The sequence below is a fragment of the Paenibacillus sp. PsM32 genome (assembly GCF_030433815.1).
GTDB lineage: Bacteria > Bacillota > Bacilli > Paenibacillales > Paenibacillaceae > Saccharibacillus > Saccharibacillus kyungheensis.
In genome coordinates, this window is sequence record NZ_JARUWY010000006.1 from 57,672 (window position 1) to 115,342 (window position 57,671).

46 protein-coding genes (2 of these 46 cut by a window edge) are annotated in these 57,671 nt (G+C 39.0%); 34 read left to right on the forward strand and 12 right to left on the reverse strand.

Annotated elements, in window-relative coordinates; translation table 11 throughout:
• Both QCD85_RS13240 and QCD85_RS13245 read left to right on the forward strand, forming a co-directional pair.
• Positions 1 to 391: the final stretch of a glycoside hydrolase family 3 C-terminal domain-containing protein gene (locus tag QCD85_RS13240; protein ID WP_301262897.1), read on the forward strand. The gene continues 2,396 nt to the left of window position 1, outside the view; only the last 391 of its 2,787 coding nucleotides appear in the window; the start codon falls outside the window, past its left edge; its stop codon occupies positions 389 to 391.
• Between the two features lie 221 nt (positions 392 to 612).
• Positions 613 to 1,518: an Abi family protein gene (locus QCD85_RS13245; RefSeq protein WP_301262898.1), complete on the forward strand. Its 906-nt coding sequence runs from the start codon at positions 613 to 615 to the stop codon at positions 1,516 to 1,518.
• A gap of 154 nt (positions 1,519 to 1,672) precedes the next feature.
• Here QCD85_RS13245 and QCD85_RS13250 read toward each other — a convergent pair whose 3' ends face one another.
• Both QCD85_RS13250 and QCD85_RS13255 read right to left on the reverse strand, forming a co-directional pair.
• A complete protein-coding gene (locus QCD85_RS13250; protein ID WP_301262899.1) occupies positions 1,673 to 2,071 on the reverse strand; it encodes a type II toxin-antitoxin system death-on-curing family toxin in 399 nt (132 codons plus the stop codon).
• Positions 2,071 to 2,334 carry an AbrB/MazE/SpoVT family DNA-binding domain-containing protein gene (locus QCD85_RS13255; RefSeq protein WP_273614413.1) on the reverse strand — a complete coding sequence of 88 codons (264 nt, stop codon included), beginning with the start codon at positions 2,332 to 2,334 and terminating at the stop codon, positions 2,071 to 2,073. The genes QCD85_RS13250 and QCD85_RS13255 overlap by 1 nt, the downstream gene beginning before the upstream one ends.
• Before the next feature lie 225 nt (positions 2,335 to 2,559).
• Here QCD85_RS13255 and QCD85_RS13260 point away from each other — a divergent pair, with 225 nt between their 5' ends.
• The 4 genes from QCD85_RS13260 (at position 2,560) to QCD85_RS13275 (ending at position 12,290) form a co-directional block, all read left to right on the forward strand.
• Positions 2,560 to 6,300, forward strand: a complete 3,741-nt coding sequence (locus QCD85_RS13260) for an alpha-L-arabinofuranosidase C-terminal domain-containing protein (protein ID WP_301262900.1) — start codon at positions 2,560 to 2,562, stop codon at positions 6,298 to 6,300.
• Positions 6,301 to 6,389: 89 nt separating this feature from the next.
• Entirely contained in the window at positions 6,390 to 8,927 is a 2,538-nt protein-coding gene (locus QCD85_RS13265; protein ID WP_301262901.1) for a LamG-like jellyroll fold domain-containing protein, read from the forward strand.
• Positions 8,928 to 9,179: 252 nt separating this feature from the next.
• Positions 9,180 to 10,571 (forward strand): MATE family efflux transporter, encoded by a 1,392-nt coding sequence (locus QCD85_RS13270; RefSeq protein WP_301263019.1) that lies wholly within the window; start codon positions 9,180 to 9,182, stop codon positions 10,569 to 10,571.
• Positions 10,572 to 10,745: 174 nt separating this feature from the next.
• Positions 10,746 to 12,290 carry a DUF5123 domain-containing protein gene (locus tag QCD85_RS13275; RefSeq protein ID WP_441005622.1) on the forward strand — a complete coding sequence of 515 codons (1,545 nt, stop codon included), beginning with the start codon at positions 10,746 to 10,748 and terminating at the stop codon, positions 12,288 to 12,290.
• A gap of 21 nt (positions 12,291 to 12,311) precedes the next feature.
• Here the strand turns inward: QCD85_RS13275 and QCD85_RS13280 are convergent, their stop codons facing one another.
• Both QCD85_RS13280 and QCD85_RS13285 read right to left on the reverse strand, forming a co-directional pair.
• The gene (locus QCD85_RS13280) at positions 12,312 to 12,632 is read right to left on the reverse strand and encodes an AzlD domain-containing protein (protein WP_301262902.1); all 321 of its coding nucleotides are present in this window, start codon (positions 12,630 to 12,632) and stop codon (positions 12,312 to 12,314) included.
• Positions 12,625 to 13,317 carry an AzlC family ABC transporter permease gene (locus QCD85_RS13285; RefSeq protein ID WP_301262903.1) on the reverse strand — a complete coding sequence of 231 codons (693 nt, stop codon included), beginning with the start codon at positions 13,315 to 13,317 and terminating at the stop codon, positions 12,625 to 12,627. Before QCD85_RS13285 ends, QCD85_RS13280 begins: the two co-directional genes overlap by 8 nt.
• A gap of 191 nt (positions 13,318 to 13,508) precedes the next feature.
• Here QCD85_RS13285 and QCD85_RS13290 point away from each other — a divergent pair, with 191 nt between their 5' ends.
• Positions 13,509 to 14,078 (forward strand): helix-turn-helix domain-containing protein, encoded by a 570-nt coding sequence (locus QCD85_RS13290; RefSeq protein WP_301262904.1) that lies wholly within the window; start codon positions 13,509 to 13,511, stop codon positions 14,076 to 14,078.
• A 238-nt stretch (positions 14,079 to 14,316) separates the two neighbouring features.
• Here QCD85_RS13290 and udk read toward each other — a convergent pair whose 3' ends face one another.
• Entirely contained in the window at positions 14,317 to 14,952 is a 636-nt protein-coding gene (gene udk / locus QCD85_RS13295; RefSeq protein ID WP_273614420.1) for a uridine kinase, read from the reverse strand.
• A 361-nt stretch (positions 14,953 to 15,313) separates the two neighbouring features.
• Between udk and QCD85_RS13300 the strand changes: the two genes are divergently transcribed.
• The 11 genes from QCD85_RS13300 (at position 15,314) to QCD85_RS13350 (ending at position 23,260) form a co-directional block, all read left to right on the forward strand.
• Positions 15,314 to 16,540 carry a Zn-dependent hydrolase gene (locus tag QCD85_RS13300; RefSeq protein WP_301262905.1) on the forward strand — a complete coding sequence of 409 codons (1,227 nt, stop codon included), beginning with the start codon at positions 15,314 to 15,316 and terminating at the stop codon, positions 16,538 to 16,540.
• A gap of 241 nt (positions 16,541 to 16,781) precedes the next feature.
• The gene (locus QCD85_RS13305) at positions 16,782 to 17,291 is read left to right on the forward strand and encodes a hypothetical protein (RefSeq protein WP_301262906.1); all 510 of its coding nucleotides are present in this window, start codon (positions 16,782 to 16,784) and stop codon (positions 17,289 to 17,291) included.
• A gap of 96 nt (positions 17,292 to 17,387) precedes the next feature.
• On the forward strand, positions 17,388 to 18,035 hold the full coding sequence (locus QCD85_RS13310; protein ID WP_301262907.1) for a hypothetical protein: 648 nt from the start codon (positions 17,388 to 17,390) through the stop codon (positions 18,033 to 18,035).
• Positions 18,036 to 18,120: 85 nt separating this feature from the next.
• A complete protein-coding gene (locus tag QCD85_RS13315) occupies positions 18,121 to 18,597 on the forward strand; it encodes a hypothetical protein (protein WP_301262908.1) in 477 nt (158 codons plus the stop codon).
• A gap of 116 nt (positions 18,598 to 18,713) precedes the next feature.
• Positions 18,714 to 18,953, forward strand: coding sequence for a DUF1871 family protein (locus QCD85_RS13320; protein WP_301262909.1), 240 nt, complete (start codon positions 18,714 to 18,716; stop codon positions 18,951 to 18,953).
• Positions 18,954 to 19,165: 212 nt separating this feature from the next.
• Positions 19,166 to 19,597, forward strand: a complete 432-nt coding sequence (locus tag QCD85_RS13325) for a hypothetical protein (protein ID WP_301262910.1) — start codon at positions 19,166 to 19,168, stop codon at positions 19,595 to 19,597.
• Between the two features lie 205 nt (positions 19,598 to 19,802).
• Positions 19,803 to 20,402, forward strand: coding sequence for a hypothetical protein (locus QCD85_RS13330; RefSeq protein ID WP_301262911.1), 600 nt, complete (start codon positions 19,803 to 19,805; stop codon positions 20,400 to 20,402).
• 148 nt (positions 20,403 to 20,550) lie between these two features.
• The gene (locus QCD85_RS13335; protein WP_301262912.1) at positions 20,551 to 20,829 is read left to right on the forward strand and encodes a hypothetical protein; all 279 of its coding nucleotides are present in this window, start codon (positions 20,551 to 20,553) and stop codon (positions 20,827 to 20,829) included.
• Positions 20,830 to 21,145: 316 nt separating this feature from the next.
• Entirely contained in the window at positions 21,146 to 21,649 is a 504-nt protein-coding gene (locus tag QCD85_RS13340) for a hypothetical protein (RefSeq protein ID WP_301262913.1), read from the forward strand.
• A gap of 101 nt (positions 21,650 to 21,750) precedes the next feature.
• Positions 21,751 to 21,981, forward strand: a complete 231-nt coding sequence (locus QCD85_RS13345) for a hypothetical protein (RefSeq protein WP_301262914.1) — start codon at positions 21,751 to 21,753, stop codon at positions 21,979 to 21,981.
• Positions 21,982 to 22,126: 145 nt separating this feature from the next.
• Positions 22,127 to 23,260, forward strand: coding sequence for a threonine aldolase family protein (locus tag QCD85_RS13350; protein WP_301262915.1), 1,134 nt, complete (start codon positions 22,127 to 22,129; stop codon positions 23,258 to 23,260).
• A gap of 507 nt (positions 23,261 to 23,767) precedes the next feature.
• Here QCD85_RS13350 and QCD85_RS13355 read toward each other — a convergent pair.
• On the reverse strand, positions 23,768 to 25,276 hold the full coding sequence (locus QCD85_RS13355; RefSeq protein WP_301262916.1) for an FAD-dependent oxidoreductase: 1,509 nt from the start codon (positions 25,274 to 25,276) through the stop codon (positions 23,768 to 23,770).
• Positions 25,277 to 25,415: 139 nt separating this feature from the next.
• Here QCD85_RS13355 and QCD85_RS13360 point away from each other — a divergent pair, with 139 nt between their 5' ends.
• The 6 genes from QCD85_RS13360 (at position 25,416) to QCD85_RS13385 (ending at position 32,632) form a co-directional block, all read left to right on the forward strand.
• On the forward strand, positions 25,416 to 26,078 hold the full coding sequence (locus QCD85_RS13360; protein WP_301262917.1) for a peptide-methionine (S)-S-oxide reductase MsrA: 663 nt from the start codon (positions 25,416 to 25,418) through the stop codon (positions 26,076 to 26,078).
• Between the two features lie 695 nt (positions 26,079 to 26,773).
• Positions 26,774 to 27,772, forward strand: a complete 999-nt coding sequence (locus QCD85_RS13365) for a LacI family DNA-binding transcriptional regulator (RefSeq protein WP_273614433.1) — start codon at positions 26,774 to 26,776, stop codon at positions 27,770 to 27,772.
• Between the two features lie 12 nt (positions 27,773 to 27,784).
• Positions 27,785 to 28,780 carry an N-acetylglucosamine kinase gene (locus QCD85_RS13370; protein WP_273614434.1) on the forward strand — a complete coding sequence of 332 codons (996 nt, stop codon included), beginning with the start codon at positions 27,785 to 27,787 and terminating at the stop codon, positions 28,778 to 28,780.
• A 73-nt stretch (positions 28,781 to 28,853) separates the two neighbouring features.
• Positions 28,854 to 30,191, forward strand: coding sequence for a 6-phospho-beta-glucosidase (locus tag QCD85_RS13375; protein WP_301262918.1), 1,338 nt, complete (start codon positions 28,854 to 28,856; stop codon positions 30,189 to 30,191).
• 162 nt (positions 30,192 to 30,353) lie between these two features.
• Entirely contained in the window at positions 30,354 to 31,544 is a 1,191-nt protein-coding gene (locus tag QCD85_RS13380; protein WP_441005625.1) for a glycosyl hydrolase family 8, read from the forward strand.
• Positions 31,545 to 31,801: 257 nt separating this feature from the next.
• Positions 31,802 to 32,632: an endonuclease/exonuclease/phosphatase family protein gene (locus QCD85_RS13385; RefSeq protein WP_301262920.1), complete on the forward strand. Its 831-nt coding sequence runs from the start codon at positions 31,802 to 31,804 to the stop codon at positions 32,630 to 32,632.
• Between the two features lie 108 nt (positions 32,633 to 32,740).
• On the opposite strand, the gene QCD85_RS13390 is transcribed toward QCD85_RS13385, so the two are convergent.
• The 4 genes from QCD85_RS13390 to QCD85_RS13405 all read right to left on the reverse strand — a co-directional run bounded on the left by QCD85_RS13390 (position 32,741) and on the right by QCD85_RS13405 (position 39,306).
• Complete coding sequence (locus tag QCD85_RS13390; RefSeq protein WP_301262921.1) at positions 32,741 to 35,767, reverse strand: DEAD/DEAH box helicase; 3,027 nt, start codon at positions 35,765 to 35,767, stop codon at positions 32,741 to 32,743.
• Complete coding sequence (locus QCD85_RS13395) at positions 35,764 to 37,020, reverse strand: hypothetical protein (protein WP_301262922.1); 1,257 nt, start codon at positions 37,018 to 37,020, stop codon at positions 35,764 to 35,766. The genes QCD85_RS13390 and QCD85_RS13395 overlap by 4 nt, the downstream gene beginning before the upstream one ends.
• Before the next feature lie 434 nt (positions 37,021 to 37,454).
• A complete protein-coding gene (locus tag QCD85_RS13400; RefSeq protein ID WP_301262923.1) occupies positions 37,455 to 38,585 on the reverse strand; it encodes an MFS transporter in 1,131 nt (376 codons plus the stop codon).
• A 181-nt stretch (positions 38,586 to 38,766) separates the two neighbouring features.
• Positions 38,767 to 39,306: a TetR/AcrR family transcriptional regulator gene (locus tag QCD85_RS13405; RefSeq protein WP_273614441.1), complete on the reverse strand. Its 540-nt coding sequence runs from the start codon at positions 39,304 to 39,306 to the stop codon at positions 38,767 to 38,769.
• Between the two features lie 208 nt (positions 39,307 to 39,514).
• Between QCD85_RS13405 and QCD85_RS13410 the strand changes: the two genes are divergently transcribed.
• Complete coding sequence (locus QCD85_RS13410) at positions 39,515 to 40,147, forward strand: LysE family translocator (RefSeq protein ID WP_274171250.1); 633 nt, start codon at positions 39,515 to 39,517, stop codon at positions 40,145 to 40,147.
• Between the two features lie 149 nt (positions 40,148 to 40,296).
• Here the strand turns inward: QCD85_RS13410 and QCD85_RS13415 are convergent, their stop codons facing one another.
• The gene (locus tag QCD85_RS13415; RefSeq protein ID WP_301262924.1) at positions 40,297 to 40,728 is read right to left on the reverse strand and encodes a DUF6843 domain-containing protein; all 432 of its coding nucleotides are present in this window, start codon (positions 40,726 to 40,728) and stop codon (positions 40,297 to 40,299) included.
• A gap of 249 nt (positions 40,729 to 40,977) precedes the next feature.
• On the opposite strand from QCD85_RS13415, the gene QCD85_RS13420 reads away from it, so the two are divergent.
• The 9 genes from QCD85_RS13420 (at position 40,978) to QCD85_RS13460 (ending at position 57,450) form a co-directional block, all read left to right on the forward strand.
• Positions 40,978 to 42,555, forward strand: coding sequence for a response regulator transcription factor (locus tag QCD85_RS13420; RefSeq protein WP_301262925.1), 1,578 nt, complete (start codon positions 40,978 to 40,980; stop codon positions 42,553 to 42,555).
• A 108-nt stretch (positions 42,556 to 42,663) separates the two neighbouring features.
• Entirely contained in the window at positions 42,664 to 44,454 is a 1,791-nt protein-coding gene (locus QCD85_RS13425) for a cache domain-containing sensor histidine kinase (protein ID WP_273614444.1), read from the forward strand.
• A 763-nt stretch (positions 44,455 to 45,217) separates the two neighbouring features.
• Complete coding sequence (locus QCD85_RS13430) at positions 45,218 to 46,501, forward strand: ABC transporter substrate-binding protein (protein ID WP_301262926.1); 1,284 nt, start codon at positions 45,218 to 45,220, stop codon at positions 46,499 to 46,501.
• Positions 46,502 to 46,672: 171 nt separating this feature from the next.
• A complete protein-coding gene (locus QCD85_RS13435; RefSeq protein ID WP_301262927.1) occupies positions 46,673 to 47,575 on the forward strand; it encodes a carbohydrate ABC transporter permease in 903 nt (300 codons plus the stop codon).
• Entirely contained in the window at positions 47,568 to 48,392 is an 825-nt protein-coding gene (locus QCD85_RS13440) for a carbohydrate ABC transporter permease (protein WP_273614447.1), read from the forward strand. Before QCD85_RS13435 ends, QCD85_RS13440 begins: the two co-directional genes overlap by 8 nt.
• An 808-nt stretch (positions 48,393 to 49,200) precedes the next feature.
• Positions 49,201 to 52,284 (forward strand): glycoside hydrolase family 2 TIM barrel-domain containing protein, encoded by a 3,084-nt coding sequence (locus QCD85_RS13445; RefSeq protein WP_301262928.1) that lies wholly within the window; start codon positions 49,201 to 49,203, stop codon positions 52,282 to 52,284.
• Positions 52,285 to 52,650: 366 nt separating this feature from the next.
• Positions 52,651 to 53,268 (forward strand): VC0807 family protein, encoded by a 618-nt coding sequence (locus QCD85_RS13450; protein ID WP_301262929.1) that lies wholly within the window; start codon positions 52,651 to 52,653, stop codon positions 53,266 to 53,268.
• 122 nt (positions 53,269 to 53,390) lie between these two features.
• Positions 53,391 to 53,942 (forward strand): MOSC domain-containing protein, encoded by a 552-nt coding sequence (locus QCD85_RS13455; protein ID WP_301262930.1) that lies wholly within the window; start codon positions 53,391 to 53,393, stop codon positions 53,940 to 53,942.
• A gap of 31 nt (positions 53,943 to 53,973) precedes the next feature.
• Positions 53,974 to 57,450: a DEAD/DEAH box helicase gene (locus QCD85_RS13460; protein ID WP_301262931.1), complete on the forward strand. Its 3,477-nt coding sequence runs from the start codon at positions 53,974 to 53,976 to the stop codon at positions 57,448 to 57,450.
• A 50-nt stretch (positions 57,451 to 57,500) separates the two neighbouring features.
• Here the strand turns inward: QCD85_RS13460 and QCD85_RS13465 are convergent, their stop codons facing one another.
• On the reverse strand, positions 57,501 to 57,671 hold the final stretch of the coding sequence (locus QCD85_RS13465) for an HD-GYP domain-containing protein (RefSeq protein WP_273614452.1). The gene runs 930 nt beyond the window's last position; only the last 171 of its 1,101 coding nucleotides appear in the window; its start codon lies off the right edge, out of view — the gene reads right to left on this strand; the stop codon is at positions 57,501 to 57,503.

The window sequence follows — 57,671 nt, forward strand, 5'->3', positions numbered from 1 at the left end:
GCCTGTATTTGGGCGCAAAGAAGCGTTTGTTGAAAGTGTAGATGTTTTTAAAGGAAACGCTAATCTATCCGCAGAACAAGCGCAAAAAGTGAAGCCAAACCAACCGATTCCACTGGATACGAATGAATCGACATTTATTGAAGTCAAAGAAGCCGGTATGTACCGATTGTTTGCTTACGTGATGTCACCTGAAAATGATCTAGCGCAAAGTGCTTGTAACTTAACGTTTAATGATCAGTTAGTGACCACGATCCAGACCAATGGTACAGAAGGCAAATGGATCACGCAGAAGTTAGTAAAAGTGGAATTAGAAGCAGGCGTATACGAATTGAAGTTTGAATTTGTGAAGCCGGGCATCGAAGTAAAGCATTTGGAATTAAGAAAAGTATAAATATTTCTTTTAATTTCAAAAGGAAGAAAGCCACTAGTTGCATGTAGACTGGTGGCTTTCTGTTATGTCATACTATTTTTTAGTGACTATACCCACATGATTGAAAAAGCATAATAAGAATGATAAGATAAAGTTAACAGTTCCCACCCGGCCTAGCAAACTAGTTTACTCTAGTTTGATGCAAAAAAGGGTGGGCCATTTTATTATATGGGGGCTTTATGATGAATTCTAATGTTCCGCCTCTAAAACCTGCTATATCTATTGACAAGCAAATACAGTTATTAGAATCTCGTGATCTTATTGTGGATGATCGTATGTATGCTAAAGAAGTATTAAAACGAATTAGTTACTACCGTTTTACAGGTTATTTACTACCCTTTAGAACAAGGCAATCTACATATCATATTGGTACACGTTTTGAAACGATTGTGAATCTATATACCTTCGACTCTGAATTACGAGTACATTTATTAAAGTTATGTGAATACATAGAAATCCAAATGCGAGCAAGTTTGTCTTATTTTCTAGCTATGAAATATCCAACGGATTCTCTTTGTTATCGAAATGAATCGAATTTTAAATTTAAAAGTGCTGATAAGTTTAAAAGTTTTATTAATAAATGGGATGAAAATTTAAATAGAAGTAATGAAATATTTATCCAACATCATCGTGAGAATTACAATAGTCAATTTCCGATATGGGTAGCGGTTGAAGTATTAATATTCTCCTCTATATCCATTTTATATTCTAATTTATCTCATAGTGATAAACGTATTATCGCTAGAGAATTTGAGTTAAAAACATCAGATTTGTTAAAAAACTGGCTTCATGTATTATCGGTATTACGAAATAAATGTGCTCATTTCAGTAGGCTTTACTATACATTACTAGATAAAGATGTCGCTCTTTCAATTAATGCTAAACAGCTAAGTATTGATCCTAAAAAGTTATTTGCAATCGTTTTTTCTTCAAAATATTTGGTTAAAGACCAGCCGTTTTGGAATGAATGGGTAACCGATTTAGAAATTTTAATAAATAAATATGCTCAAGATGTTAATTTAAAAATTATAGGATTTCCTCTAAATTGGAAGCAACATTTATTATCGACTCCAACAGATATTATTTAAGTAGTATCTGCTTCTTTTTATCAATTAAAATAATCTGTATATGCTGATATAAACAAACACGATCCAACCGCAATAAGAATTAAGCGGTTGGATCGTGTTTTACTTTTCTACAAATCCAGAAATTAAATACTATAAAATATAAGCACACAGAAATTTAAAAAGAAACAGAATAATTCTTAATCAGCTCAACAATTTCCTCAAAAGTGTACATATGATTAACCATATTTACTGTGAACTCTGTAGCTTGTTTAGGTTCCATTTTAAAATGGTAGCCGTTGTAATGTAGAAAAATAACGAGAGCAGTGAAGGCTGTTCTTTTGTTTGCATGTTGAAAAGCATGATTTTCACCAAGAGATTGAAATAAAGCAGTCGCTTTTTCAAAAATAGAGAGGTATGATTCTTCTTCGAAAGCTGAAGATTGAGGACGAAGAAGAGCAGATTCCAATAGACTGTTACTTTTAATACCGATGGGTTCCCCGGGACTATACTTCTGGATAACCGCAATATTGATAGCGACAACTTCTGCTACAAAAAGATAACGAATAGCATCCATTATCTATCTTTCAATTCTTTGAGAGTCGTATCGTATTGACCCATAACTTGCGAAAGGGTATCTAAAAAATCTGGGCTGATGCCAGCAGGTAAATCTACTTTTTGCACTTTTTTGATCACAATTTCTTCGCTATTTTCTTTAATATTGACCTCTACTTTATCTCCAGCTTCTAATCCGAGTTGTTTAAATGCTTCTGTCATCGTTAAACCTAAGCTGTTGCCAAACTTAGAAACTTTACGTTCTAAGTGTAATGATTTGCTCATATCATCAATTCCTCCTGTAAAATAATTATACTGTTATAACAATTATACATTACTTAAAAGCGCTTGTTAACATAAAAATCTTCTCTTCTGCTATCTATTTTCCAACGATTACAAAATTAAGCATTGAAAAGTATAACCATAGTAGAGTAATATGACTATATAATATGCAATTATATTAATTTATTAATATTTTTATTAACTATAGATAGAGATAGGAGAATAGCAATGACTCAATTACACGATAAGTTAGTTGTACAATATAAGTTTGATAACGCAGAACATATCGCTCAAGATTCTTCAGGAAAAGCAAATGATGGGATCGTTGCAGGCACGACTAAGCCTGTGATTGCTGAAGTGTATGGTAGAAATGCAGTTACATTTGCAGGTGGGCAAAATGGTAGTTCATTTATCCAACTTCCTGTTGATGCACTGCAAAATGTAAGCGATAACAATGGAATAACAGTTACGACATGGGTGAATTTAGGGATGGGCGTGAGTATCTGGGAGCGTCTTTTTGATTTTGGTAATGGAGAAGGAAGTCCATCTTTATTTATGACACGCCAGATGCGTGGAACGTTAACAGCAGATGGGGATTTAGCGATTGATCCGGGCAAAGGATTTGTACGGGACGAATGGATGCATGTAGCTCTATCTGTCAAAGGAACCGAAGGTGGCACACTGAGTAGTGCAGGGCCTATCGTCTATGTAAATGGTGAAGTGCTTGCAGATGGATCGATTAGCCAGACATCTAGCGGGAATTATGCACGTCTGCGCCACTGGTTCCAAGCCTTTGCAGAACAGACCAGCAAAGAAGCCAATTATATCGGACGCTCTCAATTCGTAGCCGATGACGATTTTGTCGGCTCGTTATCTGATTTCCGTATATACGAAGCAGGATTATCTGCGGACGAGATTATAGAAGTGATGTGCGATTCGTTAACCGATGAAGAGATTATTCGATTAGCACGTGATAAATATCTTTCATTTCCAACAACGATTATTACGAAAGATATCTTATTACCACAGCAATTAATGGGTGGGCGTGTCAATGTAGCATGGACATCTAATCAACCGAAATGGCTATCTGATCAAGGGCAGATCGGAGACGTGACCGAGCCACAAGCGGTGACTTTGACCGCAGTGCTTACTAGAGGCACGACTACGCTGGAGAAAAGTTACCATGTGTCTGTACTTCCTGCACATGTACCACCATATACGCTTACGATTCATGGCGACCGGGAAGTATTGGACGTGAGCGAAGTGATGTATGGCTTATTTTATGAAGATATCAACAACGCGGCAGACGGTGGTATCTATGCGGAGCTGGTGCAGAACCGTTCGTTTGAATCGTTTGCATTTGATACATATTCTCATGCTTCTGGAGAATGTGGATGTTCTACAGGGCGTAATCGTGAGCCGTTATTTGCATGGTTCGGCGATACAGAGCAGATGACTCCACAATCCAGTGGAGGGTTGAATGAACACTTTGGTGTACAAGATCCAGAAGTGAATTCGTATTATGTAACAGTAGCCGATGAAGCGACTATTTATAACCGCGGATTTGGCGATACGAATCATAACTGTGCGATGGCGATCCGTACAGGAGCGCAGTATGATTTCACGATCTGGGCAAAAGCTGAATCTGCCGGTAGTATCACGATCCAGTTACAGTCTGCTGAACATGACAGTCTTAGCGAACCGATTACTATCCTTATTGAAGGCAATCACACATGGAAAAAGTATGGTGTAGAGACTCCGATTACATTGACAGGAATAGCGAATGGATTTGGACAATTAGCACTGACTTTTGATGGAGATATCTCGATTGATATGGTGTCATTAATGCCTCGTGATGTATGGGGAGCGACAGAAGAAGTGTCTTCGTCTTCTGCTCATAGTAACTATACAGGCAATCCGAATTACCGTTTGCGCAAAGATCTGGTCAATGCATTAGTCGATATGCATCCCAAGTTTTTACGTTTTCCAGGTGGCTGTATCTCAGAAGGTTCGTTTATCTGGGAAAATGTATACGATTGGAAAGACTCGATCGGTGATATCGAATTACGTAAAGAAAACTTTAACGTCTGGGGCTATATGATGACGATGGGTCTGGGTTATATGGAATATTTCCAATTAGCCGAAGACTTGAATGCTTTTCCACTTCCTGTGATGGCATGTGGAGTATTGTGTCAGGCACGCTCGGATTATGCACATCCAGCAGGTGGGGAATTACGGGATTACTTTATTAAGAACTTTACCGATCTGATCGACTTTGCGATTAGTACTGATTTTGAACATAACGAATGGGCAGCGATGCGTCGTCATATGGGACATGAAGCGCCATTTGATCTGCGTTACTTAGGCGTTGGAAATGAAAACTGGGGCGTAGAGTTTTTCGCTAATTTTGAAGTGTTCAAAGTATCGATTGATCAATATATGGAGAAACATTACCCTAATCATGAACTGCATATCATCTCAACAGTCGGAGCACAAGCAGACGATGATGCGTATCAACAAGGATGGAAATTTTTGAGTGGAAATATGGAAGGATCGGCAGAAGTAGCTTTTGCAGACGGACAGAAAGTGATCGAAGAAACAGTTACATGGTACAAAGACCAATCTAACTATATGGATACGATTGCGGATGAACATTATTACCGTTCGAATGAATATTTGCTAAGTAATGCAGATCGGTATAACTACTACTATAGAGCGTATCAGCCAGATGGCAGTATCGACTGGCAACAATCGTCCAAAGTATTTGTCGGTGAATATGCATCTACTGATAAAAATACATTAGCAGGAGCGGTAGCCGAAGCCGCTGTAATTACAGGATTTGAGAATAATGCAGATGTAGTCCGTCTTGCCGCTTATGCTCCACTATTTAACAAAGTATTAACCGATGGAACTTATCGCTGGACTCCAGATTGTATCTGGTTCGATGATGAAAGTGTCTGGTTTACACCGAACTATTATGTACAGCATTTATATGCAAAATATCTGGGAAATAAAGTACTTGGTACTTCCTTTTCCACTTATAAAAATGGTAAATCAATGGAACTTATTCCTCGTGGCGGAATTGAGATTGCAACAGGAAATGCAGAAGTGATCATCAGTCATGCCAAAGTCACATCTAATAGGGATCGTTCAGTACTGTTAGAGCAAGATTTCACACAACCACTCCAATCGATCTGGCAAGAAATTCCGGGTTCTGTTGGTTATACGATCGATCCAGCACAAGGGTTAGTATTGCACGCTCAAGCCAGTGGCTTAAATGGTCTCTATATACTGAACGAGGAATGGACAGATTACACAGTGGAGGTGATTGCTTCTAGAGTGTCCGGTACAGATGGTTTTTACGTAGGTGCAGGTCTGACCGATATCTCTGCGGAGAACAAAGATGTGCTCGAATATGCGATTGGTTATGGCGGTCAGGCGACAGGTGTCAAAGTGCATAAGCAAGGTGTCGAAAGCTATACACTGGGCGATTATTCCACCAGTACAGCAGCAGGTAATCTAAGAGCAGCAAGCTATGAAGCTATTACCGATCATACACCGTATACCATCACTGTTAATTACGGGGGAGATACTGGCAATCGTCTTATCTGCTCCTACACGAACGGTCAGACGGCAAGTAAAGTACTGGATTACAAATTAGAAGCTTACAATCGTGAAGTGTTCCATTCGGTTACCAAAGACGAGCATCATGTCTATATCAAATTAGTTAATGCAGATGATGCAGACAAAGCAACACGTATTGATCTGCAAGCATTTACCGTATCTCAGACAGCCAAATGGATTACATTAACAGGGGATGCTGAACTGGTACATGTTCCTAATGTGAACAAAAAGAACGACGAAAAAGTAGTTCCTCAAGAGCAACAAGTACAGATCGATAATCAGTCATTGGTTGTCGTCTTACCTGCCAATTCAGTCAATGTACTTGTACTTGATGTACAGTCATAATTCATTGTTATTGATTGCTTATTAATAGTACGGCAGAGCGGGTTAATCATATCCGCTCTGATCTTTATAATGCGGAAGGGGCATAAGTAATGAATAAAGGTTGGATTCAAAAAGCGACAGCCTTCACATTAATGATCTCATTAACAATCCCAACATTAGGTTTTGGAGGGGCTTCAACAGTGCGAGCAGAAGAGTATGATCTCAAGCCAGCAGTCACAACGCCTACTTTTTCCAATGTATCGGTACATGATCCATCGATTATCAAAGCAGGTGGAACGTTCTACGTATTTGGTTCGCATATCTCGGCTGCCAAGTCTCCAGATTTAATCAATTGGACTTCATTTGCAAACGGTTACACCACTCCAGGCAATACATTATACGGCGATCTTTCCAAAAATCTAGCTGGCTCTTTCAAATGGGCAGGCGAAAACGATGCAGATAGTAAAGGTGGCTTCTCGGTCTGGGCTCCTGATGTGATCTGGAATCCCAAATATGTGAATGCCGATGGAACCAAAGGCGCTTATACGATCTACTATTGCACATCATCAACATATATCCGCTCTGCGATCGGAATGGCAGTATCGCAAAAAATAGAAGGCCCTTATACGTATGTTGATACAATGATCTACTCTGGTTTTACCAAAGACAAAGCATTTGATAATAACAGTACTGTTGATAAAAAATGGACAAATACCAATATCCAGACACTTATTGATCAGAAAAAAGTAACTGGTGAAAATGCAGCATGGTTCAATGCAGATGGAACATATGCCAATCAAACGTATCCAAATGCGATTGATCCAACTATATTTTCCGATACCAAAGGCAAGCTATGGATGACTTATGGTTCATGGTCTGGTGGTATTTTTGTATTAGAAATTGATGCCAAAACAGGCAAACCGATCTACCCGGGCAAAGATGGTAAAACAAAAGATGGACGCTTAATTGATCGCTATTTCGGCACCAAAGTAGCAGGTGGATATGGTCAATCAGGTGAAGGTCCTTATATTCAATACAACAAAGAAAGTGGTTACTACTATCTGTATATGACCTATGGTGGATTAGCAGCTAATGGGGGATACAATATGCGTGTCTTCCGCGCGACTAAGCCAGATGGCCCTTATCAAGATGCCAAAGGACAACAAGCAACATGGCCTGCACAAACGTCTAATGTAACGTATGGTAACAAGCTCATCGGTAACTATTTGTGGGATAGTAAAGTAGGCGATCCTGGATATGGAGAAAATCTAGGTTATGTCTCTCCCGGTCATAACTCCGTCTACACCGATAACAAAACAGGACAGACATTCCTTGTATTCCATACTCGCTTCCCGGCTAGAGGAGAAGAACACGAACTTCGTATTCACCAGATGTATATTAACAAAGACGGTTGGCCTGTTGTATCTCCTTACCGTTATACAGGTGAAAATTTAACTAAAGTCAGTGAAGATACGATCATAGGCGATTACCAATTTATCGATCATGGTAACGATTCTTCACCAGCGATCAAAAATACCAAATATATTCGTCTAAACAAAGATCGTACCATCTCTGGCGAGCTTCAAGGCACATGGCGACAAAAAGGAACAGCTGATGCTGTATTAACGATCGAAGGCGTCACCTATACAGGCGTATTCGTGAAAAATTGGAATCCGGTATCGAAGCAATATACGATGACATTTACAGCATTGTCTACCAACGGAACGATGGGTTGGGGCAGTCGTTTAGCAGATGTTTCGGATAAGCAAGTGGTCGCCGATGTATATGGTGATCTTAGTCTAGGAGATACTTCTAATATGGTCAGTGATGTCGTATTGCCTACAGTGGGTAGTCGCGGAACATCGATAGTATGGTCAAGCTCTAATCCAGCTGTAGTTGCGAATACAGGCGCAGTCACTCGTCCACAAGCAGGACAGGCACCAGCGAATGTAACACTGACAGCTACTATTACTAAGGGCAGCAGTAAGCAGACCAAAGTATTTCAGGTGACAGTACAGCCATTTGTAGAAGCTACGTTAACTGCTCAATACAGCTTTGAAAATAATTTAAAAGATACAACGTCTACATTTGGACAAGGAACAGTGACAGGAGAACGCTTGGATTCAACAGTAGGCACGATTACGTATGGAACAGGAGTTCAGGGACAATCTGCTATTTTCGATGGAAAATCAGGGATTCGTTTGCCACAAGGATTAATCTCGAACAATTCCTATTCGGTGTCTTTATGGGTGAAACCTGATCAATTAACTACCTATTCCCCAGCCTTTTTCGGAGCGAAAGATACCGACCATTGGGTAAGCTTGATTCCGCGTGGTGCAACAGCAGACAATGCTATGGTCTGGTCTGGAACAGCATGGTACGACGGAGTGACCGGAGTGACTATTCCAGCAAATCAATGGACACATTTAGCTTTCTCTGTAGATGAAGGTCGCTTAACGATCTACGTGAATGGAGTACAGAAGTTCAGTGGCGATAACTTTCCGGATATTTTTACAGATAATAATGCTAGCTTCGGACTCGGTGTGAACTATTGGGATACCCCGTTCAAAGGACAGATGGATGAACTACGTATTTATAAAGGTAGTCTAACCCCTACTCAATTATCCGAATTAGCGAAAGGAAAATAAATCACTTAAGATTGCGTCAAAAGTATTGTTCTTTCATGTAAAGAGTGATATATTCATGTACGCAATCGACGAACATGCGCTTGGCAACAAGCCTATTATAGTTAAGATATCATCCATGCTCTTCAGTTGCTTTCTCATCTGAAGAGCTTTTTTTATATTATTTTTTGAAATGATTGTATCAAAAACTTTTGATACACGAACGTCGGTCTATTGTTACGTATGCCCATTCTAATGTAAAAGAAGTGAACTATGATGCAACCATTTGAACTTAAGTTTAAGCGAAGTCATCGGATACTGGATAAGTACTTTTCAGGCTCAAATATTCATTACCGCCAGATGATTGCGCTGTTTGTACCGATTTTGATCGATCAGATTTTTATTATGGGATTGAACTTAATCAATACAGCGATGATCAGTTCAGCAGGAGTCGCCGCTGTCAGTGCAGTCAATATGATCGATTCGATCAATATTTTTCTACTGAGCGTATTTATTGCTGTGGCTACAGGCGGAACCGTAGTCGTAGCGCAATACAAAGGGCGTGAAGATGAACGAGGAGTTTCCGAAGCGAGTGCAGGGGCGGTATCTTCCGTTTCTTTACTGGCGATAGCAGTCGCGTTGTTCGGGATTATTTTTCATGCACCGCTACTTAATATCCTTTTTGGATCGGCTGAAGCAGATGTAATGAATCTTGCGCGAACGTATTTAATCGGAAGTTGTACTTCTTTTCTAGGCATCGCAATTGTTGAAGCAGTCTGCGGAGCATTGCGCGGGGTAGGGAGTACACGAGCTTCATTGATGTTGTCGCTGATTATGAATGTGATCTATGTATTATTAAATTTTGTATTTATCAACGGGTTACATATGGGCGTATTCGGAATGACACTTTCGGTCAATATCGCAAGATATTTGGGTGCGGCTTGTGCGATCTATTATTTGTTCAAAATGGATGTAAACCTCAAAGTTCAATTGCGTGAGATTCTGATTATAAAGTTCTCTATGCTCAAAAGAGTACTATTTATCGGGATTCCTTTTGCCGCCGAACAAATGTTTTTCAACGGTGGTAAAATTTTAACGCAAATCTTTATCGTTGGTATGGGAACGTATGCGATAGCGACCAATGCTATCTGTTCTTCATTGGCAGGGGTAATGCAGATTCCGGCAAATGCGTTATCACTCACTATTATTACTGTAGTCGGGCAGTGTATCGGTAGCGGGCATATCCAAGATGCACGCAAATTCACCAAATCGTTTCTAATGTTATCGTCTCTTTCTTTTGTCGTTATGGGACTGTTGATCTTCCCATTCTTCAATCCACTGATCTCTATTTTCAACCCGCCGGCAGAGATTGTAGATGATATTTTCTTAGTCTTATTTATCAATACCATTGCTCAAGTGCCATTATGGGCGATTGCTTTTATTACACCTTCTTCGTTACGGGCAGCAGGTGATTCCAAGTTCACTTCACTGGTATCGATGTTGTCGATGTGGTTATTCCGGGTTGTTCTTGGATATGTGCTTGGTATTACGCTAGGTTGGGGTATTCTAGGGATCTGGATTGCGATGGATTGTGAATGGGCAGTCCGCGGATTGATCTTTATGAAACGATTCAGGGGTAAAAAATGGCTGCAACATCGAGTCATTTAGCATAATTAGTCAAAGTCTTGATTGCGGACATACTCTACCGTAATCAAGGCTTTTTTTCAAATAAGGATCTTTCAATAAAAACTACCGAATATGCAATCGTATGCTAGACAGCGATCAGATTACGTTTATAATGGGACATGTTCAGAACTTTAGTCAGGAAAGGATGATCATCCATTGCGAAAATATCAATTATATAGCTTGATCGGTCTAGGCTGTATATTATGTATAAGTTTATTAGTATATAGTGCTCCACCTTCAGCAGAAGCGGCGACTACTCAATATTATGTGTCCCCTACAGGCAAAGATAGTCAGGCAGGAACGATCACTTCTCCCTGGAAAACGCTCCAACATGCCGCAGATACAGTACCGGCAGGTAGTACTGTGTATATACGCGCAGGAGTGTATAAGCAACAACTAGCGATCACTCGTTCAGGTTCAGCAAGCAAAGGTAATATTACATTTACCAATTACCGTTCTGAAAAAGCCATTTTGGATGGTACAGGGCAATCTGTAGATGGACTGCAAGGTATGGTCGATATTCAAGATGCTAGTTATATTACGGTCAAAGGATTAGAGATTCGTAATTACACTACCACTCATGTAGATGAAGTTCCTGCAGGCATAAGTGTGCAAGGAGCAGGTAGTCATATTCAAATTACAGGCAATAAAATTCATGATATCAAAAGTACAGTCTCGTTATCAGGTAACAATGCGACAGGTCGAGATGCACATGGTATAGCAGTCTATGGCAACAAAGCGCCAGAATCGTTGCATGATATTACGATCAATAATAATGAACTGTACAATCTCGTATTAGGTTCTAGCGAATCGTTAGCCATCAATGGAAATGTAGAGAAATTTACTGTGAGTCATAATCTTTTACATGATAACGATAATATCGGGATTGATGTGATTGGCTATGAAGGAACAGCACCTGATGTCAAATACGATGTCGCTCGTAAAGGATTAATTAAAGGCAATACGATCTATAATATCTCATCTAATCGCAATCCATTTTACGGGAAAAAGATACCCAATAACAGCAACTCGGCAGGAGCTATCTATATTGATGGTGGGAAAGATACGATTATCGAACAAAATAAAGTCTATAACAACGATATCGGTATCGAAATTGCATCCGAACATAAAGGCAAAGCGACAGATAATATTACAGTACGTACCAATATGATCTACTCTAACCGCTTAACAGGTATAGCTATGGGTGGGTATGATACCGAGCGAGGTTCTACCACCAACAGTCATATTATGAGCAATACCATTTATAAAAATGATACGTTAAATCGTGGTAATGGACAGTTATATGTTCAATACGATACCCGTAACAATGTGATCCAAAATAATATTATGGTCGCTGGAGCATCAAATGTTCTAATTTACAATGAATACACCAAAAACAGTGGCAATATTATCGACTATAATCTGTACGATGCACCGGATGGAAGTGCAGAAGCAACATGGATCTGGAAAAATAAAGAGTATACAGGCTTCTCTGATTATTGTAAACGGAGTGGAAATGATGCTCATTCGTTATTTGCCAATCCTGTATTTGTTAATCCAGCCAAGCACAATTTCCATCTACAACAAAGTTCACCCGCGATTCATCAAGGAGTTGCCAATCCATCGCTTATCAATACATTAGATATCGATGGAAAAATTCGCAAAAAAGGCGCTAAGCTCAATATGGGTGCCGATCAATAAACGTGATGACTTAGTGTTATGTTAACTGGATAGCAAATAACGTATTCCAAGCCCTACAAGTACACCGATGATTACAGTAGGTAAAAAGGAACGTGTAACTTTAATCATCAGTGTAGCAGCGACAGCACCACCTATAATCGGCAATGAGATTGACGTCGATCCCTGATCAGTTATAACGATCTGATCTACAATAAGCGCCACCATCATCGCAATCGGCACATAGTTAAAATACAAACGCAGGGTTGGATGCAATATTCGCCCTGCCATCATTTCAACGCCTATTAGACGTGATAGAAAAGTTACTATACATAGAACGAGAATCAAAATCCACTGTTCAGACATGTTGTTGCCTCCTTGCAATATACATTCCAACGAACGGAGAAATGACACCTGTTATGATTAGATTGAACTCATTAGTAGGCATTATATAATGCAATATGCTGGCGACACCGAGTGCAGTTACCGCTGTAGCGATGATAGGTTTGTCAGTAAGAGAAGGAATAAGTAAAGCTACAAATGTAATCGGAAATGCTAAATCCAATCCCCAACGCACCGGATCAATTAAATCCCCGATATATGCACCAATATAAGAAGCAATCACCCATGCGCTATAAAATAATCCTGCTACAACGCCAAAATACAACGGATCTGCACCATACTTCTGATAACGTATATTTCCCAGTACAAATGATTCATCAGAGACGCCAAATGCCAGTAACCAGCGATATTTGCGAGAAGCAGGGGCTAAATTATCCGCCAGTGCAGCTCCATATAACAAATTACGCAAATTGAGCAATACCGCAGTGATTATCATGCCCGGTAATGTAGCACCGGATATAACCATAGCTATAATCATCAATTGCACTGAACCTGAAAAGACGAGCACAGACATCATGATAGTACTCCAAAGACTCCAATGTGCCTGAGTAGCAAGCACTCCGTAAGATAATCCATAAGCGGCTATCGCTAATGCCAGCGGAAAAGCTTCAAGTAAAGCCGTTTTAACCGTATGTTGTTTGGTGAGCATCTACGTATTCTCCTTGTATTCTATTTTTCTAAAGTATAAAATAATAATCAAATAGTATATTATAATTAACTTTTATCAGATTATAGTATAAAAAGAATATAAAAGTAAAATAAAATTAACTATTAGTATTTTAAAATATACATTTTGAGAAGAATAAATAAAGAGAATGCTTGATATAAAAGGAGAGTACAATGGATAAAAATACTGGGTTTCAAGCTAAAGAAGAAGAGGTTGGTAAGCAGATTGGTATAAATTTACGACAATTTCGAACAGCAAAAGGCATCACGATAGAAGCATTTGCCAAGCAAATCGGTGTTAGTAAATTAACTTTGATTAAGATTGAGCAAGGAGAAGCGAATCCTACTTTATCGGTAATCTGGAAAATTGCAGATGGTTTGCATGTTCCTATCGCATCCTTGTTATCTGGAGAATCCGATGTGTCTGTTATTCGCAAGCAAGATAGTGTGCAATTAAGAAGTTCTGATGAGATTTTTGTAGTAGAGCCGTTATTTCGCTCGAATGGATTTGAGTTGTACCGAGGGTATTTGCAACCGCATAGTTCTTATACTTCCGAAGCCCATCAAGCGGGAGTGACCGAATTGGTAACTGTGATGTCTGGTCAGCTTACGGTAGAAGTGAATCAAGAACGATATGATCTAGTAGAGGAAGAATGTATTCGTTTCAAAGCCGATCGTCAGCATAAGTACATCAATCCATCTGAAAAGAGTACTGTTTTACATTTCGTCATTACGTATCATTAAGAGGGAAGGTATTTTTTTAATTAACAACGACAGCAGGTAGTATCAAAAGTCATGTATTCCTTTTATATGTCACATGATGTTCCAATGGGGCTCTCAAGCAAGAGCACGAATGGATTGATTAAAAAAAGCTGCTGGATCAATTATCCAACAGCTTTCATAGTAACACAGTCGCAGGCTAACATCATAAAAGGTGTATAGCCTGTTCTTTTTATATCATTCTAATTATAGGTGGGTGAATTTACGCTTCGCCCCATGCACGATCACCGGTTAAATACTTTTCGGTCAAAATAGAAAGCAGTTGAATACCCACTTCATTTTGTCCGCCTTCAGGAATAATCAGGTCTGCATATTTTTTGGAAGGTTCAATAAAAGCTTCATGCATCGGTTTGACCGTTGTTAAATACTGCTGGTGAATCGATTGAATACTACGTCCACGCTCTTCGATATCTCGCAATACACGACGCAAAATCCGCACATCTGGATCGGTATCGACAAATACTTTAATATCAAGCTCTGCACGCAATTTCTCATCAGATAGTACATGCAGACCTTCAACGATCGCAATATGATTCGGATGCAATTCAAGCGTCTGATCCACAAAACGTGAATCAGTTGTAAAATCGTATACAGGAGCAAATGCCGCCTGTCCTTGTTTGAGCAAATATAGATGTTCGATCAGTAGTTCATTATCAAAGGCAAACGGATGATCATAATTAATCAATCGGCGTTCTTCCGCAGTCAATCGGGAGTGCTCTTTATAATAATTATCCTGAGATATAAAAGTGACTTTGTCTGTGCCAAGACGTTCAATCACTGAACGAGCGACAGTTGTTTTTCCTGATCCGGTTCCCCCGGCAATACCAATAATCAGCATAGTGATTACTTTACCCTCCCTAAATGTTCCCAATACAATTCTAATATTGTAGCATAGCAACCCCGTTTTTTCATTATATTTCATCAAAATCCAGTGACAAATCCAAGGAAAGAGATAATACTCTTTTTACACTCTTATTCCGACCTGATTTTTGTACCTGATGTAGTATAAAGTAACTTTGAAATCTTATAAAATATTACACTATGTCAAATGACTTTTCCCCATAATGCGGTAAGATGTAAGATACATAAACCGTATATTCATAGATTGAAATAAGCTCTACAAGTTGTGATTTTCACCATGACATAAACGTATCATATTAGCAGTAGAACATATCTCAAAATAGGATAGGGTGATCGCTATGCAACAACAAAAACTATTTATTAATGCTCAACGATTAGCAGATACGATCGAACAATTTGCTGATTTTGGACGGACAGCCAACAATGGTGTGACACGATTAGCATTAAGTGAACAAGATATTGCAGTACGTGGTTACTTTCGCTCCTGTTGTGAACAATTAGGGATGACAGTCGTTGTCGATGATATGGGATGTATGTACGCTACATTAGCAGGAACAGAAGATGCACCTCCTATTGTGCTCGGTTCTCATATGGATACGGTCAAAAAAGGCGGTCGTTTTGATGGGATATTGGGAGTGATCGCCGGGCTGGAAATTGTCCGCACTCTGGTAGATCATGGTATTAAGCCCCGTATTCCAATTACAGTTATGAATTTTACCAATGAAGAAGGCGCTCGCTTTGAACCTTCGATGATGGCTTCTGGAGTATTGTCCGGTAAATTCACCAAAACAGATATGTTAAACAAAAAAGATAGCGACGGCATCACATTTGGCGATGCATTAGTCCAAAGTGGGTATGCAGGAGAAGAGAGCAACCGAATCCAAGCAGCAACAGCTTACTTAGAATTACATATTGAACAAGGGCCTGTGTTAGAACGCGAAAAATTACACATTGGCTTGGTAGATTGTGTGGTTGGTATGGTCTGTTATGAGATTGAGATCACCGGTGAATCCGATCATGCAGGGACTACGCCTATGGATATGCGTAAAGATGCTTTTTTTGCGATGAATGATCTGGTAAGTACACTTCGCACGCAATTAAGTGTGCTAGATTCGGAATTAGTCTATACGATGGGACGATCTAATGTATATCCCAATATTCATACTGTGATCCCGAACAAAGTCATTTTTACATTAGAAGCCAGACACAAAAACGAAGAAATCGTCCGCGAAGTAGAGCATATTATTCAGTCTTTACCTGCGGTACAAGGAGATTGTGAAGTGACTAGCACCAAATTATGGGGACGCGATACAGTCTGGTTCGATCCTGCCATTTGCGAAAGACTGGAAACATCGGTTCAGACATTAGGATATTCCTATAAAACAATGGCAAGCGGAGCCGGACACGATGCCCAATTTGTCGCTTCTTTTTTGCCCTCTGCAATGGTATTTGTACCGAGCGTGAATGGAAAAAGTCATTGTGAAGAAGAGCTGACTTCATATGAGGATTGTGAGAAAGGGATTAATGTGTTGTTGGATACGGTGTTAGGAATTTTGGAAGTTTGAGTGTGATTGATAGTTGATAAATAAAGACATAACCACCTTGCGATTAAATATTGCTAGGTGGTTTTTTATAATAGTAATTGGGTCATCTAACAACAAAATCAGTGAAAACATTAACTTTATTCCAAGACACATGAGAATATCTAAAGCACGAAAGTAGACTTTGTTATTTGAATGTATAGTATGATGATGTACATATAAGATATATGGTTTATCAGAACAGCTTCTAAATAGGGGGAGTATGATGGAAATAAATAAAATTAAGTATCAAAAAAAATGGGAGTTTTTAGACAAAAGACCATATAAACCAGGACTTATTATTGAAACTGTAGAAGATATTGATGTATGGATGGGAGATAACCCTTATATCTTAGCTGAAAATCGAATTAATGAAGGATCAATCGAAGATACTATTTTAGAGTTTGTAGAGCTTTTCTGGAGTGTAGAGCCAGATTACAGATTATTAAGTGTCGTATTGCAAATGAACTTAGCAAAAAAATTCTATAAAGAGTATACATTTGTAAAGGCTAGTTATAAAAATAAATTAGCAGTGCCTAAAATTAAAGAAATTCATATGACACTTGATCCAGAGACAGAATATATTCAAACATTTGAACTTATTCTATATGAGATGCCTGATATAAATATTTTGAATGAGAAAGTAAGACACATATCTTCAAACTTAGTATTTGAGCATGAGAATAATAAATTGAAACTAATGTTATCTGGAAAGAGCTTCATTATTTCTAACTGATCCTAATAATAAAAGAAAGAATCTATTGAATATATAATGTATATAAAACGTACATAAATTTTTTGGATAAAATAATAATCAAGATAGGAGTACACATTGAGAATACTTACAACCGTATGTAAAGGCATTTGGATCATAGCTATAGCCATAAATGTAGCATCACTTCTATGGTTAATTGTGGGTTCAACAGCTAACTTTCAACGTTCTATGGATATTGTAGCGATATACACATTATTTTCTATAGGTATCTTTTCAATTATTGTGATCTCACTGTCTATCTTTTATTTGATAAAAACAAAAAAACAAAATATAGGGATTGCAGGTTGTGCTATCGCTTGTGTTTTCTCATTACTTTTATTAGGTTGCTCCTATATGAATCAAGAGGGTGTGGTCGATAAAGAATGGTTTCGTGACTCTGTAGATCAAGATCCTATTAAATCTACAACAGATGGGAAATATGATTATCGTCTAGAAATTATTAATGGAGGACAAAAAAATGTACGGCAACAGTTATATGTTAAAGAATTAGCTACAAAACAAGAAAAATATATTGATATTCCAATTAAAATGGAGCCTTCTTATGGATATTCTTTAGGCACAGGTGATTGGGCTTGGGCGCGTTTGAAAAATACAGATCATATAAATGAGTATATTTTAACAACCACTAGTGAGTTAGGTGTTCCTATCCAATCATTTAAAATAAATGTAGATGAAGGAAGTACTGATATAATGCCTTCTCAATAAAAATAATAAATAGAATCATAGAAACTGTATCAATAAAAATAATAATCAAAAAGTAGCAACTTTTATTGTTATGGAGGATTAAAATATGCTAGATATCTATGCGCCCATTGTACCTAAAGCTAGTATTGGCGGACTGAAATTACGTTCTCATTTAAAAGAATACTATGATATTATCCCTAAATTAAGTTGGGTCGATAAAGAAACTTTAAATGATTGTTCCGCATATGTTTTTGGAAGTTTCCATATTAGATATGAGATGCGAGACACTCTATATTTATTTTTTAATATGCTTAATGGGAAACTTTATAAAATAACAGCATTAAGCAATTATCAGGGCATGTTATTAGGAAAGATAAAAGTAGGTATGAATATTGAGGATTTGTTAAAAGTTCAACCTAATCTTTTATATGATGATTTTGAAGAAGTTTATAGTTATGAGGGTCTTGCAATTGAGACTGACATAAATAATAGGATTGAATCCATTTCAGTTTATGTTGAGGAACTTGATACATTAAATAATGATATTGAGTTAAGAAGGCAGTTTGAAAAAGGAAACTGGTAAGTATTCAAGGTAATTATTCTGATAAAAGCTGGATCAGTAGCTTTATATTAATTATTAGCTTTAAAACATTTGGTGAAAATAATTAGTTAATAATCAAGAACTGAGGAGATAATTTTTTGAATGAGAACGTACTAAAAATTATAAACGATTGGAATCCTGCTGAAATCTATCCATTACTTTATAAAGAGTATGAAATTGAAGTTGATATAATCTTATACTTAATTAAGTCGTCTAAATCTAAACTAGAGCTTTCTAAACAAATTTATAACTTATTTGAACATTATTTTGGTACAGAGTTTCACAAATCTCAAGGCGAGTGCGAAATGATTGCAGAAATGCTAATAGAGATTAAATAATTGATGGTATTATCTAGCTATAATGCTAAGGATCAACTGGATCAACTGGATCAAGTAAAGTTGTTTTTGAAGGGAGAGCTAGCGAATATATTCATAGAGATCGCGTTCTTTTCAAAGAGAAGTCAAATGGTTTTATTGTTAAGGGATGAGTTAACATAAATACTAAAACAATTGAGACAGTATATCCTGTATATGAAGGAGGAGGTGGCAAATTGATAAGTGTAGTAATTGAAGAATATACACTCGAACTTAGCAAGCAGAAATCTATTACTGGTGAGATTTATTTTCAAATCGGAGATACATTTTTTCCAGAATGCCATTGGAATGATTTGATTGTAGTTATTTTGACATGGTGGAACAAATCGATAAAATTACTTGAAACTTCATCTGTTGGAACATCACAAACTTTTGATTTTATGGATGGCCCATTTTATGTGCATGCAGTAAAAAAAGATAGCTCGCATATCACGTTAAATTGTATAAGAAGAAATAAGGTTGGCTTGGAGGTAATTGCATCACTAGACACAGAGATAATTTCTTTGCAAAAATCAATTACAAAGGCTTCAAAAAAAGTAATTAAAGAAGTAGATGTTAAACAATGGATAACTGATGATATTGAAGAGTTGAGAAAGCAAATAAAGTAATAGATATTTTGAATGTATAACCTTAGACAAACATTGAAATGTACGCTTTAAAATTTCTTGCTACAGACAAATACTACTGAAAACATCGTTAATAAAGGATAAAGACAGTAAAGCAACTACATATCTGAAAAAATAGCGCTAAATATGTTGTTCACGATAACTCTAAGTAAGGACAACAGCCAAAATAAGACTGGGGGGCTGATGAATGGGTCATAGTAAATTTATACAAGATCAAAAGAAATTTGAAGAGACTCTAGATTGGGTGACAAAGATGTTCAACTGTGAACAACGACTACCTGATCAAGTGTATAAAGTTCCCTTTAAAAGAAATGTTGTTATTGATTTTGATGATGTAATGAGTCCAGATTTTTGGGTTGAACTAGAAAAGTTGATTGATTTATCTAATGACTCATTTGTGATGATGGCTGTTTTAGATCCAGATCCTGTTGAGTATTATTATAGTGAATTCGCTTATTATAATTGGTGCATTTTACAAAAAGGAACTACGTCTGATGAATATTGGAATATACTTGAGCAAGGCCCTGTTGAAAGTCCTGCTGATGCTATTCTGTTTAACTCTGAAGTCGTAATATGGTTATCTTCTTCTATGAAGTGGGCAATATGGGGAGAACGGAGTTATGGTATTTGTATTCTAAGTTTTAATGAGGGTATGGATGACTGCGAAAATGAATATTGGTTTACCATGGAGCGAGCAATTACCGATCTAATATCACTTAATTTTAGAAATTATACTGTTCCTGAAGAAATTGCCTCGAAGTTGATGAAGTTCTATAGCGATATTTGATTAAGCCTATTTTAGACTTTGAGGGCTGTACTCCATATACGTATAATGTGCTGACATACTGATCCTGAAGCAAATACGTATGGACAGAAGAATGGCAGCAACGTACGCAGAGACATGAATGATAGACTAATGCCGTAGGTGATGCGAAATGGAAGAGATTAAAAGAGAAATTGAACAGTTATTCGAGGATTTGGGATTTGAACGTATTTTTATCAAAGAAGATACTGTATTTAAATCAGAAAAAGTGTATTGTAAGCTTACTTTTATTAAAACATTCAAAAGCTATGTGATTGAATATGCAAATAGTTATGAGGAAGCAAAAAATAATCTGTATGAAGACGGTGATTTGCATGCCATAACTCTTGATTTTAATGATTTACTTTTAGCATTACGTAAAGAAATAGTTGCAAGCATGCAAAATGATTAAACGCATAGTTTGAAAAAACTGAGATTAAGGATTGTAATATATTGCTTTGAAAATGCTACATATACGTCAGTATTTTATTGTTTTGTGAAGGAAATTACTAAATCTTTAGCTGTCATTTTAGAGTTGAAATAGTAAATGGAGAATTGATAAAATCAGGTAATTTTAAAAGAGTTAAGGCACTTATCGAGAACGACGAGACGAATTTCCTAGAACAAATAGTTCTTGAGTTAGGTTTTAATGAGGGAGGTATAGAGGCATATACATTTGTTTTCCGTCTGTTGACTGTCAATGAAAGGATTGATTTGACATTTTTAAGATGAAGTTAATCATAAAAAAATTATCACAACAAAAAATTAATAAAGATGAATTTTTAATATCAGATATAGAACCTGATGATGCAATAGGAATTCTTATGTGCATATGCGAAGTTTTTGAGTTATCAAAAGTGGTAACATTTATTGTATCTGGTTTTGGCCAGACCAAGTGGCCTGTTGATTGTAGAACTGACTTAGCTACAATTATTGAACAAGTTCCATTTATTTTAAAGAAAATAAGCAAAAATAATTTCTCATTTCAATTAGATTTTTATGAACAAGGTATTGAACGGTTACTTATTTTTGAAGAAGAGAATAATCAAGTCAGGATAAACTGTGTAAGTTATACAGATTGGACACCTGATGATGCTATTTATATAGAAAAAGATAAGGTTTTAATGATGTTTGAACACTTCTATTATCATTTTTTAGAATATAGCCAGATCTTATGCCCTACTCTAGCGGATCATATTTTGCTAAATGATTGGAAAAAAGGGTGGAAATGAACATGTTGATAGGAAAAGAAAATATAAAAGTGCCTTTTTATATATCAATGCTATATTAGTAAAGATACGTATCATATTATAAAAACTTAGGAGGAATTATTATGGATCAGCAAGAAATATTTATGGCAGCTTATCTAGATAGAGACATTAAAATAACTTTTCTGGATAATTTATTTGTAATCGGACTATATGTTCATTATTACTACTTCAATAATGTTATTGCGATTTGTCCTGAAGAGGCTCATGATGATACAAGACTTCTCGTTCCTATGACTGCTATCAAAAAAATAGAACCTTGGTACGCTTCAGGTGATTATGAATTAGAAGATTAGAGTGTTGTACTGTTAGTCATTAATAGATCAATAATATAAATATATAGCTGATTTTGTATTATCTATTACGCATCGCTAGATAGATATGATAACGTTGCTATAGTTACATATTCATTTCAACTGACATCCAAAGGAGCTTATATCCATGTACAATACACCAGAATCTGCTTCATCCAAGCAACCAACTTTAACCTTACGAGAAGCATTTGCACAAACGGAATATATCTTACCTGGTCATAGCGATCGGAATATAAATGTGTTGCAACAAGCATTTGCAGACATCGATGATGATCTTTCCAGTGATCAGTATGGTCGGGGACAAGTGATCGAAGATTTCCAGAAACAGATGGCAGACGTGTTAGGCAAAGAAAGTGCGGTGTTCTTCCCAACAGGTACGATGGCACAACAGATTGCTTTACGTATCTGGTGTGATCGCCACAATAGTGCAAAAGTGGCTTACCATCCTTTATGCCATTTAGAGATTCATGAAGAAGATGGGTTGAAAGAATTGCATCATATTCAGTCAATTTTGCTAGCGGATCAAGATCGCCTGATTACCCTTGCAGATGTACAGCAAATGGATCAAGATATTGCTTGCTTATTGCTTGAATTGCCTCAACGTGAGATCGGTGGACAATTACCCGCCTACAGCGAACTACAAGCTATTTCTGAATACTGTCGTAAACAAGGTATTTCGATTCATCTGGATGGCGCTCGTTTGTTTGAAATTTTACCGTATTACCAAAAAACAGCCGCTGAAGTATGTGCATTATTCGATAGTGTCTACATATCCTTTTACAAAGGCATCGGTGGTATTGCAGGAGCTATCTTAGCAGGGCCAAGCGACTTTACCGCAGAATCTAAAGTTTGGAAAAGAAGACATGGTGGCGATCTGATTAGCTTGTATCCGTATATTCTGAGCTCCAAATATTACTACGAACAACGTGTCGGCAACATGGAACAATACTACCAAGAAGCGGTGCAATTAGCCCAGTGGATGAATAAATGCACAGCTATTCACACGCTACCTGAAGTGCCTGTCTCCAACATGTTCCATATTCATTTCGAACTGCCCAAAGAACAAATTGAACCGATCTTAATCGAAATGTGTCGGGCGACAGGTGTAGGTATCGTGCAATACTTAACAGACAAAAAAGAAGGGGCTCACTGTTCGACTGAATTAGTAATCGGTGCTCGCTACGAACATGTTCCTCAAGACCGTATCCAAAAAGCGCTAGCATGGCTAGATCAACGTTTGAAAGAAGTCACAACAGTCTAATAGATTCCCTAATCAAGCTCAGTTAGTTGGATAGAAGAGATATCATGATCTGTATGAAGTGATATTCATAATTAAAAATGAAAATGAAAAATAGCTAAGTCGTTGATCCTACACATCTTTCAACGATCTAGCTATTTTAATTATTTAAAGCTTTTCCTCATTATGTTTACACTTATAAATTCTTTCCTCAAAAGCGTAACTCTACTACCAAAATAAAAAAAGAGAGCCACATTAGCAACGTTGCCAATGCGACCCTCTCTACAAGAACGGTTTTCAATGTTGAGAATATTATCTCCACACAGAGCTTAAGAAGAACAATGTTCTGAAAGAGCTACAAGTTTTTATAAGAAAACGGCTTCGGAAACTTCTGTCTATTCGCCTTTGAAGGCGACTGCCGACCGTTATCCAGTCTTATTAAGGGATTCATCTTCAACAGTGACGGTAAAAACCATATTTTTGCTGAAGTGGTTTCCCTCAGAATATCCTCATTTTGCAAACCAACCGAACTCAGTCTAATTTAATATTATAATCCTCACTCAAATACCGATGAATTCGCTTGAAATCTTCTTCGTTTAGATCACGTAATTTTTTCGTTTCCCGTCCTAAAATAATTCCCATCGTCTCGGCTGCAAGTGCGGTTGTTGGGGTAATACGTGCACTACCGTAAGCTTTGATCGAAGCCCCCACATTTTTACCAGCCACCAGAACATTGTCATAAGATTTTAATTCAAAGGAACGCAGTGGAATCCCATAGAAATCCGGTTTGCCGTATCCTTTACCAGTTGGCACAGCACGTGTTCCTTGAATATCCATTGGATAACCGCCAATACTGACATTATCCCAGAACATTTTACTAGCTACGACATCTTCGTAAGATAATACATAATCGGTTGCGAAGCGATTATAATCTCGAATATATAAGTACTCTGGGAATCCATTTAACTCTGCATGTTCATACCCCGGAATATTTTCTTTGAGAAAAGTTAATACACGCGGCGCTTCGGCTTTACCTTTAGCAATAGCCGATTGTACCGATTCTGGATTCGCAGGATCGACATCATAGATAAGCAGTGCATTGATAATCACTTCGCCATTTTTCTGATAGGTCGAGTTAATACCACGCAATTTGAGCTGTGGGTCTAGCGATTTGAATTTTTCGGTAATCTTGTTAAAGCCTGTCCCAAAATCATAATCGACATACGTGTTAGTACCGTATTTTGCTTCGAGATTGGTTAACGGATAATCTAACAATGTCGCACTATGAAGCTTCAGCCAGTCTACGCCTTTGAACCGTAGCATATACGTTGCTGCCATGTATTCAGGCTTGTCGCCACCGAAAATCGATTCTACTCCAGGAATACGAGTCACATGGAGCTTGGATGTGAGCGCATTGTAATCACTATTTTCAACCCAGTACTTTGCTGCAATCGTATGGGATTGTTGGTCTGTTGTTTTATACGTTAGTGAAGTAATCGCATAGTTAGCATCTGCATCACTTTGCTGAATGCCTTCAATCTGAATCCCACTTTGAAGCGGAATCCCTTGAATTAAGCTGTTATAATAGTCTATAAATTGTTTTTCTGTACGAATATCGCCTGCATTATAAGCATTGTATAGCTTTTTCATTTCACCTTGAACCAGACTTTTCTTTTTGTTGGTATTCGGTTCATCTAGTACAAGCATCTGTCCTTGAATCAATTGTCCGCCTGGCTTTTCACGTGGATCGATAATCAGAACACTTTGCCCTTGATCGTGTGCGGCTTTGGCCATAAGAATCCCTTCGACTTCACTACCGATCACGACAAGGTCGTACGTTTTGGAAATGGTAGGTGCTACAGGTGCTGGCGCTGGAGTATCTGTTGGGTCGTATGTAGAACCTGTTGTCGTCTGGCTAGATGTAGGCGCTTGTTGAGCATTATTGGATGCGGAGAACATTTTCATGCCTACAGGAATAAGAGCAATAATAATGATGACAAGTAAAAGACTCCACAAAAGTAAAGATTTCTGTCTGTTCACTGTTGATATAACCACCTTATGTATAAGTTTCATGGTACGGATCGAAAATATGCCGTATCCTTTCTAGTGTACTGTAAAATAGAGTGAGCAGGGTTACAAAATTTAAATGTCTATCTATATTGTAAAGGAGTAGCAGATGATGAGTACACAACACACAGAAGATAGATCACAATCTGATGAGCAATTGACGTTAGCGATGGGATGCTTTTGGAGCCCTGAAGCATTGTTCGGACAATTCACAGGTGTGATCCAGACGGCAACTGGATATGCAGGAGGAACTACAAGTCATCCCACATACCGCAAGCTAGGAGACCATTCGGAAAGTATAGAGATGACATTTTATCCGCAAGCGATATCTTTAGAACAATTGCTTTGTTGCTTTTGGGACAATCACCGTCCTGATGCGATCAATGGATATAAAGGCAGACAGTATATGTCGCTACTTTTTTATCGTAATCAGCAACAATATGAAGTGATGTTACGTGTTCAACAGCAGTATGCACCACAGTCGCTCAGTACAGAAATTGTTCCTTATACCGATTTTACAGAAGCAGAAGAGCGTCACCAGAAGTATTATTTGCAACGAAAACCAGAACTGTTCAAGTGTTGGGTAAGCCATTTAGACAATTATGAAAATCTTTTTCACTCTACAATCGGAGCACGATTAAATGCACTTTCCAAAGGGCATATGACTTGGGCAGATATAATAAAGGAGTGGGAAAACAAAGAATTACAACCTGTTGCCAAAAGACAACGGCATAATATATTGGAATGGATACAGCAAAGCTCTACAAACGACTAATTGAGCCTAAAAACCACGTTATAACAGAGATTATAGCTCATATATATCAAAAATTACTTAAAATAGTCAATAATCGTATCATAAAATGGAAAATAAAGGTGTTAAAAAATCAGAATAGACTTAAAATCTGCTTAAAATAAGCTTGTAATTGACTATAAGATCATCTATGATAGTACCAATATAAAAAGTTAAAGCGCTATAACTTTATAAAATGACCTATAAGTTGTATCGGTAGAAAATATTAAAAGTAGAGCGTATCTTTACAATAAGTTATCACAAAATATGCATAAATATGAATTTGTAATATCTAAGAATAAAAAGCTATTACAGAGTAATATTATGCGTAGGAGGTGAAATGATTCTATCAGTTCTAGTTGCAAGTAAATGTTGGATTATTTTTTATTTCGAAAGTTAAAGCGCTGTAACTTATGATTTAGGAAGAATATATTTCGTATGAATAGTAGTCTAATCACGATGATATATCGCTATTTTAAAACAAAATATCTTATCTATAATGTCCTCCAAAGAAATTATCTGTCTTTAGTAAACTAAATAAATAACAATTTAGCGCATTACAGTGTAGTCCCTATCCTATATCATCCTGTATAATGAGCAAAAACAGGATGTTCGTTTTTTGTAAGGTAGCATATCTATAGCATACTTTCAAAAAATAGCATCAATTAGGAGAATATAAGATGAAAGCCAGTATATTTGATGTTGCTAAAAGATCAGGATTATCTGTTGTAACCGTTTCACGTGTGCTTAATGGTGCAGGAACAGTGCGTGAAAAAAATCGCCAAAAAGTGATGGATGCGATCAAAGAATTAGATTATCGCCCAAGTGCTGCTGCTCGTTCTCTTGCTCGTGGTCGTACCGGCATTATTGGATTGATTGTAACAACACTACATGATTCATTTTTTGATGCTGTCGCTAAAGAAATCAATGATACATTAGCGCTTCAAGGTTATTTTTTAGCAGTATCGGTATCTCGTAGCTTTGGTAATCAGGAAAGTCATTATTTGATTCAAGAAGATCGGGTCGATGGATTGATTTTGTTATCTCCTGTAGAAGAAGAACGTTTTGTATCGGAATTGAAAAAGCGTAATATTCCTTACGTGCTGATCGATAACCAATTGTCTGAAAACAATGCGTCTGCGATCACAATTGATAATTACAATGGTGGTTATGAAGCGACTCGTCATCTATTGGAATTGGGACACACTAAGATCGCTCATTTGTGTGGATTAGATGTATTTACGAGTACAAGAGATCGTAGACAAGGATTTATCGATGCTTTGCAAGAAGCAGAACTGGAGCCATTTGCTATTATACAAGGTGATTACAGTATGGATTTTGGGTATCAGACAGGGAAAAAGTGGTTGGCTGATAACCAATTGCCGACAGCTGTTTTTGCAGGGGATGATTATATCGCCATCGGTCTAATTAATGCGCTGACAGAAGCAGGTATACGTGTACCGGAACAAGTCTCTGTTATCGGCTATGATGATCAGGATATCGCTTCACAGTTGCGTCCATTTTTGACTACGATGAAACAACCAGCAGATCAGATTGGACTAGCGGCGGCAGATATGATTTTGCGTAAAATCAGTAATCAGAGTAAGCGTACTACAGGACTCAAATTAAAATCAGAATTGATTATTAGGCAATCGACAGCGCAAGTTAGCAACGATTAGAGGTGACTCATATTGGAATATTACCTGGGCATTGATGCAGGTGGTAGCAAAACAATTGCTTACATTACCAATGAACAAGGTCAGTTAATAGGGCAAGGACGTGCGGGTGCAGGTAATCATCAGACGACAGGATTACTTGCAGGAGAACAGATTGGACTTGCTATCGAGCAAGCATTACAGCAAGCCAGTATTCAGCGTGACCAATTAACATCCAGTTGTTTTGGATTAGCAGGAGCAGATCGACCCGCCGATTATGCTATTTTGCATCCTATGATTCAGAGTCTTGGATTTCATCATTATGATCTGGTTGGAGATACCATGATTGGGCTTCGTGCTGGAACTACGAATGCTTACGGGATAGCGGTGATTTGTGGAACAGGAACGAATAGTGCCGGGATGAATCCAGCAGGTGAAAGTTATCAGTGTGGTGGATTTGATTATATGTATGGAGATTTTGGTGGAGGCGGATCATTATGTATCGAAGTGTTTCGATCGGTGATTCGAGCATGGGATGGAAGAGGTCATTCTACTGTACTCACAGAGCTTTTACTGGATATGTTGCATTATTCAGATGTGCATACATTATTTCACGACTATCTAGATCATCATTATCAAGTACCTGTACAAGTGGCTGAATTGCTATTTACAGCTGCCGCATGGGGAGATGGAGTAGCATTAGATATTTTAGCAAAACAAGGTCAGGAAATAGGAAAATCGATTACAGCGATCGTTAATCGATTGCAAATGCACACGTTATCATTTGATGTGGTGATGGCTGGAAGTCTGTTGACACGAGGAGATCGTGATTGGATTCGTCCGCAGATTGAGCAAGCCTTACAACAATCGGCACCGCATGCCTCACTGGTCAAATTAAAAGTCGAACCTGTGATCGGAGCGATATTACGTGCAATGGAACAGGCAGGACGTCATATTACACCCCAAGTGTATAAGCAGTTATACGATATAGGAAGCCTCACTACAGTACAAGCAAAAGAGCAATCTATCTAATAACAATCACCACTACGCAGATCAAATGTACAGTATACGTCTATTATTTTATAAATACAGGATGTGATCATATATGAATAGGACTCAAGGGTTAAAGGTAGCTGTGATCGGTGGAGGTTCTTCGTATACACCGGAGTTAGTAGAAGGATTTATCCGCTATTATCAGGATCTGCCGATTCGTGAATTGTGGTTGGTCGATATTGAGCAAGGATTACACAAGCTTACTATTGTAGGTGAATTGGCTAAGCGTATGGTCGCTGCTTCAGGGTTGCCGATCAAGATACATTTAACAACGAATAGAAGAGAAGCAATCAAAGATGCTGATTACGTGAGCACGCAAATGCGAGTAGGTATGTTAGAAGCAAGAAGTGTGGATGAACGCATTCCTTTGCAATATGGAGTGATCGGACAGGAAACGACCGGCCCTGGGGGAATGATGAAAGCACTACGCACTATTCCTGTATTACTAGATATTTGCCGGGATATCGAAGAGTTAGCGCCGAATGCATGGTTGCTGAATTTTACGAATCCGGCAGGTATGGTCACAGAAGCGATTCATAAGCATAGTAAAGTACGTAGTATCGGTTTATGCAATGCTCCTATCGGTCTGATCAAATGGTTAACTGCTCATTATCAAGTAGAACCTCATCAAGTCTATGCTGAATTTGTAGGGCTTAATCATCTACACTGGGTTACTCGAATCGATATTGATGGACAATCCAAATTAACAGAACTGCTAGCACAGCGTGAAGAATATTCAGCCGCCAATGTTCCTCAGCAGGGTTGGGATGCCGAATTTCTACTATCGCTACAAGCATTACCTTCCTATTACCTCAAGTATTTTTATATGACTCCTCAGATGCTCCAAGATCAATTGTTAGCTTTTGAAAATGAAGAAACGCGTGCTCAGGTGGTACAGAGAGTAGAGCAAGAACTGTTTGAGTTATATCGCGATCCTGAGCTGCAGGAAAAGCCCAAGCAACTGGAACAACGCGGTGGTGCATATTACTCGGAAGCCGCAGTGAACTTGATGCGTTCGCTTCATAATGGCACAGGAGATATACAGACACTTAACGTTCCAAATCGTGGAATTATTGATTTCCTGCCTGACGATGCTTGTATTGAAGTCAATTGCGTAGTGACTCAACAAGGCCCATTACCGATTCAATTATCTACTGTGCCGGATCATATTAAAGGGCTTATGCATGCGGTAAAAACCTATGAACAACTAACGATTCAGGCGGCAATAACCGGAGATCGTCAACTGGCTTTGCAAGCGATGGTTCATCATCCATTAGTGCCTTCGATAGCGATCGCCAAAGACATGCTAGACGAAATGTTAGAAGCGAATCGTGACTATTTGCCTCTATTTTTCCCGCAAGAGCATATCGCAGTAGCCGAAAGTAGATAAAAGATCTTGAGCCGATCAAGATGATTCGATCCTACCAAATTCAAAATATAACCTATTACATTAGGCTAAGGAGGAATAACCAGTATGCGTACTTCATCGACACAGGCACGTTGGCTTAGCTTCTCTCTTGTAATCGTACTATTTAGTATTTCGTTATCAGGAATGTTAGGATTATCGACGTCTGCTTATGCGGCTAATGAAAAGAAACCTTTTCCACATCAGGTGAATTATGCAGGGATCATCAAGCCTAATCATGTGACTCAGGCGGCGATGAATCAAACCGTAGCTTCTTATTATAGCTATTGGAAATCAACCTATCTCAAAAATAACTTGTCTTCTTTGCCAGGTGGCTATTATGTGCGTGGTGATATTACCGGTGATGCAGAAGGATTTGACCCGCTGGGTACATCCGAAGGTCAGGGGTATGGCATGGTGATTACCGCTCTGATGGCAGGGCAAGATACGCAAGCACAGACGATCTATAATGGATTGTTCAAAACAGCCAGAGCGTACAAAAGTTCAGGCAATCCTGCTCTGATGGGTTGGGTCGTCGCTGATGATACTGCTGCACAAGGTCATTTTGGATCAGCAACCGATGGTGATCTGGATATTGCCTACTCTTTGCTTTTGGCACATACGCAGTGGGGTTCTGGTGGAACCGTAAATTATTTGTCAGAAGCTAAAAAAATGATCAGCGCCATCAAATCTAGCTATGTAACGTCTAATAATGGTATTAATCTGGGAGATTGGGATGCCAAAAACAGCTATGATACCCGTCCATCGGATTGGATGCTCAGTCATTTTCATGCTTTTTACGATGTGACTGGAGATCAGACATGGCTGAATGTGATCAACAATCTGTATAGCAAATATGCGCAATTTAGTAGTAGCTACTCACCTAATACGGGCTTAATTTCAGACTTTGTAGTGGGAAATCCAGCGCAGCCTGCACCAGAGTGGTTTTTGGATGAATTTAAAGAAACAAATGAATACAATTATAATGCTTCTCGTGTACCGCTTCGCATCGTGATGGATTATGCGATGTATGGAGATACTCGTGGCAAGAATATAGCTAACAAAATAGCAGTCTGGATCAAAGGCAAAACCAGTGGTAAACCTGCCAGCATCAAAGATGGATATCAGTTAAACGGGACGGCTCGTGGTACCTATGCAACTGCTGTATTTGTCGCTCCATTTATAGCCGCAGGTGTCACAGATCATGCCCATCAAGCATGGGTCAATACAGGTTGGGATTGGATGAAAAATAGCAAAGAAAGCTATTTTAGCGACTCTTATAATCTGCTCAGTATGTTATTTATCTCCGGTAACTGGTGGAAGCCTACTGTCTCTTGATGATAGGGAGTACATGCATAGATACTTTGCATATAGTGTTATAACAACAGAGATCAGATAATAGCTTTTCAAATGTAGACATGTTCACCAAACCTCTAATCGTTGCTGTCTGCAATGAGTAGAGGTTTGTCTTGTTTTTCTCGCTAACCCTTAGTGTCGTTTGCTTGCTTTAGATGTCTATTTTTGGATTGTGGTATAGTGAGATAAAGTATCACTCAGACAAAAATAATGAAAATAGATGGAGCAGGTGACCACTGTTGAAATGTTTAACTTTAAATACGCATTCATGGCACGAAACGAACCAGTTAGAAAAAATCAGTCAATTGGCTCATTTTATCAATCAACAACAATTTGATGTTATCGCTCTGCAAGAAGTGAATCAATCGATGAGTGAGCCGCATGTAGAGGTATCGGTATTGGAGGAATCACGTTATTACGCTACTGATCAAAATGTGAATATTCGGCAAAATAACTTTGCTTATGTGTTGTTACAGCAATTATCTTCTGATTATTACTGGACATGGGTTCCGACTCACCAGACCAGACAGACCTATGATGAAGGATTAGCGATACTGACCCGTACGCCAATCGTTCAAGCGAGCTACGACTTTGTCTCTCAACTGCAAGACTATAACAATTATCGGACACGTCGTCTGTTGATGGTGCAGACCGAAATGAGCGGACAGCCTGTATGGATAGCAGATGGACATTATGGATGGTGGCATGACGAAGAACATTTCCGTGGACAATGGGATCGTACAGAACAGTTATTAGCACCATACCAAGATCAATTGATCCTTATGCTAGGCGATCTGAACAATGTAGCAGAGATTCGAGAAGAAGGTTATGACTATGTGATGAGCAAAGGCTGGTTCGACACCTATACACTAGCCAAAGTAAAAGACGATGGACATACCGTCGTCAAAGCTATCGCAGGTTGGGAAAACAATGCAACAAGTCTGCGTATCGATTATATTTTAACCAATCGTCCGTTATCTGTTCGTTCTTCTGCTGTGGCGTTGAATGGTGTGAATGGAGCTATCGTATCGGATCATTTGGGAGTAGCTGTGGATTTAGACTTGGAGTAATCCTATTAGCACGATAGAAAATTTTAAAAATTATAGTTCATTAAAACATTAAGAAAAGAGACCTTAACTAACAGGTCTCTTTTTGCTGTATCTATTTTATTGCTTTATTTATTCCGACCATTCACGACGTAACGCAAATAAGTCTTTCAATGCATCATTAGACAATTCAGTGATCCAGCCTTCTGAATTAGAAATAACATTATCACTTAACTGTTGCTTGCTCTCCAACATCTCATCAATTCGTTCTTCTAGCGTACCGAGGGAGATGAATTTGTGTACTTGTACATCACGAGTCTGACCCATCCGATAGGCTCGGTCAGTAGCTTGATTTTCGACCGCAGGATTCCACCAGCGATCCACATGGAATACATGGTTAGCAGCCGTTAAGTTCAGACCGACCCCACCCGCTTTGAGTGATAAAATAAAGACAGATGGCTTGGTGGAATCTCCTTCGACGGCAGGCGCTTGGAATTGCTCGATCATGCGATCGCGTGCTGTTTTGGAGGTGCTTCCGTTCAAATACAATACATTTTCTTGCAATTCTTCTTCCAAAATTTTCTGCATCAACTGACCCATCCCAATATACTGGGTGAAAATCAAACACTGTTCGCCTTCTTCACGTAATTCTTTGACCATTGCTAGCAAGCGTTCCAATTTGGCAGAACGACTAATCCAGGCTTCGGTATTAAATCGTTTACCTTTTTCCGGTTCAGGAGGCGCTTCTTTGGTCACAAGGATCGGATGATCGCATAATTGCTTGAGCTGGGTGAGCGCAGACAGAATCGCGCCTTTGCGCTTGATACCATCCAGATTGTTCATCTGTTGCATTAAGCTGTTAACCGCTTGATCATACAATACCCCTTGTTCAGCAGTCAGATGAATATAGGTTTTCATCTCATTTTTTTCAGGCAAATTCAATTGAATATTAGGATCTTTTTTGGTGCGTCGTAACATAAATGGCTTGACCAGTCGTTGCAAATGTAATGTTCGTTCTTCATCATGATCTTTTTCGATCGCATTGCTAAACCGTTCTTGAAACCCTTTAGCTGTTCCTAGATAACCTGGCGTAATAAAGTCATAAATCGACCATAACTCAGCCAATCTATTTTCAATCGGTGTACCGGTTAATGCTACCCGGTGCATAGCAGATAGACTACGAACCGTTTGTGATTGTCTGGTCTGCGCATTTTTAATATTTTGCGCTTCATCCAGACAGATAGTTGCCCATGTATAACTTTGGAGCAATTCTTGATCCAGTGAAGCTGTCGCATATGAAGTCAGAATCACATCGGCATGATCAATCAATTGCTGAAACTCCGCTCCCGAACGACGTTTACTTCCATAATGAAGCGCCACAGTAAGCGAAGGCGCAAAGCGACTGATTTCTTTTTGCCAGTTCCCAAGTACAGAAGTAGGGCAGATGACAAGAGAGGTCGGGCTGAAAATCGTCTCCTGATGCATATTCTGCATTTCTTCGGTCTGATGAAATTGCTCGGCTAATTGATGAATAGCGATCTCAGCATGTTCTTTAATGTGCAGTAAATACGTGATTAACTGCACCGTTTTACCGAGTCCCATATCATCTGCCAGACAAGCACCCAAGCCGAATTTTCTTAAAAAAGATAACCATGAATATCCTTCATGCTGATAAGGACGCAATTGCGCTTGTAATCCTGCTGGAATCGGAGTGAGTGGAAGATCTACTTGCTGATTAATCTTTTCGATTAACGAAGTGAGATGTTCATTAAGTTCCACTTCCAATTCTACACGCGTACTTTCTTCTTCAATAGCTTCTTCTTCCGCCGCTTGAGCTATTCGATGTTGACGCATCAGATGAAGTTGTAATACATCTTGAAAAGAAAGTCCGCGGCGCTTATCAATTCCGTTCATCGCACGCCGAATCTGCTCTAACAATTCAGGATCAAGTGCAATCCATTGTCCACGGAAAAGTACCAATCGTTCATTACGAGCCGCAAGTTCGAGGAACTCTTCTTCTGAAAGATCGGTATCTCCAATTGAGACACGCCAATCGAAGTCGATCAGTGCATCTAAGCCAAAAAACGATTTGCCATCTCGTTTTTCTTTCTCTTCGCTGACTTTAGCACGTAATTTAGGCTTTTTACGTCGTGCCGCTTCCCACCATGCAGGCAGTAACACTAACCAGCCAGCTTGAAGCAATCGATTACTTTCTGTCGTCAGAAAGCGCCATGCTGTTTCATTGTTCATCGGACGCTGTAAAATATCCGACGTTTCGGCGAATTGTGCTCTTGGTAAAGTAGCTCGTAGATGTTCTAGCCAGCCAGAAGCCCGATCTTGCACATGAATATTCCATTGTTCAGGCCATTTTCCATTAACATGTCCGTCAATTCCCAATTGTACAGGCACAAGCACCGTTTCATCGGCTTTGTCTTGCAGTACAAACTGTAATCGCCAGCCACTGTTAGCATCTTCCGGTTCTAGCAATTGAAGTGCCGGGCGAAAAGGAGCTGTGTCGCTTTTCCAACCGATAGAGACTAACCATGTTTCTTCGTCTAGTCCGGCTGTACTCTGGTTACGATCAAATAACTGCGGATATTCCCGCCGTAGATCAGCGGCTTCTGCTTCACTGTTGTAATATTGGCGGAATACAGTAGCGGAGAATGCCGCTTGTAATCCTTGAACGAATTGCAGTTGAGACGAATTTTTGAGCAAAGATCGTATTTCACGTTCAACTCCGTCTTCCTGCGCCCATTCTAACAGCACATCTTGATCCCAGCTCCACTGCAATTTGCCTTTGCGATATGAAGTTAGACTCGGTAGATATTTACGTTCATCCAGACAGCGCTCCAGATAAGGAGCTAGCTTGCGAATCTGAGCAGTTTCACCTTCCCAATTCCACTGCACATGATGAAGTAAAGGAGCAGATGCAAAATAAGGAATAACCTGTTCAGCAGGCAATACAATCAGTTCTACTTCCGGTGTTTCTTCTACTTCGAGTTCTGTCCCGTAAAAAGAATCTTCATGCCATGCAAATAGCAGATGCTTGAGATAAGTAGCAGGTACAAATCCATAAGCTTCTTTGGAGCCGTAGATTAGAGCATCGCCATACTCGCTGAGTCCCATCTGGACAGTGATGTGTTGAATATAATGACTCATGGTATCAGCTTTCCTTTCCGCAATTCTTCTTGAAGTGCACGCAAGCGACTATGACGCTGAGCAAATTGCTCGATAAAAGCAGTCCAGCGCGGTTCTTGCTTTATTTTTTTATACAATTTGGCTAGACGTTTGAGTAATTTGACTGCCGCTTTGTAGCCTTGTCTATTTTTGTGTGCCATATGACGCTCTACCGCTTGATGGTAAAAAGGCAACAGCATCTCTGGTGCATTATTTTCTAAGGGTTGTAGTTCGGTCACTTTGTAATTGGCAGGATCATTTCCAGCCGCTAACTGATAATCCATCCATAATTGCCATTTGCCATAAGCTAATAATTTTTCTTCGTAAATGCGTCCCCCAACAGGCAATAACTTTTCCAGTGCAATCCACATCTGGGGTTCTTCTGCTGGAAGTTCTGCAATCACTTGCTCCCAGTAAGAAGCGTAATGTTGTAAATTTGACTGTTGTTGGCGTAATACATCCGCAAGTTCAGTCAGCCAGTGGGCTAACCGTTGCCACTGTGCTTGCTGAGTTAAGCGTTCCAGATAATCTGGTAACCGATCAGGATAAAAATCTTGCTTGGTAGCTGCGGTATGGATTAGAGCAAGTGCAACTTCATCATGCTCGGTACCACGTTCAAAATGAATGTGACTTTGTGCTAACCACCATGCTTGCTTGAGTGCAGAATGACCGGATCGCGGTTCTAGTTGTTCTAACAGCTCGACTTCCGCTTGTAGTAGTTGCTCCTTATCTTTCAAGGTGGAGTCAGCCAATATAGCCATCATCCAGTTCATCCAGAGCCGTATATAGCTATCTAAAAAAGTAAACGAATCTCGTGATTCACTCAGCATTTCTAAGCGAATATAAGAAAAGGTTCCACTTAAAAGTTTACTTTGTTCTACGGTTAGAGAATCGGTCAGGTGTAGCGATTCTGCAAAAAGATGCTGTAACGATTTCTGCAATTCAGCTACAGCCAAATGAGTATGATAACCGAGCGATGCCATCGTGCGACTCAGATGATTTTGCACAGGTTGAACGACGATTTGTAGCATATATAAATAAGCATTTAGCTTAAATAATGCTTGTTCTACAGGATCAGAGGGTAATTCTTTTTGGAAAATAAGCGTCAACGCTTCTGTTGTATACTGCACATTACGAATCCCTTGCCCGAGTGGTGCGATATCTTCAGCGAACTGTTGATGCCATTGTTGCACTGCATCATCGATATCTTTTTTTATATTTAATATCAACGTCATATCCTTTATTCTCCTAAGCACTTGTTCAAAATCGATTCGACTTCTTCTAGTGCAATCCAAAGTGATTTTTGCAAAGCATACTATAGTAGTATCAGCTTTTTAACACATAAGAGTTTACCAGTATAAACATATGTTCTCATTATATCATGACCTATCGAATCCTAGACAGCAATAAGCATGATTTACATACCAAAAAAAGACATCCTACGATGTCTTTGATACAGTCGATTATATATCTACAGATATTGGTTATTGTGTGCAATCAAGGATGATCTAGCTTTTCTAAAAGGTAATCGATCAACATATTTTCCGGCGAAGGAAGTAAATGTTCTTTTTGCTATTGGATCATCTGTTGTTGGTGAGCTTTAAGATGATTAGAAGAGAGATCAAAAGAGAAATCAAAAGCAATCGTACCTATCACTGATTGTTGTAAATTAATAGCTTGTATTTGTGCGGATTTTAATTGTAAGACCAACCAGTCCTATTCCTGCAAATAGAGCAAATCCGATCGGATACGAAAATAGATCAATCACGCTACCAGCCAGTAAAGAACCTATAAATTGACCGGCTCCAAGCAGTAAAAAAGAAAGACTGATGCCCATCGAAGGTTGCTCAGGATAAATTCGTGTTGCCCATACCATACAGATACAGCTCAAAAAGATAAATGAACTACCAAATAAAATAGCGGATGCAAAGTTATATCCGATCGAGGGTACGATAAGCACTGCGGTTCCTAATGCCATCATAAGCATACCTAACCGATAAGACTTTGCCAGCCCTAAGCGATTAATCCATGATCCAGAACCGCCAGCGATCATACCGGATGCCCCCATTACAATCCAAAACCAGATCGCTGTTGTGTAAGATACTCCTTGTTCTACAGTCAAAAAGCTGCGTGCAAAAGTCCAATACATAGCAGAACTACTTCCAATGAATAAAGAACCTACAAATAACGTTAGACTATGCGGCTGAAATATTTGTATTTTTTGCATAGAGGATGATGTAGAGTCAGTATGTCTGCGGTTCGGTATATTTTTACTATTCCACCAAAGAGTCAAGATAGCAATAACAGCAAATAATCCATAACTCAAACGCCAGTACTCGGTAAATAACAACGCAATAGGACCGGATAACACCATGCCAAAGCTTGTTCCACTATTGATCCATACATTGCCACGATCCCGATCTGTCACTGATAATTCAGTAGAAGCCGCATGACCTAGAGCAGGAGAGATCCAGCCTGTACTCCATCCAGCAAGAAATAGACTTATTGTTAATATCCATGCATTGGGGGCTAAGGCTACGCCAGCTATACCGACCGCTACACTTAGACCACTCAAGCGAATAATTTGATAATGTCCCCATTGCTGAATCAACCATGGAGCAGTCAACAGCGCTAGACAATAAGCAATATACATTACTGAACTGATTGAGCCTGCATCAGTTGCAGATAAAGAAAGGGAGTGCGAAATTTCAGGTAAAAACAATCCAAAACTATATCGACCTAATGTGTAACAAACCGCAATCATCGCTATACCTGGCAAAATGATCTTATTAGCATTCATCACGTAACACTCCTTTATGTATAAAAAAATATATAGAACGATCATTATACTTATAGTGAAATAAAAAGTGAGTATCTTTATACTCACTGGTGTTTATGACTCGTGTTTATGATCAAATAAGTAGTGAAATAGACAGCATACGATGAGGTAGTGTCTGTTGATCATCATGTATAGGTATTATTTAAGCTACACGTACAAATAGCTTTTCAGTCATATCAATAAATTGGGCACAGACAGTTGCTGTATCTTCCGTCTCAGCAAGTGCAGTAGAGCCTTCTAATAACAGGGAAAATTGCAGAATCTGTTGATGTGTTAAAGAAGAATCCAGTTGCTTGATAAAGTTCATCACATTTTCTTTGTGACGGTTAACAGTCTGCACGACCGGATGAGCCGGATCACCTGCAAATTCTTCTTTAGCTCGTAAAAACATACAACCACGAGATTGAATATCCATCAACCGTTGGGCATGTCCTTTAGCTAGATTCAGCAAAATCGCTTCACGATCATCGGTGAGAAAGCGGTGCAGGTACTCCATATATTGTTGTTCACGTCGCTTTAACACTTCTACAATCAATTCATCTTTGGAAGCGAAATGATTATATAACGTCATAATCGCAATATCTGCTTCTGTAATAATCTGCTTCAGACCAATCGCATGAAATCCATGTTCATAAAAAAGCTTTTCCGCTACCGTTAATAATGTTTCTCTTTTTTTGCTCACTTATATCCCTCCTTATATAGAACGATCATTATATTTATTGTGCAGGAATAATCAATTATTGTCAAATAACTAACATAAAGGTTAACAGATGGGTAGCAAAAGCGTATACTTTATAGCAATCTTACATATGTATGTATAAGTAGTAGTCGTTCTATGTTTATTATCATTATTTGAGATCAACTGATTAAACGGTAAAGGAGAAATGGATATGATAAGCTTTGGAACGATGATTGCTTTTGCGGCGGTAGCTTTGGGGATGGTCTGTGCACCAGGCCCTAATATGATCTATCTTATCTCACGTTCGGTAACACAAGGAAGAGTAGCAGGAGTCATTTCATTATTCGGTGTAGTGCTTGCTTTTGTTGTCTACATTGTAGCTACTATGATGGGATTATCTGCGCTATTTCTAACGGTTCCTATGCTGTATACGATGATTAAATGGGCAGGGGCTGTATATTTGCTCTGGTTAGCATGGAAAGCGATTCGCCCAGGGAGTGATCGCAATATATTAGAACCTCAAGCGTTAACGATTGAGTCTCCTAAAAAGCTATTTATGATGGGTTTTATGACCAATTTACTTAATCCCAAAGCAGCCGTATTATACGTCTCCTTATTACCACAATTTATCGATCCTGCGCGTGGATCAGTATTGATGCAAAGTGCAACTCTTGGTCTGATTCAGATCAGTATTAGCTTTATTATCAATCTATTGATCGTACTGGTCGCAAGTCAGGTAGTATCGTGGTTTGGCAAACGCCCAATCTGGCTAAGAGTTCAGCGCTGGGTAATGGCAAGTGTACTGACAGCTCTAGCAGCAAGAATGGCATTAGATCGCAAGTAATATCAGCGATCTAATGCCGTTTTTTATATTGTGTGTATGATCTTTGTTTGGTCATTTTTATTTTTGTGGAGCATCGCTATAAATGGTTAAGGTTTATTTCATCATATAAGCATGCTTCTTATCAACTTGATTCAACTTCATAGTACTCATTAATTAGCACTATTTTTGTATTCTTGCGGAGTACCTACAAAAAAAGAAAGAGTTTCTGGCATATTGTTCTTCTGCCCGTTAGCATTTTCGCTTCCACCGGATTCAGTATGCAGATCTTGAATAACATTAGACGTATCTTCTATTTTGGTACGGTTCCCTTTTGCATCTACATAATAATAATCGATAGTTCCCGTTATATTTGAGTCAGAAGTTTCTATTTTTCCAGAAGAAGGGACTTCGAAAACAATAAATTTATGTTCAGATGTAAGCGAAGGAGCATTTGGCTGATCAAAAGTAACGGTAACTTCTCCTTTATATCCTTCTGGAATCAAAAACATATACTGCTGACGTTCTTCTTTAAAAATAAAGAAAAGACTGATTACAACTAAAACAACAACACCTAATATTCCAAACCGAATTTTTTTATTCATTACTATCCTCTTTCTGTATTTATTTTGAAAATAGTTATTTAAAGTGTATCTTCTTTTTGCTGTAACTTATAGCTCTTTCATTGCGACCTCTACGAATATTCAAATATTTTGTCCCACGATTCTCTATTCTGTGTTAGCATAAAAATACTAAATAGATAAATAATAAACTATACGTTTGTAAACGCTACCATAAATGGTATTCTGTAAGATTCTTGTAGTCTTCAGTAGAGTTATATAGGGAGTGTCATAATGAAAGAACTATGTAGAATTTTGATCGTAGATGATGAAATTCTGGTAAGACAAGGCATTAAACACTATATGGTCTGGGAACAACACGGATTTCAGATCGTAGGGGAAGCTTCTAATGGAAAAGAAGCACTTGAATTGGTGGATCAATTGCAACCTCATATTGTGATAACAGATATTGTGATGCCTATTATGGATGGGGAAGAATTTACGCGGATTGTGAAGCAACGGTACCCTCATATTGAAGTGATCGTACTGAGCAGTTATGGAGAATTTAGCTATGTACGATCTACTTTTCAAAGTGGGGTCGCTGATTATATTTTAAAACCGAAGTTGGAAACGCAAGAATTGTTGCAGGTACTACAAAAGACTGCACGCCGTATTCCATCTCTTCAATATAATGAACACAATGATCAAGAGTTATTATCGATTGACCATATTATTGAAAAAGTGATCTCTGGCTATGAAGTGAATTATGGACAAGAACTGATCAAGCAAGCTTTTCCGTATGATCATTATTGTCTGATCGGGGTTCAGCCTTCCGGTTATATCGCCAACAATCACACATCTGCTGCGGTACAAAGTCATTTATCTACTTTAGGCATGCGACTGGCAGAAGTGCTTGAATCGTTAGGGACATCGATTGTATTTCGACCTGCACCGGTTAGTGATTCCGGTCTAATTGTGTTTCTAGTTAACTTGGAAGCATCGCAATACGCTAGATTGGTAGCTGTTATTCAAAAGTTAGCAGATGATATCTATACCCAATCTCCGCAAATCGGCTGGGTGATGAGTGATCCGTTTGCTGTATTTGAACAGATTGATCCGGTGTATCATCAACAGATTTTGAAATTGTTAGATTATCGCTTTTATTTCCCGGATCGCAGACTGATGTTAGAATCAGAACTTCCGCCACCGGTTGCAGTACAAGGCGCATTTAATCTAAAGCAGTTTGCCGAAGAAATGAAACGAGAGCATTTTGAATTTGCTTTTCAAGAGTTGCGTCAGTATGTGACAGCGATGTCCGGTAATTATGTCTCGACTCCATTTGAATTGAAGTCTTTTCTAGGTAATGTCGTATTCAATATTATTACATTGCTCGGCAATCTGGATTACGATATCGAACAACTGGATGCTGAGAAATATAATTATTTCAAACAGATCAATGAAGCGGTACACATTAATGAAGCAATTGATTTGCTAAATCGCTTTTTGCTGGTGGTGGATGAGCAGATTGCCGCACGTACACAGCCAAATAGTAACTCTAATATGAAAAAATTATTGGAGTATATTGATGATCATTTTGCAGAGTCGCTCAGTCTGACAGGCTTAGGGCAATATTTTCATTTTAATCCGTCGTATCTGTCTAGCTATTTCACTACCCATAATAAAGAAGGATTTAGCGAATATCTGAACAAAATTCGTGTTGAAAAAGCAGCCGCGATGTTAAAAGAAGACGAGTTCACGATTGCCGATATCAGCAGTAAAGTAGGCTACTCCGATCCTAGTTATTTTACCAAAGTATTCAAAAAACTAACCGGACTATCCCCAAGCCAATACCGCCGTAAACACTTGCGTTAAGCGCTTGGCACCATAAGCGCGACCAAGTCCAATAAGAGAATGATTTTTGCAAAGCAAAATATCTTACTATTTTATATGTATGAATGGGTTACAGAAAAGGGAATGAGTATGAAAAAAAGTATCGACAATTTCAAACAGCAAGGTCTGTTTTTTAAATTATTTATCGTGATGGTCGTGAGTATTATTGCTGTTTGTTTGTTGACTTCACTGGTAACGATTCGAATGTCAGAGCGTTTATTTGCCGAGACATTCAGTATTACCAATTCCAAAGTATTGAACCAGATCAAAACAAGCTTTGAGTCGTTTAACGATTCGATTGTAAATGCCGTCAGCCATGCGTCTCAGACAGCGACAGTCAAAAGCTTTCTCACCAGTGGGGAAGGGGATTCAGTCGCCACAGCCAGCTCGTATTTCAGTATGGGTCAACAGATGAAGCAGATAAAATCCAATGTAGATGCTTATGAAGTAGGGGTAACCGTTATCGGAGTGAATGGAAGAGGCTATTCTTCTGATTATGGATACTGGCCGATTCCGATGAATGCATTAACCAAAAGCCCGATTACCAAAAATACGATTGCTGAACCCAAACGATTGATGTATCAATATGATGAAGAATCGACAGATATCCATCAACCTCCAGAACATTATATTATTGCGTCCAAAGCATTGATGGAACGTACCAGTAATTTTTTGTACGGAACGATTTATATAGCGATTCAAGAGCGAGAGTTCAAGCGGTTTTATAGTAATTTTACCAGTACAGGTAATGACGTGCTTATTGTCAATGCAAGCGGTCGGATCGTATCAAGTAATCGGGATGATTTGATCGGTACATTTGCACCGGAATTGCTTAATTATGCGACTCAAATTAACAAAAAACATCTGGATTATATGGATGCAGATGTGATGGGCAAAGATCATATTATTTTATCGAATTATGTACCTGAATATGATTTTTATCTGGTAAATCTGGTTGATCGTGAATTTGCAGTTGGACAGATCATTAATGTGCGCTCTGTGGCGCTGATCTGTATTGCGATTGTCAGCGGAGCACTATTGATCGTATTTTTAATCTCGCGCCGATTGACGCAATCGTTAACCCGTCTGGTGAAGCAGATGTCTACGATTACCGAAAAGAATTTTGACAATTATATTCAAGTGAGTGGAAGCTATGAAGTTCAGGAACTGGGTCGTGCGTATAACTATATGCTCGATGAGCTGAACGATTATATCGAACGTTTACTTCAGACACAGAAAGATCAGCGGAATGCCGAATTGGCTGCACTACAGCGACAGATCAATCCACATTTTCTATACAATACGCTGGCTTCGATCAAAATTCTGGTGCAAAAAGGCAACAAAGAAACAGCCGCTGAGACCATTAATGCTTTGATCTCGTTACTGCAAAATACGATCAGTAATGTGAGTGAAACGATTACTATCGAACAAGAACTTGGCAATATGAAAAATTATGTATTTATCAACCATGTGCGGTATGGACAACGTGTACAGGTGAACTATTTCGTATCGCCCGATTGTCTCGAATACCATGTGCCCAAATTGATTATTCAACCGTTTATCGAAAATGCGTTTTTCCATGCGTTTAATGAGAAACAAAATGGAATCATCTATATTATGGTCTCTCAATCAGATGGCGTACTTACCTGCGAAGTGGTCGACAATGGAGACGGTATGGAAGGTCTTTCCGCAGAGAGCGAACACAACCCGCTCCCGAATCCGAAAAGCAAACGCCAACTATTTACAGGCATCGGCATCCAAAACGTCCACAACCGCATCACACTACTGTATGGCGAAGAATACGGAGTCACAATCTCCAGTACCAAAGGCGAAGGCACCAAAGTAAAAATCACCATGCCTTTAATTCTGGAACAGCAGTAAAAAGTAAAAGAGCCGAAAACACTCACAACATCGTATCTGCTTACAGATCTATGAGCAATCTCTTACCATTTTGTTTGCTAGTCTATTCTTATTCATATCCCTTACTAAATAACAATAGAAAATACCAACCCAAAATAATTCCACACAAAAAAGGTAGACACTTCTAATCAAGTGCCTATCTTTTTTTGTGGTTGAAACCACCCCATAATCTTTCTATCCAAAAATATTCCTATTCAAATCATTCAATCTCATCCATCACATTCAAATCTAAACAAACCCGAACAAATTGAACTTTATAGTACAACACATAATGACGTACCCACCTAACTCCTACTCCCATCTTTCCTGCCCACCCCACCCAAACACCAGATTTGTGCACTCTCATAGTTAAGTGCCCACCCAAAATCCTCCCAGCACAGAGCGAAGGGGAATCTATTCTTTCTGAAAGTCGCCTTTAAGACTTGGATATCGACCGCCTGCGGTCAATTCAAGATATCCGAGTTTTACCAGCGACGCCAAGAAAGAATAGATCCCCAAAGCGGTCTACCTATGTCCAGCTTCACTTCCAACCCCAACAAATCCAATATTTAATTTCTACCATTATCCAAATATATTACTAATGATAACGCTATCAAAAATTAGAAATATAACAAAATCACAAATCCTTACAAAGATAGTCATACCGTATTCAAATTAAGAGGTGTTAAGATAAATATACCAAATGGTAAACGCTTTCAAAAAAAGAACAGGGGTTGAACACAAAATGAAAAAAATGATGTTTCTTTTACTAGCAACCGTTTTCATGTTATCTGCATGTTCAAGTAATTCGGGTAGCGGTGCAAGTTCTGATCCAGCTAAAAAAGAAATTACAGTATGGGCATGGGACCCTAACTTTAATATCGCAGCATTGAATTTAGCTAAAGAAAGATATATGGCAAAACACCCTGACGTAAAAATCAACATTGTTGAAAACGCTCAAGCGGATATCGTACAAAAATTAAACACAGGTTTGAACTCCGGTACAACAAAAGGTCTTCCAAACATTGTGTTGATCGAAGATTATCGTTCACAAAACTTCTTGCAAGCGTATCCAGATGCTTTCCGCGATATGTCTGATTCCATCAAAGGCACAGACTTCGCAGACTACAAAGCAGGTCCTACAAGCTACAACGGTAAACAATATGGAGTTCCATTTGATTCCGGTGTAACAGGTATGTACGTAAGAACAGATTACCTTAAAGAAGCAGGTTACACACCTGAAGATATGCAAGATATCGATTGGGATAAATTTATCGAAATCGGTAAAGCAGTTAAAGCTAAAACTGGTAAAGATATGTTAACTCAAGATCCGAATGATTTGGGATTGATTCGTGCAATGATCCAATCTGCTGGTTCTTGGTATCTGAAAGAAGATGGTAAAACTCCTAACATTGCAGGAAACGCAGCTTTGAAAGAAGCGATGGAAAACTACAAAGCAATGTTTGATGCAAATATCGTAAAAACAAACTCTGACTGGAGTCAATTCTTGGCTGCATTCAACAGTGGTGCTGTAGCATCTGTTCCTACAGGTAACTGGATTACACCTTCTATCAAAGCAGAAGCTTCACAATCTGGTAAATGGGCTGTTGTTCCATTCCCTAAATTGAAAAATACACCAAACTCTGTTCACGCATCTAACATCGGTGGTAGCTCATGGTATGTGATGAACGTTGATGGTCAAGATACAGCAGCAGACTTTATGAAAGAAACATTCGGTTCTGATAAAGAATTGTATCAAGATATGTTAAACAAAATTGGTATTATCGGTACGTTGAAATCTGCTTCTTCAGGTTCAGCTTATGACAAAGCAGACGAATTCTTTGGCGGACAAAAAATCTATGCTGACTTTGCAAAATGGACAACAGAAGTTCCTAACGTAAACTACGGTCTACACACGTATGCTATCGAAGATATCATGACAGTAGAAGTACAAAATTACCTTGCTGGTAAAGACATCGACTCAGTATTGAACGATGTTCAAGCTCAAGCAGAAGCTCAATTGAAATAAAATAGCATACTGTACCCGATCTGCTCAGGCAGTGGATAGAGAAAGCTTGCTGGGCGTAAGGCGATAGACACAGCAATGAAACCTTGGGCTTCGCCGTTCAAGGTTTTATTGCCGTATCTAAGCTATAAATAAAAAAAATAACCCACAAGCGATATAAAGGAGATGAAAGAAATGAAAGCAGCTCAACCTCAATCCAAATTAGGCCCTCGTTTCAAAGCTGGCTTAACCGGATGGTTATTTATTGCAATCGCGGTTCTAATGATATGTGCGTTTTACTTTTATCCAATGATTCAAGCACTTATTCTTTCGTTCCAAACGGGAACAGGCTCTAATCTGAAATTTAACGGTATTGATAACTATGCTCGTTTATTTACAGATGATATGTTCTTGACTGCAGTAAAAAATACCTTTATTTATTTGATTTTCCAAGTGCCTTTAATGGTTGTGCTTGCTTTGTTTATCTCTGTATTACTGAACAACCCTCGTTTAAGATTTAAAGGATTTTTCCGTACAGCTATTTTCTTACCTTGTATTACATCGCTTGTTGCTTATTCCGTTGTATTTAAATATCTATTTTCTTCCGATGGTTTGGTTAATGCGTTGTTACTGAAATTGCATTTGATTGGTGCTCCGATTGAATGGATTGCTGATCCGTTCTGGGCAAAAGTAACGATTATTATCGCGATCACATGGCGCTGGACAGGGTACAACATGATTTTCTATCTATCTGGATTACAAAATATCGACAACTCTATTTATGAAGCAGCACGTATTGATGGTGCTTCCGCGATTCGTCAATTTTTCAGCATTACGATTCCTATGCTAAAACCTATTATTTTGTTCACATCGATCACATCGACAATTGGTACGCTGCAATTATTTGATGAAGTCGTCAATATTACCAAAGGTGGACCAGGTAATGCGACCACATCGATTTCGCAGTATATCTACAATCTGTCGTTCAAATATTCAGCAGACTTTGGTTATGCAGCAACTGTATCGTATTCTATCGTAATTATGATCATCATCTTAGCATTTATTCAATTCAGAGTGGCAGGTGATCGCAATGAATAAATCGAAAACGTTTTTCACTTATATTTTCTTGAGTATCGCCGCATTCATCTCTATTTTTCCATTTTTCTGGATGATCGTCAGCTCAACGAACCTTTCGGTAGACGTCACCAAAGGTAAATTGTTACCGGGGTCACATTTAATCGAAAACTTCCAAAAATTAACGAGTTCTGTAGATATTATGGGTGCTCTCGGTAACTCTGCTAAAATCTCGATCAGTACTACGATTCTAGCATTGTTAATCGCTTCTCTTGCAGGTTATGGATTTGAAGTATACCGCAGTAAAGCGAAAGATATCGTATTTAACATTTTACTATTGTCGATGATGATTCCTTTTGCAGCGATGATGGTTCCGTTATATCGGATGTTCGGTAAAATCAGTAATGTTGTACCAACGATCGGTATCGACACATTAGCATCAGTAGTTATTCCGACCGTAACAACAGCGTTTTTGATCTTCTTTTTCCGTCAAAGTACCAAAATGTTCCCGAAAGACTTGCTTGAAGCAGGTCGTATGGATGGTCTTACCGAGTTGGGATTATTCTTCCGTGTGTACATGCCAACGATGAAAACGAGTTATGCTGCTGCGGCGATTATTACGTTTATGTCGAGCTGGAATAACTACCTATGGCCTTTGGTTGTTTTACAATCGCCAGAAAATCAAACGATTCCGTTGTTAATTTCTAACTTGGGATCAAGTTATGCTCCGGATTATGGTGTGATCATGATCGCTATCGTATTCTCTACATTACCTACTGCAATTGTCTTCTTCGTAATGCAAAAACACTTCGTAGCAGGAATGGTTGGATCGGTAAAATAAATCTCCCAGTTGTGGAGATGGACTGTGGCTGTTGATGGGGACCGCTTCGTCTAAGGAATTGTCCTTGCCGCCGCTGGTAAAGATAAATGCTTTGAATGACTGCCAAGCAGTCGCATTTATCTTTAAAGGCGACGTTCAGGACAATTTCCTTAGACTCCGCTCCGCCGCATCACAGCCACTTTGCCACGTCCACAAGAAAAAGATTTCATTTTACTTCGAGTAGGTAGCAGGGGAGATTTAGAGAGTTAGGGATATAGGGATTAAGGATTGGGGAATTTTAAATTGGAATTTAGGATTTAGGATTAAAAGAATAAAAGAATAAAAGAATAAAATAGTAAAAGATTTAAGGATGTAAGGGTTGAAAAGATTTTATGGTTTTGACTTGTTTGATGTTTTAAGCTTATTTGATTTTGAGAGTAACGTGAAATGAATTAGTTTAAGATCAGAGCCATCATTATATCGATGCTAAAGCGAATAGCAATGCTAGAGCGAGACTAACATCATTATTTTATGCAATGAAAAAACCATATAGCCAAAGCGCATATGAGCTAAAAACTCCAAAATGATCATGTATTCCAAAGTAAGGATCTAAGGTTGAGGTTTTGGTTCTACTATGGAGACGCATTCAAATGGAGTAGCAGTTACATCTAGCGGAGGGGAATCGTTATTCTGAAAGGAGCCTTTAAAATTCGGATATCGACCACTTGGTGGTCTAATCAAGATATCCGAGTTTTACCAGCGACGGCAAGAATAACGATTCCCCGGAGCGCTAGTCACTCTAAAACAAAGAAAAGTCGGGGGTATGGACATGAATCAACAAAAGCCTAGTTTGGACTGGTTAACCGATGTCAGTGTATTTGCTGTGAATCGCTTGAAAGCGTACTCAGATCATAAATATTATGAAACGTTAGAAGAAGCACAGACACGTGGCGATATGAAGCTTCGTTCTTCACTTAATGGTAATTGGAAATTCAACTATGCTACCAATCCAAGCACGCGTCCACAAGGATTTCAAGAAACAGACTTTGCTTGTGACGGTTGGGGAGATATTACTGTTCCGGGTCATATTCAACTACAAGGTTATGGTCAAATGCAATACGTGAATACAATGTACCCGTGGGATGGACATGAAGATTTGCGTCCATTGTTCACATCAGAGACAGCTACAGTAGAAAATAGTCTGTCTACTCAATCAAATCCGGTCGGCAGTTATGTGAAGTACTTTACAGTGCCTCAGCATTTACTAGAGCGTCCATCTGGAGATCAATCACCTATTTATATTTCGTTTCAAGGGGTAGAGTCTGCTTTTTACGTTTGGCTTAATGGACAATTTGTAGGGTATAGCGAAGATAGCTTCACACCGGCTGATTTTGATCTGACACCTTATCTTCAAGCAGGCGAAAATAAATTAGCAGTTGAAGTGTACCAACGCAGTACAGGTTCATGGTTAGAAGATCAAGATTTCTGGCGTTTCTCCGGTATTTTCCGTGATGTGTATTTGTATACTGTACCGTCTGTGCATGTTCGCGATCTTCATGTAAATGCTGGATTGGATGATGCTTATACGCAAGGTCAGTTGTCGGTACAATTAACATTAGAGCAAGCAATCTCGGCAAAAGCAATGATCGAAGTACAAGATGCGACAGGGGCTAATGTAAGTTCGCTTGAAGCTACATTTGTCGATGGAAAAGCAGAGCTTACTACCACTATTGATCATGTACATACATGGAGCGCAGAGCATCCGTATCTGTATACGTTGTTGATTTCTATTTATGACGAAGCAGGTCGTTTGGTAGAAGTGATTCCACAGAAATCAGGATTCCGCCGTTTTGAAATGATCAACAAAGTGATGTGCTTAAATGGTAAACGAATTGTGTTTAAAGGTGTCAACCGTCATGAATTCAATGCTCGTACAGGACGCGCGATTACAGCAGAAGATATGCTATGGGATGTTCGCACAATTAAGCAAAACAATATGAATGCTGTACGGACATCGCATTATCCGAACCAGACGCTCTGGTATGAGCTATGTGATGAATATGGTCTGTATGTGATTGATGAAATGAACTTAGAAAGTCATGGTTCATGGCAGAAGATGGGCGCTGTTGAGCCATCCTGGAACGTTCCAGGTAATTTGCCAGAGTGGCAAGATATCGTTATGGATCGTGCGATCTCTATGGTAGAACGTGACAAAAACCATCCATCGATTCTGATCTGGTCTTGTGGTAATGAAGCATACGCAGGTGAAGTGATTCTGAATGTATCCAACTACTTCCGTACGACTGATCCTACACGTTTGGTTCATTATGAAGGTGTATTCCACAATCGTGATTATGATGCAACAAGTGATATGGAAAGCCGGATGTATGCCAAAGTGGCTGATGTGGAAGAGTATCTGAATAATGATCCGCAAAAACCATATATCAGTTGTGAATACATGCATGCAATGGGTAACTCGGTTGGAGGTATGTCTAAATATACGGATTTGGAACAGAAGTATGAGATGTATCAAGGTGGGTTCATCTGGGATTATATCGATCAAGCAGTCATGAAAGAAGATCGCTATGGTAAAGAATATTTAGCATTTGGTGGCGATTATGATGATCGCGCTACCGATTATAATTTCTGTACAGATGGTATCGTATATGCCGATCGTAAAGTTTCTCCTAAAATGCAAGAAGTGAAATTCTTATACCAAAATATCAAACTTCTTCCTGATGTAAGTGCGATTACGATTGTAAATGAAAATGTATTTGTCGGCACTGATGCGTACAATCTCGTCTATAGCCTTCACCATGAAGGTGTAGAAGTATATACGAATACGATGCCTGTTCAAGTCAATGCACAATCACAAGCACGTATTGAATGGGTATTGCCAGATATGCATACTCAAGCAGGTGAGTATGTGATTCATGCGTCGCTTGTACTGAAAGAAGCAGAACTATGGGCAGAAGCTGGTTATGAAGTCGCATTTGGACAACATATTTTCCACGTGGAACAAAAAGAAGAGTCTGCACTTCCAACAGGTACATTACGTGTAGCACATGGTGATGTGAATATCGGTGTTCATGGTACAGGATTTAGCGTGATGTTCTCTAAAGGAGCAGGTAGCTTAACTTCTCTACGTTATGGACAACGTGAAATGATCTCTACGCCACCCGCACCATTGTTCTGGCGTGCAACAACAGATAACGATAAAGGAACAGCTAGAGGATTCCATGCAGGGAACTGGTTTGCAGCTAGTCTAGCTCGTCAATGTGTAGGTATTGATGTGAATGAGCAAGCAGACCATGTAATGGTTACATTCCATTATGGATTCAGTATTCATGCTGATCTGAAAGTAACAACAACCTATACTGTGTATGGAGACGGAAGTATGAAAGTACAGTCTACTTACAACGGTGCGACAGGACTTGCGAATCTACCGATCTTCGCTTTATCGTTCAAAGTACCAGCAGATTATGATCAATTGGACTGGTATGCGATGGGGCCTGATGAGAACTATAGCGACCGTGCATTTGGCGCTCGTTTAACACATTTCCAGAATCAAGCATCTGATAATGTATCCGGTTATGTTGTACCGCAAGAATCCGGTAACCGCACAGGTGTACGTCGTGTGGATATTACCGATCAACGTAAACAAGGGATTCGGATTACAGCACCATCGACAGCACCGGTAGAATGTAATATTTCGCCGTATACTGCTTTTGAATTAGAAAGTGCTTATCATCAATATGAATTGCCAAATGTGTACTATACGGTAGTTACTGTAGCTGGTAAGCAAATGGGTGTAGGTGGGGATGATAGCTGGGGTGCTCCTGTATTAGACGAGTATCAGATTCCTGCGGATCAACCGTTAGCATTCGAATTTACGATTCACCCGCTAGTCTAAATTAGATACCACCCAAAGACTTTCCTTTCCTAACAATTATGTTCTGGATTAGGGAAGTCTTTTTTTATGAAAATTAACGATAAAGAGCATTATCATTTATGAAGTATTCAATAATATTCGTTGGAAAAAATAATTTGAGTCACAAAGTTACAACCCGTATAGTAGCGATAATGAAATGAATGTCTTCTTAATCAGCTTCTTACTCCATATTCCTTTGTTTGTCTATCTAGAGATATACTTCAACACTAACCTTGCGGTAGATTTTATTTGTTGGTCATCCTGTTAAGATTTAATTACAAGATGAAGTAGAGAACGAACGAGGGTAGTAGCATATTTCAACATTATATAATCAAAGGAGTGTTCATCATGCTTAATATGTCAACGCGTAGTTATATCATATTTACACTGGTTATTAACGGTCTTATTCCGTGGGGAGTCTATGTATGGCTGTCACCGTATGTAGGAGGACTAACTGCATTATCGATTGCGACGTTAATTCCTTTGGTTGATAATGTATTTCATTTTGCCAGACATCGCAAGATTGATGTATTCGGAGGTTTGATGTTACTGACTTTTGTGCTCTCATTGGTGATGGTATTGCTAGGAGGCAGTGAAAAGCTTCTTCTTTTGCGAGAATCAATGATTACAGGTGTGGTTGGTATCTTATTTTTGGGTTCATTATGGGTGGGCAAGCCCCTTATTTATTATATAGCTAGTCGCTTTAGTACCATTTCAGATTTTGAGCAAAAATGGCAATATGCTTATTTTCGTAAAGTCATGCGCAATATGACACTGATCTGGGGCGTGCTACTTGTGTTAGAAGCTGGCACTAAAATAGTGATGGTCTACGAACTTAGTGTTATTCAGGTGCTTGCATTATCGAGTATCATATCTTATAGCTTTATCGGTGCAGCTATTGGTGCGACTATCCTTTATCGCCGTAGAGCAGCAGTTAACATGAAGCAGCAACAATCTATTTCCTAGATCATTCCTGGATAGAAGCCTGTAAGATAGGGCTTCTTTTTTATGTGTATTTCCTCTATGATATTCACATTGTATATACCACAAGAATGAGATTAAAGTATCTATACTAAAGGAGAAATTCAATGACCGATCAGATCATCACCGTACAACAAGTATTAATAGCCGATACACCCAAAAGCTTTATTACTCGAGAATTACCTTCGATTGCGGTAGAGCTAGCAGGTATTCCTGACGATCGTCATTATGGATTATTACGCCCTGCTGATTCCAGACAAAAAATATATAAAAAAGGCACTATGATTGCTAATCGTAGACAGATCAGTATTGTGTCTTATGAAGATTGTGAGCAGATTGCATTACGTATGAAATTGCCTGAAGTAAGACCTGAATGGCTAGGGGCTAATCTTATGATACGTGGATTCGATCAACTTACACATTTGCCAGCAGGAGCGAGATTGATTTTTCCTGATGGAACCGGTCTAATCTGTGAAGGGGAGAATCTACCTTGTATTTTTCCAGGGAAAGTGATTGAAGAAGTATATGATATTCCCAAATTACGTTCCAAATTTGTACCGGCTGCCCGCAAATCAAGAGGTATCGTTTGTTCCGTAGAACGGGAAGGTACGATTTATCAAGGCGATACCGTACAGATTATCACAGCTCATTTATCCTAAGTAATACATTTGTAGAAAGGAGGATTCTAACGTGAGTACCGAACTTCATTTGCCAACGATCGAATTATGGTGTGGAAAGACTGCTTTTGCGAAAGGGAAATCGTATTACCGTAATGGTAAAGTATCCTTCATTCAATATGATCAGCAATCTTCGATGTATCAAGCGATTGTGAATATTAGAGCTAAACTGACTGAACAGGTCTCTGTAAATGTGGACGAAGAAGGCGAAGTATATGCTCAGTGTAGTTGCCCTTCGCTGTCCTCTTATGATCATTATTGTCAGCATATCGCGGCGGTGTTAATTCATATCTATTATGCACAACAGCAAGGGATTGTACCTATTCTGGTAGAGTCCTCTGCGAAGCCTGAGCGGTCTTTGGCTGAAGAAGAGCAAAAGGTAGATACTTCGCAAGAAGATAATCGCCAGATACAACAACAGCACAACGATGCACTACAATTAACCTGGCATATGCTTTCTTTATTTGCCGATAAAAAGCAACGTCCTAGTGGCAGTCGAACGTATTTCGAGACTCGAACAACTCTTCAAGTAGAATGGATTTGCAAGCCTATTGCTTACGGTAATCGGCAATACCGAATAGGCATCGAAATGAAAGTTGGACCCAAACGTGTCTATATTGTACAGCAGTTGATCGAATTTCTAGAGCATGTGAAGCGGCGAGAAAGTTATTATTTTTCCAAATCATTCACATATGATCCTGAACTACATAGCTTTGCTCGTACAGATGATCGTCTTATTCAGCATATGCTCGATATTGTTCAAGAAGAACAACAATACGGAAGCTGGGAAGCGCAAGGTGCGATTGCTGGATACCATCAACAGCATCAGCGGTTAGTATTAATTCCAGCTTCACACTGGCAAGAAATGCTTGAGCAATTGTCTCACGCATCATCCACCACGTTGGAATATAACGGTCAGCAATGGGGTACAGTGATGCCAAGTCAGGAATCGTTGCCGATTCAATTTCAACTGGATCGTTATGAACCAGAATCCAATAAGAGTAGCAGAGATACAACATCTCTTAGCGCCCCACCCCGATATGAATTGCATGTAGAAGGGCTAGAGCACCTTATTATACTGGAATGGTATGAAACGGTTATTTCTTATGGTCAATTGATTCATGTACCTGAGAACGAGTGTCAGCGTCTGAGTGAGCTTCAATCGATGTTGCAAGCGTCAGAGCAATATCGAACTCATCAGACGATGACTATCCCTGAAGAGCAATTAGAGCCTTTTATCGAGCAAGTGATTCCAGGGTTGATGACATTAGGTCAGGTTCATATGACTCGCGCTGTTTCTGAATATATTGTACGTACACCACTTCAAGCACGATTGTATCTGGATCGTGTGCGAGATCGGCTATTAGCAGGATTAGAATTTCAATACGGGCAGGTCACTATCAATCCGTTAGATCTACAAGTGCCTTCATTACCAGAAGGGCAGATTTTATTAAGAGATGGTAAGCAAGAAGAAGAGATTATGATGTTGTTGGACGAAGGTTCTTTTGTACAGACCGAAGGCGGTTATTTTTTGACAGATGAAGATGCTGAATATGAATTTTTGTATCATATTTTGCCTCGTCTGGAACAATGGGTCGAAGTGTATGCGACCTCAGCAGTTAAGGCCAGAGTATATAATCCTTTATCTGCACCCAAATTAAAAGTGAATACAGACCCGCGTCATGATTGGTTGGAATTGACTTTGGAGTTGGATGGTATAGCAGAGTCTCAGATTATAGAAGTGCTCAATTCGCTACGTGAACAACGGCGTTACCATCGTTTACCTAATGGAGCGTTATTACCTTTAGAACAACAAGAATTCCGCAAAATTATCGCTTTTATTCAGCAAACGGGTATGGCGAAGTTTATGCCATTGGATCATGATCTGCTGGATCATACAACCAATGAAGAGCAGACCGGACAGTTGGTGATGCGGATGCCGCTCATTCAAGGACTTGCAGGGCTAGATCAAGAGTCAACGAACGAAAGTGTCCAGTTCGGTAAGTCGCTTCGTTTGTTGTTAGACAATCTGCGTAACCCTGATCTGCGTGAAGAGCCTGTACCTGCACATTTAGCACCTATTTTGCGGGATTATCAGCAGTATGGTTATCAATGGATGAGAACACTGGCTCATTATGGATTCGGTGGTATCTTAGCGGATGATATGGGGCTTGGCAAAACGCTACAAAGTATTACTTTTCTAGCTTCTATGTTGTCTGATATCCGGCGTAGTGGTCAGCCTGCATTGATCGTAACGCCAGCTTCACTGATGTATAACTGGCAACATGAGATTCGGCGCTTTGCTCCTGAGATTCATATTTGTCTGATTGATGGAAGCAAAACGGAGCGTAATCGGCGCTGGTATCAATCGTTGCCACAGCAAGCATCAGATCCCGAGGGGAATGATCGGACTGCGGTGGATGTCATTATCACTTCCTATCCATTATTGCGTCGCGATCTAGAGCAAGTGCATCGATCTTCTTTTCACACGTTGATCTTAGATGAAGCACAGACATTCAAAAATGATCTTACTCAAGTTGCAAAAGCGGTCAAACAGATCAAAGCGCAGTATCGTTTTGCATTAACAGGTACACCGATAGAAAATTCGATCTATGAATTATGGGCAATTATGCATGTGGTATTTCCGCAACTATTAGGCGATAAAAAGTCATTTGCTGATCTGTCTAACGAAACGGTTGCTAAGCGTATTCGTCCATTTGTACTGAGACGATTGAAAAAAGATGTACTCAAAGAACTGCCTGACAAACAGGAACATATCCTGATCTCTGAATTATTGCCAGAGCAGAAAAAACTGTATGCGGCTTATCTAGCCAGACTACAACAAGATGCTTTGAAGCATTTGAATGATAAGGCTGTACCGCAAAATAAAATCAAAATTCTAGCAGGACTTACCCGTCTACGCCAGTTATGCTGTCATCCTGCTTTATTTGTACAGCAGTATGAAGGTGGATCAGCCAAGCTAGAACAGCTGTTAGAAATTGTGGAAGAAAGTCTGGATGCAGGCAAGCGATTGTTGATCTTTTCTCAATTTACCGAGATGTTGGGGATTATCGGGCAGGAGCTTCAACAAGCGCAAGTTCCTTACTTTAATCTAGATGGAAGTACGCCTGTAGCGGAACGGGTAGAGTTATGTAATCGATACAATCAAGGAGAGCGTGATATCTTTTTAATTTCGCTCAAAGCAGGCGGAACAGGGCTTAATCTGACCGGAGCGGATACGGTTATATTATATGATCTATGGTGGAATCCAGCGGTAGAAGAACAAGCGGCTGATCGTGCTCACCGCATTGGACAGCAAAATACGGTGCAAGTGATTCGCTTGATTGCGCAAGGTACTGTAGAAGATAAAATGTTTGAATTGCAACAGACCAAAAAGCATTTGATCGATGAAGTGATTCAAGCAGGCACCGAACAACCTGCGTTAACAGCGTTAACCGAAGAAGAGATTCGCCAGATCTTAATGATCTGACGAATCTCTTTGTATAGTTAAGCCTGTATAACTTTAGTTATAAGCGTAGATTACGTGTGCATATGTGTGTTTAGACCTTCTACACCTGCAATAACGATAGAATGGTGAGCAAGTAGATCTAGATCATAAGGTGAATCTAATCGTTCACCAGCTTCATTATATAGAATCCGAATAATAGGACGTTGAGTAATCGATTTGTGAATATGCACAACAACACCTTT

What these genes read in the sequence shown, in the direction of transcription:
- QCD85_RS13245 (WP_301262898.1), top strand. Translation starts at nt 613, where the DNA reads ATGAATTCTAATGTTCCGCCTCTAAAACCTGCTATATCTATTGACAAG.
- QCD85_RS13250 (WP_301262899.1), bottom strand. Translation starts at nt 2,071, where the DNA reads ATGGATGCTATTCGTTATCTTTTTGTAGCAGAAGTTGTCGCTATCAAT.
- QCD85_RS13255 (WP_273614413.1), bottom strand. Translation starts at nt 2,334, where the DNA reads ATGAGCAAATCATTACACTTAGAACGTAAAGTTTCTAAGTTTGGCAAC.
- QCD85_RS13260 (WP_301262900.1), top strand. Translation starts at nt 2,560, where the DNA reads ATGACTCAATTACACGATAAGTTAGTTGTACAATATAAGTTTGATAAC.
- QCD85_RS13265 (WP_301262901.1), top strand. Translation starts at nt 6,390, where the DNA reads ATGAATAAAGGTTGGATTCAAAAAGCGACAGCCTTCACATTAATGATC.
- QCD85_RS13270 (WP_301263019.1), top strand. Translation starts at nt 9,180, where the DNA reads ATGCAACCATTTGAACTTAAGTTTAAGCGAAGTCATCGGATACTGGAT.
- QCD85_RS13280 (WP_301262902.1), bottom strand. Translation starts at nt 12,632, where the DNA reads ATGTCTGAACAGTGGATTTTGATTCTCGTTCTATGTATAGTAACTTTT.
- QCD85_RS13285 (WP_301262903.1), bottom strand. Translation starts at nt 13,317, where the DNA reads ATGCTCACCAAACAACATACGGTTAAAACGGCTTTACTTGAAGCTTTT.
- QCD85_RS13290 (WP_301262904.1), top strand. Translation starts at nt 13,509, where the DNA reads ATGGATAAAAATACTGGGTTTCAAGCTAAAGAAGAAGAGGTTGGTAAG.
- udk (WP_273614420.1), bottom strand. Translation starts at nt 14,952, where the DNA reads ATGCTGATTATTGGTATTGCCGGGGGAACCGGATCAGGAAAAACAACT.
- QCD85_RS13300 (WP_301262905.1), top strand. Translation starts at nt 15,314, where the DNA reads ATGCAACAACAAAAACTATTTATTAATGCTCAACGATTAGCAGATACG.
- QCD85_RS13305 (WP_301262906.1), top strand. Translation starts at nt 16,782, where the DNA reads ATGGAAATAAATAAAATTAAGTATCAAAAAAAATGGGAGTTTTTAGAC.
- QCD85_RS13315 (WP_301262908.1), top strand. Translation starts at nt 18,121, where the DNA reads ATGCTAGATATCTATGCGCCCATTGTACCTAAAGCTAGTATTGGCGGA.
- QCD85_RS13330 (WP_301262911.1), top strand. Translation starts at nt 19,803, where the DNA reads ATGGGTCATAGTAAATTTATACAAGATCAAAAGAAATTTGAAGAGACT.
- QCD85_RS13335 (WP_301262912.1), top strand. Translation starts at nt 20,551, where the DNA reads ATGGAAGAGATTAAAAGAGAAATTGAACAGTTATTCGAGGATTTGGGA.
- QCD85_RS13340 (WP_301262913.1), top strand. Translation starts at nt 21,146, where the DNA reads ATGAAGTTAATCATAAAAAAATTATCACAACAAAAAATTAATAAAGAT.
- QCD85_RS13345 (WP_301262914.1), top strand. Translation starts at nt 21,751, where the DNA reads ATGGATCAGCAAGAAATATTTATGGCAGCTTATCTAGATAGAGACATT.
- QCD85_RS13350 (WP_301262915.1), top strand. Translation starts at nt 22,127, where the DNA reads ATGTACAATACACCAGAATCTGCTTCATCCAAGCAACCAACTTTAACC.
- QCD85_RS13360 (WP_301262917.1), top strand. Translation starts at nt 25,416, where the DNA reads ATGAGTACACAACACACAGAAGATAGATCACAATCTGATGAGCAATTG.
- QCD85_RS13365 (WP_273614433.1), top strand. Translation starts at nt 26,774, where the DNA reads ATGAAAGCCAGTATATTTGATGTTGCTAAAAGATCAGGATTATCTGTT.
- QCD85_RS13375 (WP_301262918.1), top strand. Translation starts at nt 28,854, where the DNA reads ATGAATAGGACTCAAGGGTTAAAGGTAGCTGTGATCGGTGGAGGTTCT.
- QCD85_RS13380 (WP_441005625.1), top strand. Translation starts at nt 30,354, where the DNA reads ATGTTAGGATTATCGACGTCTGCTTATGCGGCTAATGAAAAGAAACCT.
- QCD85_RS13390 (WP_301262921.1), bottom strand. Translation starts at nt 35,767, where the DNA reads ATGAGTCATTATATTCAACACATCACTGTCCAGATGGGACTCAGCGAG.
- QCD85_RS13395 (WP_301262922.1), bottom strand. Translation starts at nt 37,020, where the DNA reads ATGACGTTGATATTAAATATAAAAAAAGATATCGATGATGCAGTGCAA.
- QCD85_RS13400 (WP_301262923.1), bottom strand. Translation starts at nt 38,585, where the DNA reads ATGAATGCTAATAAGATCATTTTGCCAGGTATAGCGATGATTGCGGTT.
- QCD85_RS13410 (WP_274171250.1), top strand. Translation starts at nt 39,515, where the DNA reads ATGATAAGCTTTGGAACGATGATTGCTTTTGCGGCGGTAGCTTTGGGG.
- QCD85_RS13415 (WP_301262924.1), bottom strand. Translation starts at nt 40,728, where the DNA reads ATGAATAAAAAAATTCGGTTTGGAATATTAGGTGTTGTTGTTTTAGTT.
- QCD85_RS13420 (WP_301262925.1), top strand. Translation starts at nt 40,978, where the DNA reads ATGAAAGAACTATGTAGAATTTTGATCGTAGATGATGAAATTCTGGTA.
- QCD85_RS13425 (WP_273614444.1), top strand. Translation starts at nt 42,664, where the DNA reads ATGAAAAAAAGTATCGACAATTTCAAACAGCAAGGTCTGTTTTTTAAA.
- QCD85_RS13430 (WP_301262926.1), top strand. Translation starts at nt 45,218, where the DNA reads ATGAAAAAAATGATGTTTCTTTTACTAGCAACCGTTTTCATGTTATCT.
- QCD85_RS13435 (WP_301262927.1), top strand. Translation starts at nt 46,673, where the DNA reads ATGAAAGCAGCTCAACCTCAATCCAAATTAGGCCCTCGTTTCAAAGCT.
- QCD85_RS13440 (WP_273614447.1), top strand. Translation starts at nt 47,568, where the DNA reads ATGAATAAATCGAAAACGTTTTTCACTTATATTTTCTTGAGTATCGCC.
- QCD85_RS13445 (WP_301262928.1), top strand. Translation starts at nt 49,201, where the DNA reads ATGAATCAACAAAAGCCTAGTTTGGACTGGTTAACCGATGTCAGTGTA.
- QCD85_RS13450 (WP_301262929.1), top strand. Translation starts at nt 52,651, where the DNA reads ATGCTTAATATGTCAACGCGTAGTTATATCATATTTACACTGGTTATT.
- QCD85_RS13455 (WP_301262930.1), top strand. Translation starts at nt 53,391, where the DNA reads ATGACCGATCAGATCATCACCGTACAACAAGTATTAATAGCCGATACA.